This window comes from Marinobacterium rhizophilum DSM 18822 (genome assembly GCF_000378045.1).
Taxonomy (GTDB): Bacteria; Pseudomonadota; Gammaproteobacteria; order Pseudomonadales; family Balneatricaceae; genus Marinobacterium_A; species Marinobacterium_A rhizophilum.
Genome location: NZ_KB899104.1, coordinates 57,672 through 113,608 on the forward strand (window position 1 = coordinate 57,672; position 55,937 = coordinate 113,608).

58 protein-coding genes (2 of these 58 cut by a window edge) are annotated in these 55,937 nt (G+C 59.1%); 23 read left to right on the plus strand and 35 right to left on the minus strand.

The features are described from left to right. From F451_RS0116510 to F451_RS0116520, 3 genes are all read right to left on the minus strand, one after another. Positions 1–1,589 carry the 5' portion of a polysaccharide biosynthesis/export family protein gene (locus tag F451_RS0116510; protein WP_020682500.1) on the minus strand. The gene continues 121 nt to the left of window position 1, outside the view, so only the first 1,589 of its 1,710 coding nucleotides appear in the window; it begins with the start codon at positions 1,587–1,589; its stop codon lies off the left edge, out of view. Positions 1,590–1,638: 49 nt separating this feature from the next. Beyond that, the gene (locus F451_RS26805; protein WP_020682501.1) at positions 1,639–2,034 is read right to left on the minus strand and encodes a DVU3141 family protein; all 396 of its coding nucleotides are present in this window, start codon (positions 2,032–2,034) and stop codon (positions 1,639–1,641) included. Positions 2,035–3,230: 1,196 nt separating this feature from the next. Then, complete coding sequence (locus F451_RS0116520) at positions 3,231–4,193, minus strand: hypothetical protein (protein WP_156826524.1); 963 nt, start codon at positions 4,191–4,193, stop codon at positions 3,231–3,233. A 290-nt stretch (positions 4,194–4,483) separates the two neighbouring features. Between F451_RS0116520 and F451_RS0116525 the strand changes: the two genes are divergently transcribed. From F451_RS0116525 to F451_RS0116555, 7 genes are all read left to right on the plus strand, one after another. Beyond that, the gene (locus F451_RS0116525) at positions 4,484–5,353 is read left to right on the plus strand and encodes a fumarylacetoacetate hydrolase family protein (protein ID WP_020682503.1); all 870 of its coding nucleotides are present in this window, start codon (positions 4,484–4,486) and stop codon (positions 5,351–5,353) included. Positions 5,354–5,402: 49 nt separating this feature from the next. Continuing rightward, the gene (locus F451_RS0116530; RefSeq protein ID WP_020682504.1) at positions 5,403–5,609 is read left to right on the plus strand and encodes a dodecin; all 207 of its coding nucleotides are present in this window, start codon (positions 5,403–5,405) and stop codon (positions 5,607–5,609) included. A gap of 401 nt (positions 5,610–6,010) precedes the next feature. Then, complete coding sequence (locus tag F451_RS27825; RefSeq protein WP_156826525.1) at positions 6,011–6,196, plus strand: hypothetical protein; 186 nt, start codon at positions 6,011–6,013, stop codon at positions 6,194–6,196. A 265-nt stretch (positions 6,197–6,461) separates the two neighbouring features. Further along, complete coding sequence (locus tag F451_RS27305) at positions 6,462–6,731, plus strand: EF-hand domain-containing protein (RefSeq protein WP_083928455.1); 270 nt, start codon at positions 6,462–6,464, stop codon at positions 6,729–6,731. Between the two features lie 192 nt (positions 6,732–6,923). Beyond that, positions 6,924–8,252, plus strand: coding sequence for a sensor histidine kinase (locus F451_RS25795; RefSeq protein WP_205624026.1), 1,329 nt, complete (start codon positions 6,924–6,926; stop codon positions 8,250–8,252). After that, positions 8,242–8,748 (plus strand): hypothetical protein, encoded by a 507-nt coding sequence (locus tag F451_RS0116550; RefSeq protein WP_020682508.1) that lies wholly within the window; start codon positions 8,242–8,244, stop codon positions 8,746–8,748. The genes F451_RS25795 and F451_RS0116550 overlap by 11 nt, the downstream gene beginning before the upstream one ends. Continuing rightward, the gene (locus F451_RS0116555; RefSeq protein WP_020682509.1) at positions 8,745–10,145 is read left to right on the plus strand and encodes a sigma 54-interacting transcriptional regulator; all 1,401 of its coding nucleotides are present in this window, start codon (positions 8,745–8,747) and stop codon (positions 10,143–10,145) included. Before F451_RS0116550 ends, F451_RS0116555 begins: the two co-directional genes overlap by 4 nt. On the opposite strand, the gene ybaK is transcribed toward F451_RS0116555, so the two are convergent. From ybaK to F451_RS0116575, 4 genes are all read right to left on the minus strand, one after another. Then, entirely contained in the window at positions 10,138–10,632 is a 495-nt protein-coding gene (gene ybaK, locus F451_RS0116560) for a Cys-tRNA(Pro) deacylase (protein ID WP_020682510.1), read from the minus strand. The two genes, F451_RS0116555 and ybaK, sit on opposite strands and share 8 nt — an antisense overlap. Before the next feature lie 62 nt (positions 10,633–10,694). After that, on the minus strand, positions 10,695–11,249 hold the full coding sequence (locus F451_RS26810; protein ID WP_020682511.1) for a hypothetical protein: 555 nt from the start codon (positions 11,247–11,249) through the stop codon (positions 10,695–10,697). Next, positions 11,246–11,782, minus strand: a complete 537-nt coding sequence (locus tag F451_RS0116570; RefSeq protein ID WP_020682512.1) for a BPSL1445 family SYLF domain-containing lipoprotein — start codon at positions 11,780–11,782, stop codon at positions 11,246–11,248. The genes F451_RS26810 and F451_RS0116570 overlap by 4 nt, the downstream gene beginning before the upstream one ends. After that, complete coding sequence (locus tag F451_RS0116575) at positions 11,779–12,015, minus strand: DUF3820 family protein (protein ID WP_020682513.1); 237 nt, start codon at positions 12,013–12,015, stop codon at positions 11,779–11,781. Before F451_RS0116575 ends, F451_RS0116570 begins: the two co-directional genes overlap by 4 nt. Before the next feature lie 122 nt (positions 12,016–12,137). Between F451_RS0116575 and F451_RS0116580 the strand changes: the two genes are divergently transcribed. Beyond that, positions 12,138–12,932, plus strand: coding sequence for an MOSC domain-containing protein (locus tag F451_RS0116580; protein WP_020682514.1), 795 nt, complete (start codon positions 12,138–12,140; stop codon positions 12,930–12,932). Between the two features lie 102 nt (positions 12,933–13,034). Here the strand turns inward: F451_RS0116580 and F451_RS0116585 are convergent, their stop codons facing one another. The 5 genes from F451_RS0116585 to smrA all read right to left on the minus strand — a co-directional run bounded on the left by F451_RS0116585 (position 13,035) and on the right by smrA (position 19,730). Beyond that, positions 13,035–13,460, minus strand: a complete 426-nt coding sequence (locus F451_RS0116585) for a YbaN family protein (protein ID WP_020682515.1) — start codon at positions 13,458–13,460, stop codon at positions 13,035–13,037. Between the two features lie 76 nt (positions 13,461–13,536). Next, positions 13,537–15,753: a tRNA(Met) cytidine acetyltransferase TmcA gene (locus F451_RS25805; RefSeq protein WP_020682516.1), complete on the minus strand. Its 2,217-nt coding sequence runs from the start codon at positions 15,751–15,753 to the stop codon at positions 13,537–13,539. 121 nt (positions 15,754–15,874) lie between these two features. After that, positions 15,875–18,145, minus strand: coding sequence for a 5-methyltetrahydropteroyltriglutamate--homocysteine S-methyltransferase (gene metE / locus F451_RS0116595; protein WP_020682517.1), 2,271 nt, complete (start codon positions 18,143–18,145; stop codon positions 15,875–15,877). Between the two features lie 154 nt (positions 18,146–18,299). Then, positions 18,300–18,905: a DUF924 family protein gene (locus F451_RS0116600; RefSeq protein WP_020682518.1), complete on the minus strand. Its 606-nt coding sequence runs from the start codon at positions 18,903–18,905 to the stop codon at positions 18,300–18,302. Positions 18,906–19,151: 246 nt separating this feature from the next. After that, positions 19,152–19,730 carry a DNA endonuclease SmrA gene (gene smrA, locus F451_RS0116605; RefSeq protein ID WP_020682519.1) on the minus strand — a complete coding sequence of 193 codons (579 nt, stop codon included), beginning with the start codon at positions 19,728–19,730 and terminating at the stop codon, positions 19,152–19,154. Between the two features lie 202 nt (positions 19,731–19,932). On the opposite strand from smrA, the gene F451_RS26815 reads away from it, so the two are divergent. After that, positions 19,933–20,736: a hypothetical protein gene (locus F451_RS26815; protein WP_020682520.1), complete on the plus strand. Its 804-nt coding sequence runs from the start codon at positions 19,933–19,935 to the stop codon at positions 20,734–20,736. A 93-nt stretch (positions 20,737–20,829) separates the two neighbouring features. On the opposite strand, the gene mtnK is transcribed toward F451_RS26815, so the two are convergent. Beyond that, positions 20,830–22,026, minus strand: coding sequence for an S-methyl-5-thioribose kinase (gene mtnK / locus F451_RS0116615; RefSeq protein ID WP_020682521.1), 1,197 nt, complete (start codon positions 22,024–22,026; stop codon positions 20,830–20,832). 142 nt (positions 22,027–22,168) lie between these two features. Here mtnK and mtnA point away from each other — a divergent pair, with 142 nt between their 5' ends. Continuing rightward, complete coding sequence (mtnA, locus tag F451_RS0116620; protein WP_020682522.1) at positions 22,169–23,188, plus strand: S-methyl-5-thioribose-1-phosphate isomerase; 1,020 nt, start codon at positions 22,169–22,171, stop codon at positions 23,186–23,188. A gap of 345 nt (positions 23,189–23,533) precedes the next feature. Beyond that, positions 23,534–23,782 carry an EF-hand domain-containing protein gene (locus tag F451_RS25815; RefSeq protein WP_020682523.1) on the plus strand — a complete coding sequence of 83 codons (249 nt, stop codon included), beginning with the start codon at positions 23,534–23,536 and terminating at the stop codon, positions 23,780–23,782. 343 nt (positions 23,783–24,125) lie between these two features. Here F451_RS25815 and F451_RS0116630 read toward each other — a convergent pair whose 3' ends face one another. From F451_RS0116630 to F451_RS26820, 12 genes are all read right to left on the minus strand, one after another. Further along, positions 24,126–24,527: a hypothetical protein gene (locus tag F451_RS0116630; RefSeq protein WP_020682524.1), complete on the minus strand. Its 402-nt coding sequence runs from the start codon at positions 24,525–24,527 to the stop codon at positions 24,126–24,128. 121 nt (positions 24,528–24,648) lie between these two features. Then, positions 24,649–26,415: a gamma-glutamyltransferase gene (gene ggt, locus F451_RS0116635; RefSeq protein ID WP_020682525.1), complete on the minus strand. Its 1,767-nt coding sequence runs from the start codon at positions 26,413–26,415 to the stop codon at positions 24,649–24,651. A 254-nt stretch (positions 26,416–26,669) separates the two neighbouring features. Next, positions 26,670–27,212 (minus strand): 1,2-dihydroxy-3-keto-5-methylthiopentene dioxygenase, encoded by a 543-nt coding sequence (locus F451_RS0116640; RefSeq protein WP_020682526.1) that lies wholly within the window; start codon positions 27,210–27,212, stop codon positions 26,670–26,672. A gap of 20 nt (positions 27,213–27,232) precedes the next feature. Next, positions 27,233–27,910, minus strand: coding sequence for an acireductone synthase (gene mtnC, locus F451_RS0116645; RefSeq protein WP_020682527.1), 678 nt, complete (start codon positions 27,908–27,910; stop codon positions 27,233–27,235). Beyond that, complete coding sequence (locus tag F451_RS0116650; RefSeq protein ID WP_020682528.1) at positions 27,907–28,542, minus strand: methylthioribulose 1-phosphate dehydratase; 636 nt, start codon at positions 28,540–28,542, stop codon at positions 27,907–27,909. The genes mtnC and F451_RS0116650 overlap by 4 nt, the downstream gene beginning before the upstream one ends. Positions 28,543–28,944: 402 nt before the next feature. Next, positions 28,945–29,736 carry an amidohydrolase gene (locus tag F451_RS0116655; RefSeq protein WP_020682529.1) on the minus strand — a complete coding sequence of 264 codons (792 nt, stop codon included), beginning with the start codon at positions 29,734–29,736 and terminating at the stop codon, positions 28,945–28,947. After that, the gene (locus F451_RS0116660; protein WP_020682530.1) at positions 29,733–30,881 is read right to left on the minus strand and encodes a pyridoxal phosphate-dependent aminotransferase; all 1,149 of its coding nucleotides are present in this window, start codon (positions 30,879–30,881) and stop codon (positions 29,733–29,735) included. Before F451_RS0116660 ends, F451_RS0116655 begins: the two co-directional genes overlap by 4 nt. Positions 30,882–30,970: 89 nt before the next feature. Beyond that, complete coding sequence (locus F451_RS0116665; RefSeq protein ID WP_020682531.1) at positions 30,971–31,900, minus strand: nucleoside recognition domain-containing protein; 930 nt, start codon at positions 31,898–31,900, stop codon at positions 30,971–30,973. A 50-nt stretch (positions 31,901–31,950) separates the two neighbouring features. Then, on the minus strand, positions 31,951–32,487 hold the full coding sequence (locus tag F451_RS0116670; protein ID WP_020682532.1) for a DUF3299 domain-containing protein: 537 nt from the start codon (positions 32,485–32,487) through the stop codon (positions 31,951–31,953). 10 nt (positions 32,488–32,497) lie between these two features. Further along, positions 32,498–33,757 (minus strand): ABC transporter permease, encoded by a 1,260-nt coding sequence (locus F451_RS0116675; RefSeq protein ID WP_020682533.1) that lies wholly within the window; start codon positions 33,755–33,757, stop codon positions 32,498–32,500. Then, entirely contained in the window at positions 33,757–34,464 is a 708-nt protein-coding gene (locus tag F451_RS0116680; RefSeq protein ID WP_020682534.1) for an ABC transporter ATP-binding protein, read from the minus strand. Before F451_RS0116680 ends, F451_RS0116675 begins: the two co-directional genes overlap by 1 nt. After that, entirely contained in the window at positions 34,464–35,099 is a 636-nt protein-coding gene (locus F451_RS26820; protein WP_156826527.1) for a DUF2796 domain-containing protein, read from the minus strand. The genes F451_RS0116680 and F451_RS26820 overlap by 1 nt, the downstream gene beginning before the upstream one ends. Before the next feature lie 238 nt (positions 35,100–35,337). On the opposite strand from F451_RS26820, the gene F451_RS0116690 reads away from it, so the two are divergent. Further along, the gene (locus F451_RS0116690; protein WP_020682536.1) at positions 35,338–36,771 is read left to right on the plus strand and encodes a YcjX family protein; all 1,434 of its coding nucleotides are present in this window, start codon (positions 35,338–35,340) and stop codon (positions 36,769–36,771) included. Next, positions 36,768–37,877, plus strand: coding sequence for a YcjF family protein (locus F451_RS26825; protein ID WP_169434525.1), 1,110 nt, complete (start codon positions 36,768–36,770; stop codon positions 37,875–37,877). The genes F451_RS0116690 and F451_RS26825 overlap by 4 nt, the downstream gene beginning before the upstream one ends. 52 nt (positions 37,878–37,929) lie before the next feature. On the opposite strand, the gene F451_RS0116700 is transcribed toward F451_RS26825, so the two are convergent. Further along, positions 37,930–38,187 carry a GIY-YIG nuclease family protein gene (locus tag F451_RS0116700; protein WP_026291833.1) on the minus strand — a complete coding sequence of 86 codons (258 nt, stop codon included), beginning with the start codon at positions 38,185–38,187 and terminating at the stop codon, positions 37,930–37,932. Positions 38,188–38,317: 130 nt separating this feature from the next. On the opposite strand from F451_RS0116700, the gene F451_RS25830 reads away from it, so the two are divergent. Next, positions 38,318–39,067: a tRNA1(Val) (adenine(37)-N6)-methyltransferase gene (locus F451_RS25830; protein ID WP_020682539.1), complete on the plus strand. Its 750-nt coding sequence runs from the start codon at positions 38,318–38,320 to the stop codon at positions 39,065–39,067. A 155-nt stretch (positions 39,068–39,222) separates the two neighbouring features. After that, a complete protein-coding gene (locus F451_RS0116710) occupies positions 39,223–39,711 on the plus strand; it encodes an Lrp/AsnC family transcriptional regulator (RefSeq protein ID WP_040880029.1) in 489 nt (162 codons plus the stop codon). Positions 39,712–39,749: 38 nt separating this feature from the next. Here the strand turns inward: F451_RS0116710 and F451_RS0116715 are convergent, their stop codons facing one another. Then, positions 39,750–40,139 carry a DUF3461 family protein gene (locus F451_RS0116715; RefSeq protein ID WP_020682541.1) on the minus strand — a complete coding sequence of 130 codons (390 nt, stop codon included), beginning with the start codon at positions 40,137–40,139 and terminating at the stop codon, positions 39,750–39,752. Between the two features lie 355 nt (positions 40,140–40,494). On the opposite strand from F451_RS0116715, the gene F451_RS0116720 reads away from it, so the two are divergent. Further along, positions 40,495–40,899 (plus strand): hypothetical protein, encoded by a 405-nt coding sequence (locus F451_RS0116720; protein WP_020682542.1) that lies wholly within the window; start codon positions 40,495–40,497, stop codon positions 40,897–40,899. A gap of 17 nt (positions 40,900–40,916) precedes the next feature. Here the strand turns inward: F451_RS0116720 and F451_RS0116725 are convergent, their stop codons facing one another. Next, positions 40,917–41,477, minus strand: coding sequence for a DUF1285 domain-containing protein (locus F451_RS0116725; protein ID WP_020682543.1), 561 nt, complete (start codon positions 41,475–41,477; stop codon positions 40,917–40,919). Between the two features lie 171 nt (positions 41,478–41,648). Between F451_RS0116725 and F451_RS0116730 the strand changes: the two genes are divergently transcribed. After that, positions 41,649–42,602, plus strand: a complete 954-nt coding sequence (locus tag F451_RS0116730; RefSeq protein ID WP_020682544.1) for a methylenetetrahydrofolate reductase — start codon at positions 41,649–41,651, stop codon at positions 42,600–42,602. Positions 42,603–42,606: 4 nt separating this feature from the next. Here F451_RS0116730 and F451_RS0116735 read toward each other — a convergent pair whose 3' ends face one another. From F451_RS0116735 to F451_RS0116745, 3 genes are all read right to left on the minus strand, one after another. Then, positions 42,607–43,386: a retropepsin-like aspartic protease gene (locus F451_RS0116735; RefSeq protein WP_083928460.1), complete on the minus strand. Its 780-nt coding sequence runs from the start codon at positions 43,384–43,386 to the stop codon at positions 42,607–42,609. Positions 43,387–43,553: 167 nt separating this feature from the next. Beyond that, positions 43,554–43,928, minus strand: a complete 375-nt coding sequence (locus tag F451_RS0116740; protein WP_020682546.1) for a translation initiation factor Sui1 — start codon at positions 43,926–43,928, stop codon at positions 43,554–43,556. A gap of 12 nt (positions 43,929–43,940) precedes the next feature. Then, on the minus strand, positions 43,941–45,263 hold the full coding sequence (locus F451_RS0116745) for a deoxyguanosinetriphosphate triphosphohydrolase (RefSeq protein ID WP_026291835.1): 1,323 nt from the start codon (positions 45,261–45,263) through the stop codon (positions 43,941–43,943). Between the two features lie 433 nt (positions 45,264–45,696). On the opposite strand from F451_RS0116745, the gene bufB reads away from it, so the two are divergent. Both bufB and F451_RS0116755 read left to right on the plus strand, forming a co-directional pair. Continuing rightward, complete coding sequence (gene bufB / locus F451_RS0116750) at positions 45,697–46,545, plus strand: MNIO family bufferin maturase (RefSeq protein ID WP_020682548.1); 849 nt, start codon at positions 45,697–45,699, stop codon at positions 46,543–46,545. Continuing rightward, positions 46,545–47,315: an HvfC/BufC family peptide modification chaperone gene (locus F451_RS0116755; protein WP_020682549.1), complete on the plus strand. Its 771-nt coding sequence runs from the start codon at positions 46,545–46,547 to the stop codon at positions 47,313–47,315. Before bufB ends, F451_RS0116755 begins: the two co-directional genes overlap by 1 nt. A 60-nt stretch (positions 47,316–47,375) precedes the next feature. Here the strand turns inward: F451_RS0116755 and F451_RS0116760 are convergent, their stop codons facing one another. From F451_RS0116760 to F451_RS0116775, 4 genes are read right to left on the minus strand one after another with little or no spacing between them, the layout of a single operon-like run. Further along, positions 47,376–48,770: a cryptochrome/photolyase family protein gene (locus tag F451_RS0116760; RefSeq protein WP_020682550.1), complete on the minus strand. Its 1,395-nt coding sequence runs from the start codon at positions 48,768–48,770 to the stop codon at positions 47,376–47,378. Then, a complete protein-coding gene (locus F451_RS0116765; protein WP_020682551.1) occupies positions 48,767–49,738 on the minus strand; it encodes a YbgA family protein in 972 nt (323 codons plus the stop codon). The genes F451_RS0116760 and F451_RS0116765 overlap by 4 nt, the downstream gene beginning before the upstream one ends. A 28-nt stretch (positions 49,739–49,766) precedes the next feature. Continuing rightward, positions 49,767–50,423 (minus strand): ChrR family anti-sigma-E factor, encoded by a 657-nt coding sequence (locus F451_RS0116770; RefSeq protein WP_020682552.1) that lies wholly within the window; start codon positions 50,421–50,423, stop codon positions 49,767–49,769. After that, the gene (locus tag F451_RS0116775) at positions 50,420–50,959 is read right to left on the minus strand and encodes a sigma-70 family RNA polymerase sigma factor (protein ID WP_020682553.1); all 540 of its coding nucleotides are present in this window, start codon (positions 50,957–50,959) and stop codon (positions 50,420–50,422) included. The genes F451_RS0116770 and F451_RS0116775 overlap by 4 nt, the downstream gene beginning before the upstream one ends. A gap of 195 nt (positions 50,960–51,154) precedes the next feature. Between F451_RS0116775 and F451_RS0116780 the strand changes: the two genes are divergently transcribed. The 4 genes in view from F451_RS0116780 to F451_RS25840 are tightly spaced (at most 13 nt apart) and all read left to right on the plus strand, a layout consistent with a single transcriptional unit that may run on beyond the window. Further along, positions 51,155–52,510 (plus strand): NAD(P)/FAD-dependent oxidoreductase, encoded by a 1,356-nt coding sequence (locus F451_RS0116780; RefSeq protein ID WP_020682554.1) that lies wholly within the window; start codon positions 51,155–51,157, stop codon positions 52,508–52,510. Beyond that, positions 52,507–53,343, plus strand: coding sequence for a DUF1365 domain-containing protein (locus tag F451_RS25835; protein WP_083928462.1), 837 nt, complete (start codon positions 52,507–52,509; stop codon positions 53,341–53,343). Before F451_RS0116780 ends, F451_RS25835 begins: the two co-directional genes overlap by 4 nt. Next, entirely contained in the window at positions 53,330–54,577 is a 1,248-nt protein-coding gene (locus F451_RS0116790; protein WP_020682556.1) for an SAM-dependent methyltransferase, read from the plus strand. The genes F451_RS25835 and F451_RS0116790 overlap by 14 nt, the downstream gene beginning before the upstream one ends. Before the next feature lie 13 nt (positions 54,578–54,590). Then, positions 54,591–55,937: the 5' portion of an MFS transporter gene (locus F451_RS25840; protein ID WP_020682557.1), read on the plus strand. Its footprint extends 42 nt past the window's final position; only the first 1,347 of its 1,389 coding nucleotides appear in the window; the start codon lies at positions 54,591–54,593; its stop codon lies beyond the right edge, outside the window.

Here is a 55,937-nt window from a genome sequence, read left to right on the forward strand (position 1 = left end):
AGATCGACATCGCTGGCATCGCGGACTTCGCCATTCTGGCGCACGACCAGAATACGCTCGTCATCCGCGTGCTGGGTATAGCCGCCAGAGGCCTCGATGTAGTCATTAACCGAGAGACCCTGCGTGAAGACCACCGACTGCGGCACCAGCACCTCGCCGCTGATCAGCAGGGAATCGCTGAATTCGGGCAGGGTTATCACGTCGCCATCCTGCAGGCGGATATCGGTGATGCTGTCATTGTGGGCTACCACCAGCCGACCACTGGGCTCGACCTGTGATGCGCGTGCAACAAACTGGCTGATCAGCTCGGCTTCCTGCACTCGCACCTGCGCTTCCTGCGGCGTCGCAGACGGCGCCCCTAGGTAGGTGGTTTCCAGGCGACGCAGGCTTTCGTGCAGCGCCTGTTTTTGCTGCTCGGCCACACTTAAGCGGCGCATGGATATGCTGTGCACGGCGGTCAGTTCGCGGGGCACGGCAACGCTATCGAGCAATTCGTGCAGGCGGGCATTCTTGGGTAGCGCATAGCGCGAGGGGCCATAGTAGCTGCCTTCCAGCTGCACCACGATGGTTTCGTCACGCCGGTCAGCACTGAACAGCACTTCATCCCCGTCGTTCAGTGTCTGTTGTGGAAACTCTGCCAGTGAGTAGTACAGAGAGATGGGCCCGTCTGTGCGGCCACCGCGCAGCAGCACATGGGAGACATCCGATTTCAGTCGCGCCAGATCCAGCAACGCGGCGCCGTTCATGCTGCTGCTCGCCAGCTCGTAACGATAGCTGCGCTCAACATCACCGGTGACCGTTACCGCCGGCCCCCGTTCGGCCACGACGACGGTATCGCCATCCTGGAACTGTGGGCGCGCCATATCGCCGTTGAGCAGGAAGTCATACAGGTCGGCATGGGCGATAACCTTGTTATCACGCAGTACCGTCACCTGCCGATAGCTGCCCAACTGGTCGTCGATACCGCCAGCCTGGTCGAGGAAGTACAGCAAGGAGTCACTGGGTGTGCCAGCATAACGGCCAGGGTTGGTTACGTAGCCGGTCACGAACACGGCCACCGGCTGCACGCCCTGCAGGTTGGTGTAGACCTGCACATTCTCCGGGTACACGGAACGCACTGCGCCGGTAACACGGCTGTTGAGCTCACTGTTGGTCAGCCCCTGCACTTTCACAGGGCCAATGGCTGGCAGGAAGATATTGCCCTGCGCATCCACCGGCAACACACGTTCAAATTCAATTGCACCCCACACGCGCAAGGTGATTTGATCACCCGGCACCAGCTTATAGGTCGGATTCAGGCCGTCAGAGCGCACACCACGAAAGCCGCCACTGAACAAATGAGCGCCAAAGGGGCGAACCTCAGCGGGGTCGGTCATTTGCGGCGGCAGTGGTGCTGGCGAAGCGTAGGTACCGGAGCGCCAGTTGGTGGTCACCTGATCATCAACCTTTTCCGGTATGACCTGGGCCTGCTGGCTCTCGGGAAGTATTGACGCCTCAAAACCATTGGCGCTGGCCAGCGACGATACCGTACTCAAAAGGGCAGCAAACACGAACGGCGAAATGATTTTAGGATTAACAACAGATTTCATGGCAAGAGTTCCATTCGCTGTACTGAGTGGCTATACGCCTGTTTGCAGATCACTGAGAAGACACAGGGTAACTAAGCGGGCGCACGGCGGCCCATTGGCCGTTTGATGTTTCACAGGCAAGCCAGCGGCCTGACCGGGCACCGGTCGGCGTATTGATTGTCACTTCACGACAATAGCGGCCACTGGCAGCAAAGTAGCGCTCGCTGGCCGTCACATCCACACTCTCGCCCCAGTACGTATTCGAGAAAGCGCGCGTTGAGTACTCGGCGCTTTGCGCCAGAAACGCAGAAACCTCGGCGGACAACGCCTGCCCCTTGGGGGCCTGGGAGACAGCCCCTGCGTAACCGGATCCGTTACCGCCATTAAATGCGCTGCAACCCGCCATCGCGGTTACCGCAACCACCCCGATCGACAGTTTGGCGAAGTTCGCTATATTTCGATACATCTGCTACAGAAACCTCTTTTATATATACCGAATTCGTCGGCGTATTCAGCTTGGCTGACTATCTGTAAAGGTGTAGGTGATAGTGCAGTCCAACAGCCAGGACACTGCCTGGCCCTACAGAACAAGAACAATCGAGTCTTTTACGTATCACACAACACAGGGTGCAATCTCTGCACGGCCACAACGGAACCTAGCAGCCTGTCGGACTTGACCGGTCGTAGCGAGGGAATGGCCGTTTTGAGGCAGTTTTTGGGCTCTTTTGAGGCAAATAGTGGTTCTATTCAACGAAAAAGAGTACATAAAATGACCAAAATCGGCGTTTCCGCAGTAGATCAGTGTTAAGTCCGACAGGCTGCTAGACACGGCTACGGCGCGACGCCAAGGATACTACTATCCCGTAGGGGGCAGCCACAAGGTTGCAGCGTAAAGCGCACCGCGACACAAGAGGCTGATTTGCTGGGTCCAATCGGCGACAGTTGCATGTTGCATGACGACATCCCGCGGCGTCGTTGAACGACCCTAAGCCGTTATGCGCCAGACACGCTACCGCCCAAAGGTTGTATGTCGGGCAATCCTCAACGCCCCCCTCTCTGCTCAATTTGTTGCGCTGGTCATCATGTTCTTCGCCGCGAGTCGCGACTCCTACGGAAGAGCCGCTGGCTATCATGTCCTTCGTCGCGAGACGCGACTCCTACAGATGAACCGCTGACTATCCTGCCCTTCGCCGCGAGGCGCGGCTCCTACAATTGAGCCGCTGGCTATCATGTCCTTCGCCGCGAGTCGCGACTCCTACAGATGAGCCGCTGGCTATCATACCCTTCGCCGCGAGGCGCGACTCCTACGAATGAGCCGCTGGCCAGCATGCCCGCGAGCGGTTAACCCGCGCACAGAGCAGGTGCACAAAAACAGCCGGGCATCATTCCAGACTTTTGGCCGACTGGCTATAAGCATTTGTCGTAAATCAACCTAATCCGTTGATTTCATGCACTAAACGCCGGCCACAACATAACCCACCAACGGCCGAGACCGAATGCCAATTAGAACAGCTGTTTTCAGGAACCACAGCCGCACCAAAATGAAAAGTTAAAGCAAAAACTGCACCAGATCTTACCGACCGCTACAAAGCGCCGAAGCTTCTCCCAGACACTGAACCCCGAAAGCAGAATCCTGCGTCTGTATTATTTCTTTCGCGTATTTTATTCCGGTGACAATCGCAGCCCAGCCATACCGTAATCAACTTCACCACCTTCCAGCACCAGCGTTCCATCGCGATGACGACGGAACAACCGAACCTGTTGCTCGGCCTGACCGTCACGCAGCAGTAAATGCAGCATCAGCTTTCCTGTCGGCAGCAAGCGCCAACTCCCCTGTCGAACAGTAACGCCCCCGCCGTCGTGATGGTTCTCCGTCAACTCAGCCGTACCATCGCGCGACACCCGCAGCGCGATGGTACGCAGCGGGCCCGCCTCACCGACCAACTCACTACGATACACACCTGGCAATGACCGATTGGCCAGGTCGCCGTACCGCGCACAACCTTTGTGGCTGCGCCCGTTTAGATTCATGACGGCTTTGAGGCCATACCAGACACCAACACTATCGATACAACCGACTTCACGCAAACTAAGCTCAACCTTGAACTGCTCACCGGCCGGCGTCTTCAGACTGCCATGCCATTCGCGCCCCCCGCCAGTGCGGACAGGCGATTCCTCGACGCGAAAAATCAGCCGCATGAGCCGACTCTGATCGCGCACTTCCAGTCGGTTACCCGACAAGTCCGCTGCCCAATCAGGATCGGCTCCGGCCGCACGTAACTCAACCCCATTGAGCTCGGCGGCACAGGTTCGACTGCCTCCGCCGGCCACCAGCACCTGACGCACAGCACCGGATTCTGTCGCTTTCAGTTCCATGTATAGGGGCAACCCCGTCAGTACAGCCTGCTCTCCATAACGCAACCTCACCACACCCTCGGGATCTGTCAGAACGCGATGCTGACGTGAATAACAACGCTGCAGACTCCAGCTGTCGCCAACAGGCGACAGCTGGCCGCGATAGAATTGTAAACTTTCTGCAACCTGATTCGACCCAGTGGATACGCAGCCCTGCAGTATCGCCAGCGCGATCAACATGCCCGCTGATCGCAGATTTAACATATCCATAGTGTTTGTTACTGACAGCTCGAACGGATAAAGAAGTGGCCGATAATAGCCCTATTCCGGCCAATGAACATAGCCGGGATCATTCCGACTTGCGCGATAGACCTTCAAAGCCGACCCATTCAGACAAGGCTGCGGCAATCGATAGATACATCTAACGCCACACTGCAGACGCCTAACTTGCAGCGCAATCTGCAGCCATGCAGACTGGGCCGAAGCATACGCGAGAGTTGCGACTTTCGAGTACAGATCACCAAACGTATCAACAACCAACCGGGCATGGACTTAACTTAATGCGCTTGATTACCTTTGAATTCCAGGGCCGGCGATCCGCAGGCGCCCTGATCGACGACCGAATTATTGATGCCGCCGCAGACCCCCAGCTGCCCACCGACATGCTCGCGCTGCTGGCAGCGGGCAAACCCGCACTGGAGCGCCTGCAACGCCTCGCCGCGCGCCCCGAAGCCGCCATCCCCCTGCACCAGGCCACTCTGCTGGCACCGGTGCCCAGGCCCGGCAAGTTTCTTGGCGTCGGACTTAACTACGCCGACCATATTGCCGAGACGGGCCTTGCCACACCGGAATTTCCAACCATTTTCAACAAGCAGACCACCTGCGTTATCGGCCCCGGCGAGGCGATTCATCGGCCACAGGTCTCCGCCAAGCTCGACTACGAGGGTGAACTGGCCATCGTGATCGGCCGGCGCTGCCGCCATGTCCCCCTGGACAAGGCACCGGGCGTGATCGCCGGTTACACCATCGCCAACGATGTCTCTGTGCGTGACTGGCAGGTGAAGTCCCCCACCTGGACGCTCGGCAAATCCTTCGACACCCACGGCCCCATCGGCCCCTGGATCGTCACCGCAGACGAACTTGAAGACCCCCACAACCTGGAACTGCGCACCTGGGTCAACGATGAGCTGCGCCAGCACAGCAATACGCGACACCTGATTTTCGATTGTTATCAGCTGGTCTCAACCCTTTCCACGGTCTGCACGCTTGAGCCTGGCGACATCATCGCCACCGGCACCAGTTCTGGTGTCGGGGTGGCCATGAAGCCCCGCGGATATATGAAACCCGGCGACCGCGTACGGGTGGAAATCGAGGGAATCGGCGAATTATGCAACCCTGTCATCGAAGAACCGGACACCCACTGCTATTAATTAAGGACAGCCGCCCACGGGGGCGGCCTCCACTAGCGAGGGTTTCACCATGTCTGAACATGTCTACAAACTGATAGAAGTCGCGGGCTCATCCACCGCCAGCTATGACGATGCGATCCAGAAGGCGGTCAGCAAGGCCGCCGCATCACTGGAAAATCTCGACTGGTTCGAAGTGAAGGAAATGCGCGGCCACATACAGGACGGCAAGGTTGCGCACTTCCAGGTCGTGATAAAAATAGGCTTCAGACTGGACTGATCCAGCACAGCCCCAGCCGCACTTAGCCACCATGTGCCGGGAACACCCGGCACCCTTGCATTCCCGCCTCCAATCGCGACATTCACGTGGCGCGGCAAAGCAGACCCGCCCTCTTTATAAAAATCCTCTACCCTCCCGTCGCTCACAAGTAACTTATAACACATTGTTTTTGTTGAAATTTTATAACACGACAAAAAACCGTAGCCGAAAGGTGACAGTTTTATATGGAACTAGACTCCCGTTTCCACATAAAGTGCTCAGAACTCAAAAAAATATAATTAAACCATTGATTTTAATAAAAATTAAATAGTTGGCACGTAAATTGATGAGGATGTTTGCTGATAGTAGATATGCAGATGAGGGCGAGACCAGCCCTGCCGTATCTGACAAGGAGTGAAAGCATGAGAAAGTCAGTCCTGCTGCTGTGCGGCATTATCGTTGCCGCAGCAACGCTGGGAGCCGCCAATGAAGCCCTGAAACCAGGTCCTGTTCAACCCGTGGATATTGAATCCAGGATTCCAGCACCCCAACTGCACGATCAACCCAATACCCTTTTTGTAAACCCCGAGCAGACGCCAGAGCAATAAGGTGATTCGTATTTTCAATACGAAGCAAATTGTATCCATAAAGAGACAATATAACTCATTGATATAATTATATATTTTTGACATAAGCCAGCTAAAGTCTGCAAATAGAGACACTGTTAGGGAAATGTTACTCCTATTGTGGCGAAAATCATGGAAACCGCGCCACAAAACGAACTTAATTCATTGTTTTTAAAAAGATTTATTAACATACGGCATGTATATTGTATTACCTTGTAAATTCAATCCACTGACAGGGAGAGCCTGAATGAAAGTCACAACCACCCTCGGCGCTTGCACCCTGACACTGCTGGCTATCTGGCTACCTCTAAACCCAGCCGTAGCCACTGATTCCTTGCCTATGGGGCTACCGCAAATTTCGACACCGGTGTTCCATCAACTCGATGGCAATGCCGACGGTAAACTCAGCTTTCTCGAAGCACGCCAGGACAAAACCCTGGGTCTGGAGTTTTACAACATGGATATTGATAGGGATGGTTATTTGAGTCCGCAGGAACTGGGTACGGTAAGTGCGTAAGCACCATTGTCTATACAGACCGATGCCAAACCGTCTGCCATTAGCGACGTATTCCGATTGGTAGACAATACTAAAGTCACATCCAGTTTTCGGTCCAGTTCCATGACCCCGACACACCGTTGGCGAGCCGGTTCCCTAAGGCAACTGATATTGCTGGCGTTTCTGCTGGTGGTTACGCCCTTGGGGATCCTCTTGATACAAGCCAGTAACGAGCTGGTCGAGCAGGCACGCCAGGCACGGGAGGAAGCACGCCTGTCGCTGGATATCAGCCAGCGTAATCTGCAGCTTGATGTGCTCGCCGAAGATATACTGCGCTCGGCACGTCAGTACGCCATATTGCAGCGCAGCGAAATTCGCGTGCGCCAGCAAGAACAGATAGGCGATTACCGCGACCAGCTGGATATTCAGAGCTTCCTGCTCAACGACAATCCGGTTATACCCAAGCTGCACGACACGCTACGCTTGATTGAAAAGGCTCAGGAGGGTGAGATCGGCCTGCCATTGCTGGAGCAGCTGGTCCTGCTGACAGGCGAGCTGATCGATGAGAGCAATCGCCAGCTTGAACAGCGACTTGCTGACCTGGATAACCAGGCACGCAATACACAACAGGCACTCTGGCTGCTCGCGGCGATTCTGATCGCACTTTCCGCTGTACTGATGCTGTACTTCAGCTTGCACATCAGCCGGCCGGTCAGCCTGCTGATAAGCCGCATTCGCGCCCTTGGCCACGGCCAGCAGCAAGACAACACTCCGCTACGCGGCCCACGCGAACTGGTTGACCTGAATGCTCAGCTCGACTGGCTGGGCGATCACCTCAATGAACTCGAAGAAGAAAAACAGCGCTTTCTGCGTCATATTTCACACGAGCTGAAAACGCCACTGACCACACTGCGTGAAGGATCGGACCTGATGGCCGAAGAGGTCGCAGGCCCTCTCACGGATAACCAGCGCGAAATCATTGAACTGATTCAACGTAACAGCTTCGAATTGCAAACCTTGATTGAACAGTTACTGGATTACAACCGCCTGCAGCAACCGGGGCCGCTGGACATACGCAACGTCAGCCTGGACAGCTGCCTCAACGCAGCGCTGCATCCCCATAAATTGCTGCTTGAACAAAAGCATATTAAGTTGCAACGCCCGACAAAAGACGCCCACTGGCCAACTGACCGGGCCATGTTGCATCGAATTCTCAGCAATCTGATATCAAATGCGATTTACTACGGTGATGAGCAGGGTGAACTAAGTGTCTGCTATCAGATACAGGGTGGCCAAATGCACATTGACATAGGCAACATTGGCCCAACAATTCCACCCGGTGAGATCGAACAGATCTTCAAACCGTTTTTCCAGGGCGAGAACAGGCGCAGAGGGCCGTTAAAAGGCTCCGGCATCGGCCTGAGCGTCGCGCAGGACGCCGCCGTCGCACTGGGTGCCAGTCTAACGCTTGCCCAAAATAGCAATCATAAAGTGGTGTTCAGAATCACGTTACCTCCGGTGAATGATAACCATGCCCCGTAATCTGTTGCTCGTACCCATTGTGTTTAGCCTTCTTGGCTGTCAGGTATCGACCGTGATGCAGTCTGTGCCCAGCGGCTACGGCCCGGCCTGTTATGTCGGTAATGCTGCACTGTCCGATCTGCTGAAACAGCAGCAGCGCTACCTTGGCAGTAGCAGCTCGGCACGCAGTCAGCAACTGGCGCAAGCCGTGAAAAACAATGACAAGGCTCTGGAGGCGTTGCTGCTCACCAGCCCCAAAGCAAGCGCCAAGCAGTTCGCCCAGGGCAGCAAATTGCTCGCCAGCCTGCCGCTGTACCCCGAAGCCGACTGCACGGCAGATCGCTACCTGCGCCTGCATCTGAGCCAACTGGAACTGCGCCAGCAACAAGAGCATCAGATACAGCAACTGGACAATCAGCTGCAGCAGCAACATGCACAAATCGCTGAATTGAAACAAAAGATAGAAGCGCTCACGGATCTGGAACAAGAGATCACGCGACAACGCAAGGATTTATGATCATGAACAGAATGCCACACCTTCTCCTTGTCGACGACGACACTGCACTGCTCAAGCTGCTCAAGATGCGCCTGCAGGCACAGGAATACCGGATCAGCTGCGCAGAAAGCGGCCAGGAGGCCCTGCAAATGCTGTCCGGCGATACCATTGACCTGATCATTACCGATCTGCGCATGGATCACATGGACGGCATGGCTCTGTTTGAACAGGTGCAGCGGCGGCGGCCGGATCTTCCCGTCGTCATCATGACGGCCCATGGGTCAATTCCCGAAGCCGTATCGGCCACCCAACGCGGCGTCTACGCCTTTCTCACCAAGCCAATCGACCGTGACCAGTTGCTGGATACGGTGCGGGCAGCCCTGAAGTCCAGCGCCCGGCGCCAAGATCAGGAATGGCGCGCCGGCATTATCGGTACCAGCCCGGCCATCGAATCCTTGCTACTGCAAGCCCAGCGCGTAGCCGAATCCGACGTCAGCCTGCTGATCACCGGTGCCAGCGGCAGCGGCAAGGAATGCTTTGCCAAGGCAATCCACAAGGCCAGCCGGCGCGCCAACAAGGCCTTCGTCGCCATCAACTGCGGCGCCCTGCCCGAGCAATTGCTGGAATCCGAGTTATTTGGCCACAACAAGGGAGCCTTTACCGGCGCGATTACGCAGCACCGGGGGCTGTTTCAGGCAGCGCACGGCGGCACTCTGTTTCTGGATGAAATCGGCGACATGCCGCTGCCGCTGCAGGTAAAGCTGCTACGCGCGCTGCAAGAACGCACGGTCCGCGCCGTGGGCTCAACCGAAGATGTGCCCATCGATGTACGCATTATTTCGGCAACCCACCGCAACCTGGAACAGGCAATCGAGGCACAGGAGTTCAGGGAAGACCTTTATTATCGCCTCAACGTCGTCAATCTCGATTTGCCTCCCCTGCGCGAACGGCCCGAAGACATACCGTTACTGGCCCGACACTTTCTCAGCAAGGCATCGGATCGGCACAACCCCAAGGTACGGGGCATTTCACCCGGTGCCATTCACCTGCTGGCCCAGGCGGCCTGGCCTGGCAATGTGCGCCAGCTCGAAAACGTGCTCGAGCAGGTCGTCGCCCTGAGCAACAGCCCGATCATATCTGAAGGCCTGGTGTCCCAGGCGCTGGCCAATCAGGAGCGTGTCGTACCGTCGTTCAATGAGGCCCGGGCCGACTTCGAGCGCCGTTACCTCATCAAGGTCCTGCGCATTACCGAGGGCAACGTGACCCATGCGGCACGTATTGCGCAGCGCAACCGCACCGATTTCTACAAGCTGCTGAACCGCCATAGCCTTGAAGCCAGTGACTTCAAGCCCGGCGATAACAGCAAGAAGGCGGACCCAAGAGAGACTCAGCGCCCGGCCACGCGCCGAATCAGCTAGCAGAAACGGGGCATTCCCGACCGATAGATGCCGTGACCGCACCGGTCAGGGCGATCAGGTCGGCAGCTGCCATTTCGATTTCAAGTCCGCGCCGGCCTGCACTCATATAAATGCTGGGAAAAGTTAAAGCACTGCTGTCGAGCACAGTCGGCAGGCGCTTTTTCTGTCCCAGCGGGCTGATCCCTCCCACCAGATACCCTGTCGTGCGTTCCGCATCCGGCGCAGCGGCCATACTGACCTTTTTACTGCCCAGCGCCGTTGCCACCGCCTTCAGATCCAGCTGGCCGGATACCGGTACCATCGCCACCGCCAGCCGGCGGCTATCACCGTTAAGTGCCACCAGCAATGTCTTGAACACCCGCCGTGGCGACTGCTCCAGGGCATCCGCCGCCTCCTGGCCATAGGATGGAGCGACCGGATCATGCACATACTCATGAATCTGAAAACTGATTTTGGCCTTTTTCGCCGCATTGATTGCCGGTGTCATGACGTTTTCCGCCGCTAGCGTCCACTACAAAAAGGAACAGACTGGGACTCGAAAGGCCGCCTTCAGCGAATCAATAAATCCGCGATATCAATCACATCCAGCACAGTGCCCTGCCCCGTGGCAATGCGCACAACCCGATCTTCCAGCAACAGCAATTCGGTGCCGGCACTATAGCCCTGCAAACCAAGGTTTAAATCCGCGGGCAAGCGGTGCGCGCGTCGCATCAGATCGGGCTCCAGCACCTCGCCCCGTGCAACCTTGTCCTGCCATCCAGGCGGCAAGTCACCACCGCGTTCGAGCTTTTTCTGCAGCCCAGGCGGCAGTGACTTAGCGCCGCCATGTGCCGTGTCTGACACCCCGCCACCAGCGCTGCCCAGATAGTGTCGAATGTAGTCACGATCCGTCCCCGCGAGTGGCGCAAGCAACACAGATTCTGCCGTCCTGTTACTGTGAGAGCCAGCCTCATGCTTTTCGTTGAACTGGACTTCCTGTTTGGGTGCCTGCGTGTGCGCGTCCTTTTTATCGTGCTTGTGTTCTGGCTTATCCGCCATCGCAGCCACTGAGAATGCCGTCAGCAGCAGCGCAACCGGTAACGCGTTTCGAGTCATTCGCATCATTTATCCATCCTTGTAAATTTTGAGCCTTCCAGAGTGAGGTTATACATCAACCCCTTGTTGGAAAAGATAAAACCGATAATCGGCGCCTGCAGGGTATTGGAGTCAATGGTGCCGCCAACCCCCATATCGGCGATTGCCACGCTGCCATCGACGCCCGCTTCCCAGCCGTCACTGCGGCGAAAGCGGCTCAGCGCCTCGGGTGTCATGAACAGTATAATCTGGCTTTTGATCTGGGCACCCAGCTGAAAGCCGATCGATGCGGCCGCCGTACTGTAATAATCCACCGTAGTACCGCCGATGCGTAGCGCCCCCTCGCCGTACTCACCACCAATGCCAACACCTGCCTTGTACACTTCCGGGAAAATCAGCACCCCGGCGGCGCGTTGTGCCAGTTCCTTGCCAGCACTGCTGTGCTGATAAAAACGCTGCAGCGCCTCCGTGGCCTTGGCATCGATTTCCTGGCGCGATGCTGCCTCGGCAGGCAGTACCAGCAACGCACAGAGTAGCGCGGTCAACAGGTATTTGAGTTTCATGGTCTTCTCCGTTGGTCTGGCTTTCGCAAGGGCTCGAGTACGTCCTCCAGACCGTTGAGTTTGACTTCATAGAGCACCCGCAGGAGCTTGCCGATCTCCCCCTCGGGAAAGCCTTTTCGGGCAAACCACACCAGATAGGGCTCCGGCAGATCAAGCAGAACCCGATCCTTGTATTTGCCGAACGGCATGCGCAGGTTGGCAATTTTTACCAGCTGTTGCGGGTCAAGATCCATATAGCTCCCGTTGGTCTGTGAATTTGTATGCATTAATTTGTATGCATTATAGTAGCGCCATTGTCTGTCGTGCCCGAGGGTACGCCGCGGCGTTGCCGCCAAAAACCTGCCAAGGAAGTCCCATGCCCATTCTGTCCGACCTGCATATCTATCCCGTCAAGTCCACCGCGGGCCTGCGCCTGGAGCGCGCCTTCGTCGAACAGGCGGGTATCGCCTTTGATCGGCGCTTTGTGGTTGCCGACAGCCAGGGGCACTTTCTCACCGCGCGCAAGTATCCGTCGCTGTTGCGGGTGCAGGCAACCCCTACGAGTGACGGCCTGATCCTCGGCGCTGCCGGCGAAGTGAATATTCAACTGCGGTACAGTGAATTTTCACCGGACTATCGACAGGTCCGCATCTGGGAAGATGAAGTACAGGGGCAGCCCTGCTCCCCGGCGGCGAATCGCTGGCTTAGCGACTACCTGGGAGTAGAGTGCCAGCTACTGTACTTCGGCCCGGCCTCCAGCCGCTTCACGGCCCTGAGCCCCGAAGCCCCCGTGACTTTTGCCGACGGCTACCCGCTGCTGCTGATCAGCCAGGGCTCGCTGGATGATCTGGCCGAAAGGACACCGGCTCCGATCCGCATGAGCCAGTTTCGGCCCAACCTGGTCATCACCGGTTGCGAACCCTATGCCGAAGACGGTTGGAAACGCATTCGTATTGGCAAGCTGGAACTGGCCCTGGTCAAGCCCTGCTCCCGCTGCGTGATGGTCAACCTGGATCCGAATACCGCAGACCGCCATCCGCAGCAGGAGCCCCTGAGAACCCTGGCGACCTATCGCCGGGGTGACAACGGTCAGGTGTATTTCGGCCAGAATCTGGTGCCGCTGAACGACGCGGTGCTGGAGGTGGGCATGCCCGTGGAAGTACTCGCGTAGGCGCAACGCCCCGTTGTAAACCGCCCCGTGCGCCCAAAACATTTGCTGTCCGGCGCCGGGGACACTCGCCCGCGAAGCAGGCTCCCAAAACAGGGTGCCCGTTCAGCCTTCAGGGCGAGGCGCCGGAATGGCAGCGGATTTGCGTGTAACCTGCGCCGGCACTGAGGGGCGACTCCAGATGTAGCACAGCGCGCCCAGCACGCTGACACCGGCCAGTACCTTCAGGCGCCAGTCAAAGTCGCGGAACACAAGCGGGTAACTGATCAGCAACAGCATCATGCTGGTGGACAACAGCTTGATGCGCAGAGAAATCACCCCGTAGGCTTCCCAGTCACGCAACAGTGGCCCGAACAGGCGCTGATTCAGCAGCCACTGGTGCAGCGGCTCCGAACTACGGGAAAAGCAAAAGGCCGCCAGTATGACGAAGGGTGTGGTAGGCAGCAGTGGCAGGACGACACCGATAGCCGCCAGCACCAGCGCCAGCCCCCCCGCAACCATGTACACGGCACGCAACCAGCCCGCTCTCATCAGCAGCCTCCTGACAGGCCGTGAGGGGGCAACTTCCCTAGCTGCTCCATGATCAACATGTGTTCGATAAGCTGCGTCACGGTTGGGCCTCATCCTGACAACGTCCGTCCATGATGCCTATTGAAGACGCCCGGAGCAACTGACCGGCACTGAGCCTGAGGCTGCGCACCAGTGCCCGGCGTCCGCCGTCACTGTGCAGGGCTATATCCTCCCAGCGTCGGCGCTGCAGCAGCTTCCATACCAACAGGCGCTGTGCCGCCGGCGCCAGGCCCGCCTGCTGCCAGCATTCGGGCCCGCCGCTGCACAGTTTCCAGAGTGTCGCTTCGCAGCTTTCAAAAGCCCGGTTATGCCGGGCAAACATCTCCAGCTCCAGCCGCTCGCTGTGTTGCAGTTCAACTGGCGCACTGGGCAGCAGGCCCAGCACCAGATCCGCCTCCAGCTCCGCCAGCTGCGCCGCCAACTGATGCAGCATAATCGTGCGCAGGCGCTGTCGTGCCGCCGCCACCAGCCCGGCGCCTGCCGGGCTCAGCGCACAGGCCAGGATACCGGCAAAGGTTCCCCCCACCGGATCGCGCACCGTGCCCAGGCGCATGGATTCATAACCATTGCGGCGCCAGAACGCCAGCAGATCCGAAGTCATGCCAAAGCAGGTGCCCAGGTAGTCCACCCTCTGCTGCCGGGCCCAGCCAGCCAGTTCCGTCAGCAGGCGGCTGGCAATGCCATGACGCTCCAGCGCCGGGTGGGTGGCAATGCGCATGACTCGCAGGCAACGCAGCCCGGCCGCCTCCAGCAGGCCATCCTGGCCGATCAGCGCCTGGGGAATCAGGTGACCCGGCGGACGGCGGCGACCCTCATATATCGCCTGGGTCAAATCCGCCGGCAGGCCACCCTCCTCCACCACCAGCAGCGCGCCCACCAGCTGTTGCTGCCCGCAGGCGACCCAGACCGACAGGTTCGGGCTGTCCAGCAGTATACGCAGGTCACCGGGAGTGGTGCGGTAATGGGCCAGCACCAGCAATCCGAACAGCTGCTCAAGCAACGTCGGCTGTTGCAGCAACTGCTCGCGATCGAGGCGCTGATAGCTCAGCTGCGGTACCGGGATGCTGCGCACGACGGCCGCGAGGGCCGGCTCGGCATCCAGCAGCAGCAGGCGAAACGACAACTGTTCCAGCGGATCATTGGCACACCAGCGCACCGGCTGCGACATCTCAAAGGAACGCCAGGCCGGTGCACGGCGCTGCAACTCGCGGCGAAAGCGCACGGCAAAGCCTCGCCCCGTGCCTTCGTAGCCGTGCAGAGTCGAGGCGAAAAGAATGCGCGAAAAACGGGCCAGCAGGCGACTCAGTACCGGGGCCGGAATGGCGGCGGCTTCATCCACCAGCAGCAGCTCACCGTCGCCGTCACCGTGCACCAGTCGATCAGGCGTCAGGTAGCGCACGCTGCCACGGGGGTGAGTGAAGATACCGGCACTCAGCTGTCCATCGGGCAGGCTGGCCTGCAGGCGCTCGAACAGGGCATCCAGCGCATCCAGCCCGGGGGCCGTGACCAGCACCTGCCCATCGTGATGCTCGAGCCAGCGCGCGGCCGCCAGCCCCAGGGCCGCGCTCTTGCCGCGCCCGCGGTCCGCCGTCAGCACCAGCGGCGTGGCATCCTCCAGCGCCTGCAGGACAGCGGCAACGGCGCGCTGCTGATCCAGGCTGCGATAGGGCGCCTTCCAGTCTGTAACGGCGGATTCAACCGGCAGCGGCGACCCTCTCTGCGGGGATTGAAAATAAGATTCGAATTGGGATTCGATATGGGCGTCAAATTGAAAAGCAGAACCCGATTGCAGCACCGGAATGACATCGGCATCGGCACTCAGTGTGCGTACCAGATGGCGCACAAAACGGTGACCGACATCGGCGGGCGCATAGGGCAGCACCGCCAGGCGGTGATGTTCGGGGTCGGCATAGCAGCACCAGTCCGCGGCCTTGGGCGTCAGCAGGAACATCAGCCCGCCGCCGCGAATCGTGCCGACACTCTGGCCAAAGGCATTGGGGTTGAAACCGGCGAAGGCATCGAACACCACCGCATCGGTTTCGGACCCCAGCCGCCGCTGCACCTCAGCGGCCTTGACCGGCTCGTAAGGCGACGGTGCCTCGGCCCCGACCCACAGCAGTTGCTGCCAGCCGGTAGCCGCGAGCATTGCCGCCGCCTGCTGCCGGGCCCAGTCGGCATCGCCCTGCAGCCACACCAGCTGGCGCCGGCGGGCCCGAGCGTTGGCGTCAAGCAGGGATGGCAGCATGTCTGGCATAAACGACTCCGGCAAAGACAGAACTGAACAGCCAAGGCCGTTCGCCGGACATTGTACCGCCTTTGTCCCGGCCCGCCATCTCGACCCGGCAAGCACGGGTGAACGCTTTCTTAAAAGGCTGTTAAATCCCGGCGCGCAGGCGCCTGGCGGCGGCCACCATGTTTTCAAGACTCGGCCCGACCTCGTCCCAGCCGCGTGTTTTCAAGCCGCAGTCGGGGTTGACCCACAAACGCTCAGCGGGAAGACGCTCGGCAGCCTTGCGCATCAGGGCTTCCATCTGTGCGACCTGGGGCACGTTGGGGCTGTGGATATCGTAGACACCCGGGCCAATCTCGTTGGGATACTCGAAATCGATAAAGGCATCGAGCAGCGTCATGTTGGATCGGCTGGTTTCAATGGTAATCACATCGGCGTCCATGGCCGCGATGGCCTCGATGATGCCATTGAATTCCGAGTAGCACATGTGGGTGTGAATCTGGGTTTCGGGCGCCACACCGCTGGCCGAAACACGAAAGGCATACACAGCCCAGTCGAGGTAGTGATCCCATTCGCTGCGCTTGAGCGGCAGGCCCTCGCGAATGGCCGGCTCGTCGATCTGAATCGCGGCAATGCCGGCGGACTCCAGCTCGCAGACCTCGTCGCGCAGGGCCAGTGCCACCTGCAGGCAGGTTTGCTGGCGCGGCTGATCATCTCGCACAAAGGCCCATTGCAGCATGGTGACAGGCCCCGTGAGCATGCCTTTCACCGGCTTGGCGGTCAGCGACTGGGCATAGCGGCTCCATTGCACCGTCATGGCCTCATCGCGATAGACATCGCCGTAAATAACCGGGGGTTTGACACAGCGTGAGCCATAGGACTGCACCCAGCCATTGCGACTCACCGCATAGCCCTGCAGCAGCTCCCCGAAGTATTCCACCATGTCGTTGCGCTCGGCTTCGCCGTGCACCAGCATGTCCAGTCCGCAGGCTTCCTGGCGGGCGATGCAGTCAGCAATCTCGCTCTGCATGCGCTCCACATACTGAGGCTCGCTCAGCTCGCCGCGCCGATAGCGCCCACGGGTCTGGCGGATCTCGGGAGTTTGCGGAAAAGAGCCAATGGTGGTGGTGGGAAAGTCGGGGAGCTGCAGGCGGGCCCGCTGCAGTCGCGCCCGCTGCGTGTAAGCCAGGCCCCGCTCACCATCCCTGGGCGACAGCCGCTGGCAGCGCTGCTTGACGCTCTCGCGATGCACCCGATCAGAACTGCGACGCCCCGCCAGTGCCAGCGCATTGTCGGCCAGGGCCGCGGCGACATTGCCGCCGTTCAGCGCATCACCCAGCAGCTGCAGCTCCTGCTGCTTCTGCACCGCGTAGGCCATCCAGCCACGCAGCTGCACATCGAAGGCGGATTCATGCTCCAAATCCACCGGCACATGCTGCAGTGAACAGGAGCTGGCGAGCCAAAGACGATCGCCCAGCAGCTTGGATACGCTCTGCAGCTCGTTCAGCCGTGCCGACAGGTCGGTTTTCCAGATATTGCGGCCATCCACCACACCCAGCGACAGCACTTGGTTGGCTCCCAGTTCCGCCAGCACACGGCGATATTCTTCACCGCCACGCACCGTATCAAGGTGAAAACCATCGACGGGCAGGGACAGCGCCAGGCTCAGATTATCGCCCAGAGTGCCAAAATAGGTGGTCAGCAGCAGCCGCAGGTCAGACCCCGCCAGCGCCTGGTAGGCATCCGCCAGCGCCTGCTGCCAGCAGGGTTCCAGCTCCTGCACCAGGATCGGCTCATCGATCTGCAGCCAGTCCACACCCTGGCGCTGCAGGAGTTGAAACAGCTCGCCATAGGCCTGCAGCAGCGCCGGCAGCAGCTGCAGGCGATCGAACGGCTCGGCGGCGGACTTGGCAAGCCAGAGGTAGGTGACAGGCCCGATCAGCACCGGCTTGACCGCGTGCCCGGCCGCCTGTGCCTCGGCGATTTCAGCCAGCAGCTTGTCCGGCGCCAGGCTAAAGTCCTGCTGCGGGTCCAGTTCCGGTACCAGGTAGTGATAGTTGGTGTCGAACCATTTGGTCATCTCGCAGGCTCGCTGAGGCGTGCCGGACGGTGCCCGGCCGCGGGCCATGCGAAAGCCGGTATCCAGGGCATCGCTGGAACCATCCTGAAAGCGGCGGGGAATAACCCCCAGCAGGCAGGAATGATCCAGCACCTGGTCGTAGAGCGAAAAGTCGTTGACGGACACGCGTGGCTGACCTGAACGCTGCTGCAGCGCCCAGTTGTCCTGGCGGATCTGTGCGGCGACCTGCAGCAGATCCTCGCGACGGCTGTCACCGTTCCAGTAGGCTTCAAGTGCGAATTTCAGCTCCCGCTGCGCACCGATGCGCGGAAAGCCCAATGTATGAGTGGTTGCCATGGTATTCATCCCTTAAATGCAGCCGTTGATGTGGGATGCATTATGATGAATACGAACTATTAGTTAAATTGATGTATTTTCGTTTTATATTGAAATTAATTCATTATTATTTCAACTCCAGTGCCTGCACTACCGTCGTACCCAGGCTAGCAGCCTACTGCCCCCAGCGCCGGTGTGGCTGATTGAGGTAGGCCAGTTCCTGAGCCGTCGAGGCTCGACCCAACGCGTCGTTGCGGTGCGGAAAGCGGCCGAAGCGCATGATTAAATCGCGGTGCTGATGGGCAAAACCCAGTGCATTCTCAACCAGGCCACGCTGCGCACCATTGAGGCCCTGGCGCAAAGACTCAAGCTGAGCGATATGAAGGTTTTGTGCCTCCAGCGACTCGGCGTGTTCCAATGGCATGTAGAAAAACAGTCTTTCGGCGGTTTCCAGCGCCAGGTCATGACCCAGGTCGATTCCCTGGCGGCAGCGCTCCAGCGCCTGCTCGTCGCCGCCAAACGCATCGGCCGTCCCCCGGTAGATACTGCGACTGAACTGATCCAGTAACAGAATCAGCGCCAGTCGCCCCCGCGGGCTGCTGGCCCAGGCTTGCAGCTCGCCACGCACCGCTCGGCGTACCAGGTTGCCGAAAAGTTCATCCAGCTGGCGGTCATCTTCCTCCCGCCCCTCCCACCAGAGCCGCTGTTTCGATTCACAGGCAACGCCGTTGTGCAGCGGACCGAACCAGAACAACAGCACCTCTTCGATTTTCTCTGTCATGACATACTACGCCTGAAAGGCTCCTCCGCAGGACAGTGGTTTGACACAGGACACAGGCATGCCTCCTCACTCAAGACCAATGCGCTAAAGGTCAATGCGAACGCCACAATGGCCGGCATGTCCGCGCACAGTGCCCCGTTTATATGGCGTAACGGACAACAAGGCGAGGACCCGCCGGGTGAATCGCATACCCACTCTGTTCGATTTTCCAGTATAGCGGGACGCTGGCGCCCTGCGAGCCGAGTTTCAGCCCCGCTTCTGATGCCTTTCCCAGTTATCCTGACGCTGGGCTTCGTTCTTGCGCAGCATGATATAGAGCGCGCCCAGACCGCCGTGCTGCGATGGCGCGGAATGAAACGCCAGTACCTCATCGAACAATGGCAGCCACTGATTGAGTGCACTGCGCATCACACTGGCGGCATCATCAGGCCGGCGGCCGCGTCCATGACTGACAACACAGGTACGGATGCCATGCACAAGGCATTCCGGTACAAAACTGCGCAACTCGTCCCGCGCCTGCGCCAGGGACTTTCGCGTCAGGTCCAGCCGCGCATCCGCACGGTACCGGCCCAGACGCAGATTACGGTATACGCCCTCCTGCACGCCATCACGCTTCCAGGCCAGCGGATCATGAGGATCGACGGACTTTATGATTTCCAGCCCCATGCCGTCGGGGTCTCCAAGCGCTGCACGGCGCCTGGCGGTCATGACAGCAGGAGGCAGCGGCGCCCGACCGACGTCGGCCCGCGGATTGCGGCGAATGGGGGCTACACCGTCTCGTTGCATCAACTGGTCGAAGTCGCTGTTCGGGTCTGAACCGGTCATCGTCATTCCTCCACGGTTGCAACAGCCCATGCGGGCCACAGGATATGCCAGTATAACAACGACTGTGCCTGTGATTTCCAGCCCCGCAGCGACTCTTTCACGCCGCGGCAATCTGTTTTACAGTGGTTGCGGTGACCTGCAGGCACAGGGATCAACAGGACAGGGTCGTCATCATCTGCCAGCAAGAAGGGGATTTACACCGATGCAACGACTGCTACTGATCGTGACCGTAGCGCTGGCCATGACCGCAGCCTGGCTGTTCCTCGCTCCACAGGATATCTCCGATGTGACCAAGGCTGTGATTAGCGATCAGGATCGACAGCAGGCCCAGTCCCATATCCAGCAGCTCACGGCCGATGCGGACCAGCCGATTGAGATCGGCCGGGCCAACAATTTTGTCAGTGCCAACCAGTTGCTGTTGCTGCCAGAAGCCCAGGTGTTATCGGAAAACATCCAGCTGGAGATCGCCCACGGCCCCGAACTGATCGATGCCGCCGCCGCCACCGCCTATGCCGTGGATGCTCGCCCGTCCATTACCCGAAACGGCGCCCAAAGCCGGGAGCAGGCCATTTCCAGTGGCACCCTGCCACAGAGTGCAGGACAAATTACGCTGCAGGAGCTGCTCAGCAACCCGGAGCAAGCCAACGGCAAGATTTTTTACATTCATGCGGTCAACGAATTCGACAAGGAGGGACTCTGGGGCATTCTCAACAGCGGCCTGATCAACTCCTTTGCAGAGGGTCTGGACCTGCCCCAGGCGGGCGGTTCTATCCGCGTTGCGATCCCCGAGGATGCCGATGAGCGACTGCTCGATCGCAGCAGCTCCTTCCTCGGCAAGGTGCTGGATGACAAGGTTCGTGAAACCTATATCTACAACTATCAGCAAGGCTTACTGGGGCAGAACCCGGATCTTATCCGCCCAGGGCAGCAACTGGTGGTGGTCACCTTTTCAGAAGAAGAGCTGGTGCAGATCTACCATCACTTTATGTCACAGCGTGACCGCTGAGCTGCGCACCAGGGGTGCAAGCGGCAACCCCCAGGCGTGACGGCAGTGGCCCGGCGAGGCCGCTGCCGTCACAGCGATCGACGCCTTGGCGAATCAGTGTCCCCTAACAAACGCAATAAGCGCGTCGATTGAGCCGATCTCGCCACGCTGCATGATCATTGCACGTCCCAGGCTCAGCACTCGGCTCTCTGCCTGCGCGCGCCGCTGCGGATCTTCAATCGACTCCAGATCAGCGACATGCGCAAGCCCCAGTGTACGGCGAATCATCTCGGTACCCGCATAGCCGATGGTATCGGCCAGTATGTCTGCCAGATAGGCCTCGCGATACAGCGCCAGATTCAACGACGGATCCTGCGTCTTCGCCTCCATCAGCTCGGCGAAGCGCCCGGCAAAGGTATTCCAGAAGCCGGCGACAGTTTCCAGAAGCCAGTCCTGATAAGCACCACGTTCTGCCTCTGTGCCCGGCAACTGCGCCTGCCCGGCGTAGTTCAGCAACAGGTTACCCAGCACGCTGCCAACATCGAAGCCGATAGGGCCAAAGTACGCGAACTCGGGATCGATTACCTTGGTACCTTCTGCACAGGCAAACACGGAGCCCGAGTGAAGATCACCGTGCAGCAGTGCTTCAGCGCAGGTCAGGAAGCGGTATTTGAGACGTGCCACTTCCAGCTTCAGCGGCTCATCCTGCCACAGGGCTTCGGCCTCGTCCCATAGCAACGGGTTGATGTTATTGCGTTCGTGGTCGCAGTAGGGGTCCAGGAAAAACAGGTCTTCGGTAATCTTGCACAGATCAGGATTAATGAAGCGCCCTACCAGTTCCTTTTTGCGATGCGCATCCAGGTAGAGGTCTGATGTATGGAACAGCGTGTCTGCAGCAAAACGCCCCAGATGCTCGGCCAGCAGAGGCAAACGGGCTCTCGCAATCAGCGCATGGCGCAGGTTTTCGTAGGCACCGATATCTTCCATTACGATGGCAGAGCGCGCCGCATCAAAATGATACACGCGGGGTACGAGATCCGGGCAATACGCGGCTTCCTGCTGCAATGCCTCTGCTTCGATGCGGATACGGTCCTGCGACAACGGCCAGCCTTCACCGATGATACGAATATAATGCAGCGCCTGCTTGATAATCACGCTGGTGCCGTCGTCGGAAAACACGCGGTAAACAAAATTGATATTGCCGTCTCCGATCTCTTCGACGCCGAGATGCGCTCCCGCTGGAAAAACTCCGGAATGGTCCCGCGCGAAGGCAATTACCTCGGCGTCATTGGCAAACTTGCAGTCGGTCATGGTTTCTGCCCGTCAAATACGCTGTAAAAGCGCCTATTCTGGCAAAAACGCCGGCGCTTTGCTTATAGCAATTTCATCTATTTTCATCGCAGCCACTTTGCTATCGTATCGCCTTCTTCAACACAGCCAGTTGTGACACGCCATGAAAGACCTTGTCTCCACCAGCCTGAAATACCAGCACGGCCAGCTTCTGGTGCTGGACCAGCACCAGCTGCCCGACCAGGAGTGCTGGCTGGAATGCACGTCAGTCGAAGCCATGGTGGACATGATCCGCAAGTTGCAGATCCGCGGCGCCCCGTTGATCGGCATTGGCGCCAGCCTGCTGCTGGCGCTGCTGGCAGAACAGGGCAGCACGACGGCAGCCCTGGAACAGGCCGCGGCAACACTGCGCGATGCGCGCCCGACGGCGGTGAACCTGATGAACTGCATGGACCGAATGCTTGCCACTTTGCACCAGCAAGGGCCGGCAGGACTCAGCGACTGTGCCGAACGCATCTTCGATGAAGATATCCAACTGTGTCTGAATATGGCACGCAATGGCGCGGCACTGATCGAGCAAGGCGCCCGCATCCTGACCCATTGCAATACGGGCAGCCTGGCCACGGCCGGCGTCGGTACCGCCATCGGCGTGATCGCACAGGCGCACCGCCAAGGCAAGGGCATTCATGTGTACGTGGATGAAACAAGGCCGCTGCTGCAGGGCGGCCGGCTGACCTGCTGGGAAATGCGCCGACTGGAGGTTCCCTACACCCTGATATGCGACAGTATGGCTGCCATGCTCATGGCACAGGGCAAGATCGACTGCATCCTGGTCGGCTCGGACCGTATCGCGGCCAACGGCGACTTCGCCAACAAGGTCGGCACATATTCACTGGCGGTCAATGCCCATTACCACCAGGTTCCGTTCTATGTCGTGGCCCCCTACACCACAGTGGACCCACAATGTCCCGATGGCAGCCGAATACCCATTGAGCAGCGTGCAGCAGCGGAAGTTCAGGGCGTCAGTGGCAGCTTTGGCAATGTGCGCTGGAGCCCAGAGGATGCACCGGTGTACAACCCCGCCTTCGATGTGACGCCGGCCAAGCTTGTGACCGGCTGGATTCTGGATACCGCGGTACTGACACCCGAACAGGTACAGGCCGGAGCCCTCAGCCAACTCTAGGAGGCTGTCGTTTTAATCAGAACCTGGCTCGAGCCGATCGCGAGTCAGGTTCTTGAATGGCGCCTAAATATAAGCGCGTACCGTACCGGTACCCCGGGGCTGTAGCTTTGCGTCGCCGCAAAGATACAGCCTAACCTGTTGAAATAAATAAACATTTAAAAACCAATACAGGGACTGTCAGCAAAAGGAAACAACCCGCACCACCGCGCCCGAGTGAGAAGCCGGAATGTTCCCGCATCCCTGCCACAAATAAAAAATAAGCCACTGTTTTAAAAGGTTTTATCTTTTGTGGCACGCATATCGCTTACATCATGCCGAGACTTGTCAAAAGGAAAGGAGATGTCCATGCGAACCATGACCATGACCCTCGGCGCCGCGCTTATCGCCGTTTCCGCCACGCTGCACGCAGACCCGGTAGCAGACCCGGTAGAGGAACTGTTTAACGAACTGGATGCGGACAACGATGGCAAGCTCAGCTGGCAGGAATCAAGCTCCTATGCGAACCTGAAGAACTATTTCACTTCTCTGGATGCGAATCAGGACGGCTATCTGACACCGTTCGAATTCGGCGTGTCACCGCGGGCACACAGCTAAGCCCGGCAGACTGCTGGTGTACTGTTGCACTCTTGGTGATGCTTTGGAACGCGCTCATTTTTTTGCCAGCCAAGGCGTGAGGCGGAGTCATAGCGGTACTATGGCGACAACGAACAACACTGGATGGCGGAAAAAGGAGCCGTTATAAGCTTCATATAGCGTACAACAGTGCACTAGGAGGCTGTCCGAGAATGCTGGCCGTAGCGAGAGCCGGCTGATTTGAGTTGGTTTTTGCGGTGTTTTAAGGCGAATAGTGGTTCTATTTAACGAAAAACAGCACAAAAAACAGCCAAACTCAGATGGTTCGCAGTAGGTTGCGTGTTCTCGGACAGCCTCCTAGAGCTCAGAAGTCGATGGAATCCACCCAGCGCTGCTCGTCAGGATCCAGGTAGAGCTGCTCGTGCAGTTGCATGGCCCAGTCTTCGCGGCCGATAAACGTATCCAGCATGGCAATGGCCAAAACGCGCGCGGCCGGTATCGGGCTCCACACGGCGGTGGTAAGGCAGCGCCAGTGATGCGGGTCTCGTCTTTTGGGGTGGAGTATCTGACGCTTGCAGCTTTCGCAGATCATGACGCAGTGTTCGAAATCCGCTTCAGCCGCCACGGGGGGGACTTCGAACACATTGAGGCTGCCCCCATGACTGTCACACAGCTCGCAATGGGCACCGCAGCGACGCACCAGATCCTTGCCGAACATCGACAGGCCATGATGTCGTTCGCGATACCGCTCCTGCATGCGGGCCATGACTGCACTACCCTTGCTTGAAATGTCTGCCTCTATCATAGTCCAGCCAGAAACGAGCTGCCTCCCCCGCGACAATAAAACTCCGTCAGACCGGGACCTCGGCAGCCCGTGCTGCTACGCGCTAAAAGCCCTTGGCAGACGAGGTGCTGCGCCTTGGATCGGCACCGCCGTAAAAAGTGCCATCCTCGGCAACCATGATGCTCTGGATGGCGCCCATGGCGGCCTTTTGTGACACTGTATGCCCCATCCCCTCAAGCAACTTGACGGTATCCGGGCTGATGCCTTCCTCCACTCGAATTTCATCGGGCAGCCACTGATGATGAATGCGCGGCGCATTCACGGCTGCCTGAATGTTGAGGTGATGATCAATCACGTTCATCAGTACCTGCAAGGTGGTGGTAATGATGCGTGAACCACCGGGGCTGCCGGTCACCAGGAAGTTCTTGCCATCCTTTTGCACAATGGTGGGTGACATGGAGCTCAGCATGCGCTTGCCGGGTTCAATCTTGTTCGCCTCTCCGCCGATCAGGCCATAGGCGTTGGGCACGCCGGGTTTCGCGCTGAAGTCGTCCATCTCGTTATTGAGCAGAAAACCGGCCCCGTCAACCACGATATGCGAGCCGTAACTGAAGTTGATGGTATAAGTGTTCGACACCGCATTGCCAAACTTGTCGACCACCGAGAAATGTGTGGTCTCGTTACTCTCATAGGGCACCGGGTTGCCAGGCTTGAGGCTGGCACTGACAGTGGCCTTGGCTGGATCAATAGTAGCGCGCAGCTCTGCGGCATATTCCTTGGACGTAAGCCCGGCCACCGGCACCTTGACGAAATCCGTGTCACCCAGATATTCAGAACGGTCTGCATAGGCACGCTTCATGGCTTCAGCCATCAGGTGAATGGTCTGGGCCGAGTTGTGCCCGCTTTCCTCGATGGGATAGCCTTCCAGCATATTCAGAATCTGTACCACATGGGTTCCGCCGGAGCTGGGCGGGCTCATGGAGTAAACGTCATAGCCGCGGTAGTTGCCGTGCACCGGCTTGCGAATGGCCGGGGCGTAGTTTTTCAAGTCCTCGAGACTGATCAGCCCACCGCCGCGCTGCATCTGCGCCACAATCAGGTCCGCGGTTTCGCCCTCATAAAATCCCTTTACGCCCTGCTCCGCGATGCGCTTGAGCGTGGCCGCAAGGTCCTTCTGTACAAACAGTTCACCCGCCTCATAGAAACTGCCATCGGGCTTGAAAAACACCTTGGCGCTGGATTCAAACTGGCCCAGCTTTTCGGCACTTGCCTTTATACCGTCACTGAATCGCGACGGTATAACAAAGCCTTCGTCCGCCAGCCGGATCGCCGGCGCAAGCGCATCCGCCAATGACAGGGTGCCGTATTTTTCCAGCGCCAGCGCAAGGCCCGCCACGGTTCCAGGCACCCCGGCCGCCTTGTGAGAATAGCGGCTGATGTCGCTGTCCACGTTGCCGTCCTTATCCAGGAACATGTCCCGCGTGGCGCCAGCAGGTGCCTTTTCACGGTAATCGATCGCCACCACCTCGTTGGCAGTCTCCGAGGAGACCAGCATAAAGCCACCGCCGCCGATATTGCCCGAGCGCGGCTGCGTGACCGCCAGCGCAAACGCCGCGGTGACTGCGGCATCGATGGCGTTACCACCCTTTTCGAGCACCTTGAGAGCTTCGTCGGTCGCCAGGTAATGGCTTGTCACCACCATGCCGTTGCGGGCATCGACCGGCACACTGCGATCGCCCTCCAGAATAGGCTGGGCCTGAACGCCTGCCAGCGGCGAAAGACATAAGGAAACACCGAGCAGCAACGAAGCGACGCCGGCACGGCTTGAGATAACGGGAAATGACAGTGTTAATCTGAAGGGAAACTGCATCTTCACATCCTTGATTGGCCATTGTTCTATCAGGTCCGCATCCGCGGACAGCTAACAGTGTAGGCACAATCACAGGGAAATGGCCGCAATGGCGACGAGAAAGAACGCGCCAACCAGGATAGGGCACCACTCAGTGCCGGAACCCAGGCAGGTGAAAAGAGCGGACCCGAATGATTCGGGCCGCACCATCGGCAGCGCAATCGAAAGAACTAAAAGTACGGAGGGCCCGGAGTCAGGCCCGTTGCACGCCCGTCTCATTCAAACAGCGGAAATTCCCGGGCAATGGCAGATCCGGTAAAGTTGGCCACCCAGCCGGCCGGGTCGTTGAACAGGCGAATGGCAGAAAAGCGCGGCGCCGGGCCCATATCAAACCAGTGCGTCGTATTCGCGGGCACCGAAATCAGATCATCCTTGCAGCACAATACCTGATACACCTTGCCGCCCACGTGCAGATAAAACATGCCCTCACCGGCCACGAAAAAGCGTACTTCGTCCTCGGAGTGGGTATGCTCGGCGAGAAATTTCTGCCGGAACTCATCCTTTTGCGGGTGATCCGGCGACATGTTGACCACATCCACGGTGACATAACCGCCGCTGCGCTTGAGACGGTCGATGTCCTGCGCATAGGCGGCAATAATCTCGTCACCGCTCATCTGCGCAGTAACCTCGGTTGCCGCCTGCCAGCGCTCAAAATTAACCCCGATGCCGGCCAGCACTTCGGTGATCCGGTCGCCCTCTTCGCTGTGCAGAAGCACCTGCTGCGGGTTGTCGTCTGCATAGACTGTAATGGCACTCATGGTGTTCTCCTTACCGCTGTTTACAGAGAAATGTCATCAAAGCAGGTCACCTGCCTATGCCCAGGCGTCGCCGCCTGCTCGCCACGGGCGACCAGGCAGGTATTGAGGCCGGCCGCACGCGCGGCATCCAGTTCCTGCTCGATATCAGACAGGAACAGCACCTCATCGGCGCTGCAGCCAATGCTTTCGACAATGGCGCTATAGGACCGCGCTTCACGCTTGGGTCCTGTGGTGGTATCGAAATAACCGCTGAACAACGGCCTTAGATCACCGTATTCGCTGTATCCGAAAATCAGCTGCTGGGCCTTGACCGACCCCGATGAGAATACATAGAGCGCAATCCCCTGTTTGTGCCACTGCTGCAACAAACGGTGCGCATCCTCGTACAGATGACCTTTAAAATCGCCCTGCTGATAGCCCTGTACCCAGATCAGCCCCTGCAGCGACTTGAGCGGCGTAATTTTCAGGTCCTGCTCGATCCAGTGACGAAATGCGCCGATCAGGGTTTCGAGGTCCGCATGCGGATCTTTCAGCTCCATGCGCGCCTGCTCCAGAAGGGTCTGCACCGCACTTTCACCGGCATGGGCACGCAGGTAATCGCCCAGGTGATCATAGGCGTAGGGGAACAGCACTCGATGCACGAATTCTATATCCGTGGTGGTACCTTCGATGTCCGTCAGTATCGCCTTGATGGTCATGACCGGGCTCCCTCGACTGCCGGCTTGACGCCCAGGCGCCTGAGCTCCAGCTGACAGGCGAAAAGGAACTCCAGCCCTTCGAGATGGCGCCGGGCTTCCGGCATGTCACGTCCCCAGGCGTAGAGCCCATGGCCGCGTACCAGCAGCCCCCAGGACAGCGCCCCCTGCTGCCAGCGTTGCGCGACGTCCTGAGCCAGCGCCTGCATGTCCTGAGTGTTGTCAAAAATGGCAATGCGAATGGCGGCATCATGGGTCTGGTTGCCACTCAGGGACTTCTGCATTTCAAGCTGCTCAATCTGCAGCCAGTCGCCAGGCGTGGTCAGCGACAGCACGGTGGCGTTCACTGAATGCGTGTGCAACACGGCACCCATCTGGTCATCAAGCTGATATAGCCGGGTATGCAACAGGGTTTCCGCCGAAGGCTTGAGATCAGAATCAAGCACATGCCCCGCCAGGTCGACCTGCAGCAAATCAGTGTCTTGCAGATGCCCCTTATGCCGTCCGGAGGCGGTAATCAGCACTTCCTGCGCACCTGTGCGCCGCGAAAAATTGCCGCCGGTCGCCGGGCACCAGCCCTGTGCGTCGATCCAGCGACCGGCATCAATAATACTCTGAGTGTGGCTCTTGCTCATTGCTGACCCGTTGTTAAAAATTGGACATGGCGAGATAAGGCGCATCTGCGCAAGGCATGCAGCATCCCGCCTGACAGGCCCGCTAGTGTAAGGGATTTGAACGATGGAACGAAGCCTGAATAAAACACCGTGGCGTAACTACCCGAGGCGCCATGGCGTGACCCAATGAGGAAAGGGGCAGCCTCTCGGCATGCCCCTTCGAGCCGGAACAATGCCGGCAAAAGGCCCATAATGGGCAAAGGTATTCGGCTAGACTGGCGCGCCGGAGAACTGGACTGGCAACAATCCGGCCCGCGCAACGGCCATAAACTTGAACTCAGTATAGCGCCACCGGCACAGTTGCTCGTGAAACCTTTTCAAGCAGCTGTTTAAATGACCTAACCCACCTCAGCCCAAGGCCGCCTACAGACCGGTAAGCTCAAACGCGTCGGCATCCTGCCAGGCCGGAAAGGCCTCACGAAAGTGCTGCAGCGCAGACGCGCTCAGTGTCGATGTTTGTACAAAGGGCACACCGGCGGGCTGATCCAGCATCGCCTGCCCCTTGAAATCCACCAGCATCGAATCACCACTGTAATCAAATCCTTTGCCGTCCTGGCCAACCCGGTTAACACCGGCCACATAGCAGAGGTTTTCAATGGCGCGGGCCTGCAGCAAGACCCGCCAGGGGTGCCGCCGCGTCGCCGGCCAGTTGGCCACACAAATCAGCAGGTCATAGTCACTGCGATTGCGCAGAAACACCGGAAAGCGCAAGTCGTAACAGACGGTGGGCAGAATCCGCCAGCCACGGTAGTCGAACACCGCCCTGCAGCTACCGGCTTCATAGTGCTGGTGCTCATTGGCCATGCGGAACAGGTGCCGCTTGTCGTAATGCTGCACGGTGCTGTCCGGTGTCACAAACAACAGTCGATTCACAAAACCATGGGGCGCTTTCGTCACCAGGCTTGCGCACAGCGCCGCCCCCAGCAGCGCAGCCTGTTGGCGCATCCAGTCCAGTGTCGGCCCCTGCTCGGGCTCCGCCAGTCCTTCCGGCGCCATGGTAAAGCCGGTGGTAAACATCTCCGGCAGCACCACCAGGTCGGTTGTGCCGGCCAAAGGCGCCAGCAACCGCTCAAACATTTGCCGGTTGGCTGCCGGATCCTGCCAGTGCAGTTCAGTTTGAACCAGGCTGATACGCAGGTCCTGTACGGTGTTCATATTTTGCATAGCCGCGCCGCCGCCTCCCGCAGAGTTTCTTCACCCTTGGCGAAACAGAACCGCACCAGCTTGCGCTGCAGCGGCTGCTGACAGAATACCGATACCGGTATCGTCGCCACGCCCGCTTCACGGGTCAGCCATTTGGCAAATTCGGTATCGCGCAGATCGCTGATCGCACTGTAGTCGGCCAGCTGAAAGTAGGTGCCCGGAGCCGCCGTCAACGCGAACCGGCTTGGCACCATCAGATCGCGGAACAGATCGCGCTTGGCCTGATAGAACGCCGGCAGCTCCAGATAGTGCTCTGGCGCGGCGTTGATAAAATCCGCCAGGCCGAGCTGTGCCGGCGTCATCGTGCTGAATGTGAGGTATTGGTGCACCTTGCGAAACTCGGCACTGAGGGGCGCGGGCGCGATGCAGTACCCGATCTTCCAGCCGGTGGCATGGTAGGTTTTGCCGAATGACGACACCACGAAACTGCGCCGCGCCAGCTCCGCGTGACACAACAGGCTCTGGTGCGCGCCCCCATCGAATACGATGTGTTCATACACTTCGTCGCCAATCAGCAGGATATCGGTATCACGCACCAGCGCAGCGAGGCGCTGCAGGTCGTCCGCGCTCAGCACGCTGCCGGTGGGGTTGTGCGGCGTGTTGATCACAATCATGCGGGTGCGCGGACTGATCGCATCCGCCAGGCGGTTCCAGTCAATGCTGAAATCCTGCTCATCAAGCGCCAGGTGCACAGCCCTGCCGCCATTGAGTTCAATGGCCGGCTCATAGCTGTCGTAGCAGGGATCAAACAGGATGACTTCATCATCGCGCCGCACCACCGCGCTGATGGCGGCAAACAGGGCTTCGGTGGCACCGGAGGTCACCGTCACCTCGGTATCCATGCAGGGCTTGTGACCATACAGCCGCTCACACTTCAGTGCGATAGCCTCGCGCAATGCCGGCACGCCGGTCATGGGTGCATACTGGTTGGCGCCACTGTTTATATAGTGCGCCACCCGCTCGCGCAGCCCGGCAGGCGCATCAAAATCGGGAAAGCCCTGGGACAGGTTGATGGCCCCTGTGGCATTCGCCAGCTGGGACATTTCGGTAAAGATGGTGGTTCCGACCTTGGGCAGCTTGGTCTCGGGATACCGCATGGTTCAGGCTCTTGTGACAATGGAAATTGCAGCAAAGTGTACCCCAGCCGTCCCAACAGCGACCAGCTCAGCACACGAGACACCCAACATCAGAATATCAGCAGGTGCAAAATGCCCCGCAGGAACATTCCAGCCAGCGCACCCCAAACGGCCGCCCGCGCTACGCGCCCGACACGCTTGCCCGCCGCCGCCATGATTGCCACACCGGCCAGGTCCAGCGGATTGGTGACAAACCCCGCCATACGGTTTAGATCGGCGGAGCTGATCAGCCCCTGATTCATCAGGTCCAGCACCACCCCCATAAAGGCCGTGCCGCCGGCAATGAACTTCGTCACGATGGGCAGGACTGCCGCTTCCGGCAACCCCAGCAACGTCAGCAACGGCGCCAGCGCCGCACTGATCAGCGTAATGGCACCACTGGCCTCCAGCGTATTTACAAAGCACAGCGCCAGAATCAGGATGGGCAAAGAGGCCAGGGCTATTTTCATGCCCTCCTGCCCACCTTCTGACAGAATTTCCATGGTGCCACGCCGCTCGCCCGGCACAGTCACCGGCACTTCCACCGCAGCCCCGGTTTCCGAGCCCCGCGCCAGCACATAGTAGGTAATACTGGCTGCAAACAGACCGCCAACGACCGAGGTCGCCATGATCACCGGCAGATTCAACCCGACCGCCAGCATGGGAAACACCACATTGGCCTGGGACATGGTCAGCACCATGGCCAGGGTCGCGGCGATATGACGCGCCGATGTACCGTTTCGGTCCATCAGCGCCAGGGTCGCAACGGGTGCTGAAAAACTCACCAGCAGCAGCTTTACCATGGCAAAGATCCCCAGCCCCGGCAGGCCGAAGATGCGCAGCACCGGCGCCAGCGCATTGGCGACCCAGGCCAGCACGCCGCGGGCTTCGAGCAGCTTCATCAGCGCCAGCATCACCACCATAATGGGCAGCAGAACATAAAGCGCAAGCTCGATGCCGGTGCGGCCGGCTTGCAGAATCACGCTGATAATGGATTCCATCGTTCGTCCCTGATCAATAGCGATGACAATTCTTTACACGGTACAGGGGGCTATTCGGTATAGGGCTCTATGCGGTAGGCCTCTATGCTGTAACCGGAGGCTGCCACTTCATGACTGAAGCTTTCAACCTTCAAGGTGCCGGTAATCCAGACCGCATCAAACAGGCCTTCCAGTTTGGTCCCGGGCTCGAAGCGCGTCAGGATGATCTGGTTGGAGGGCGGTGGCGGCGTATGAATACAGGCACCGAAGTAAGGCACCAGAAAAAACTCGGTAACCTTCTGCCCCTCCCCATCCAGCGGAACCACAAAGCCTGGAATACGCACCATCTTGCCGTCCAGTTCAGGCACCACGGGTGCCGACTGCAGTGCCTGCATCATCTCATCGAGCTTCTGCTGCGCCCGCGGATCGAAATCTTCCAGGTCGCCGAAATCCTGATTACCGTACACCTGCTCAAAGCTGAAATCGGGCGGCATCAACGCATCCCACTCCAGCGCCTCGACTGTCTGGCCATTAACGGAATCCAGCGCCCAAAGCGACGGACTCAGGCTCAGCAGCAACGCCAACAGAACCGAAACAAAACTTTTCATAGCGAGCCTTTCAGATGCGAATACAGATACCATCGGCAAGCGAATAACGATATGCACGCCAGCCCGGAATAAGGCCTGTGAGTATACCGGCTCCCTGTACCAGCGCGAGAAAAATCCATTGCCGCGTGCTCGGCAACGCCACTTCAAGCCCGAGCCCCACCCACTGCTCAAACAGCGGCTGACCAAGCACAATAGCGATATACAGCAACGCCATACCCAGCGCGGAACCCAGCAAGGTCAGCAGAGCGGCTTCAAAAGTCAGCAGCGCCAGTAGCTGCCAGGGACGCGCGCCCAGGGAGCGCAGAATCGCGATCTCGCGCCTGCGCGCATTCAGACCACTGAGCAATACGGTCAGCAGACCGGCCAGCCCACTGAACACAACCGCCGCGGACACCACCAGCAGCGCCTGTTCGGCCACCCTCATCAGGCTCCAGAGTTCGGCCAGCGCCACCCCTGGCAAGATCGCCTGCAGTGGCTCCTTGCGGTAGTTGTTGATCGCCCGCTGCAGCGCAAAAGTCGACCGTCTGGACTTCAGACCCACCATAAAGGCCGTCAGCTGAGTCGGCGTCAGGTCCTGCTGGCGGGCATCCTCGGCGGACACCACCTGCCCCGGCAGCTGCACGCCGGCCTGGAAGTCCAGGTGAATGGCCTGTATTGCCTCGGGACTGACCATCAGCGTGCGGTCTACCGGTGTACCGGTGGGCGCCAGAATGCCGACAATGCGAAACGGCTTGTCATCATGACGTGAAAAACTGGTGCTGCCCATGCCATGGGCCACCACAACCTGCTGACCGATCTGATAGTTGAGCTCCCGCGCCACCTGAGCCCCGATTACCACGTCGAACAGGTCGTCAAACGGCTGGCCGGCACTGAAGGCGAGCGCGCGTGCACGGGCGTAGCGGTAGTGACGGAAGAAATCAGCACTGGTGCCAAGCACACGAAAACCGCGGTGCGAATCACCCAGCAGCAGCGGTATGGTCCACTCGACCTGCGGATGCGCGGCAATCGCGCGGTAGCTGTCCCAGCCGACATTGTTGCTGGCATGGCCAATGTGAAACACCGAATACAGCAGCAACTGCGTCTGTCCGGTACGCGCCCCCACGATCAGGTCGGTACCGGACACTGTATTGGCAAAGCTGGTACGGGCCTCGGTACGCACCTGCTCAACGCCGAGCAGCAGCATGACGCTGATAGCGATGGTCAGTACGGTCAGGGTTGCGCTGCCGGCGCGATTCTTAAGGCTTTTAACCGCCAGGGACCACATCGCCATCAGAGCACCTCCAGCACCAGCGTGCGATCAAAGTGTGACGCCAGGGCCGCATCATGGCTAACAAACAGCAGCGTCGTACCCTGCAAGGCACACTCCTGCAACAGCAGTTCGATGAACGCATCACGGCTCTGGGCATCCAGCGCCGATGTCGGCTCGTCGGCGATAATGATTTCCGGCCCGCCCATCAGGGCCCGCGCCGCCGCCACACGCTGCTGCTGCCCAACCGACAGCTGCGATACGCTGCGCCGCCACAGCTCGGGGTCTGGCAGTTCAAGGCGCTCCAGCAGGCGTATCGCTTCGGCATCGAGCGACGGGGCCCGCGCCAGCACACGCTGCCTGCGCTGCGCTGAAAAATGGCACGGCAACAGCACGTTTTCCAGCACCGACAGATAAGGCAACAAGTTGAACAACTGGAAAATAACCCCCAGATGGTCGGCGCGAAACCGGTCGCGGGCCGCACCGCCAAGCGCCTGCAGGGGCGTACCGAGCAGCCGGACCTGCCCGCGGGTCGGCAGCACTATGCCACCGATCAGGTTCAGCAGCGTACTCTTGCCACTGCCCGAGCGCCCCTGTACGAACAGCCTTTCGCCACGGGCCACCACTAACTCGGCTATATCGAGTACATCCTCGCCCGGGCGCCAGGCAAAGCCAAGGCCGTCTATTTCTATTGCAGGCTCAATCGCAGGTTGAATCTTGGATGATGACACTAGCGCAGTCCGATCTCGGTATGGTGGGAATCCAGTGTCAGCGCCCGCTGAACGTGCGGCGTGATCAGACGTACATCGAGGGTTTCAAAGCCGGGAAAGTGGGTAAAAAGTGTCACGCTGATGCTGTCCAGCTTTTCCGCCGCCGTGCAGTAATACTCGTAGCTGACGTCAACATCGGCATGGGACCTGACAGCCTCTGCGTCAGGCCTGTGATTTGTCTGCGCCTCATGCTCATGCTCGTGCTCGTGCTCGTGCTCGTGCTCGTGCTCGTGCTCGTGCTCAGCCACGATAGCCGGCCCCGCCACAGGCGCCAGCAGCGCCTGCTCCACCTCAACCGATTGCAGCGTACAACCGGCAACAGCGGCAATATCAATTATCTTATCGGGCTGCTGCAGCAGCCTGACCATCGCTTTAACCGCGCTCAGCTCAGCCTCGCTTCGCGCCCGATGTTCGAAGCCCAGCAGGTTGATGGCCGGCGAGCGCAGCTGCAATAGCAGCGAAGACCGATCCAGCACCAGGTCCAGCTGCGCCACCCCATGGGCATGACTGCCATACTGCTGCTCAAAACCCTGCGCACCCTGTGCAACGCTCGCCATTGTCGCCAGCCACACCGCCATCAGCGTCCATTTTTTCATGCCCAGTCCCAATTCTGCCACTGCCCATTTCTGCAACTGGGCGGCCTGCGCGGCCACCCGCCAATTACAAGTCCGATACTAAAAATGTCACCAAGAACGATATGTTACGATATAACAAAACGACATGCCATCCGTAGCGCACCGTTACCCCACTGCTGTACCAATAGCGCCCCCGGTGGCAGTATTAGGTTCCAGCGACACAGACCCCGTCCACACAGCCCAGGAAACCGCTATCACCATGCCCAATGCCTTTATTCGCCGCACACGCATGCAGGGCGATCAGCTGACCCGCAACGCCGGCATTCAGCTGGACCGGCTGCGTGACCGGCGCCTGTGCATTGGAATTACCGGCCTTAGCCGCAGCGGCAAGTCCACTTTTATCACCAGCCTGATCAACCAGCTGCTGCAACACAAAAAGGCCAGCCTGCCAGGATTTTCGCCGGTTCTGAGTGGCCAGCTGATCGATGTACGCCTGCACCCGCTGGAAACGCCCGGCCTCGCAACCTTTGCGTACCAGCAGGCCTGGGACCGGCTCTGCAGCCAACCACCGGCCTGGCCAGAACCGACCCGCGATATCAGCGGCTGCCTGCTGGAGCTGCGCCTGAAACGCAAGCCCGGGCGCCTGAACCCCTTCGCCCGGGATCATTTTTCCCTGTGGCTCGAAATACGCGACTATCCCGGTGAATGGCTGCTGGATCTGCCATTGCGCGAACTGAGCTTTCGCGAATGGAGTCTGGAATGCGCGCACCTCTATGCACAAGCCCCCCGCGCCGAACTGGCACCGGACTTTCTCGCCCAGCTGTCGCAACTGAACCCACTGTCCGAGGCGAACCCCGCACAACTTGAACAGCTGCAGGCGGACTTTTGCGCCTTTCTGACCCGTTGCAAGGATCAGGGACTGAGCCAGCTCCAGCCGGGGCGTTTTCTGCTGCCTGGGCGCAACGACGACCCCGCGCTTCTGGCATTCGTGCCACTGCCAAACCTGGCAGGCATTACGGAGGAGCAACTGCACAGTGCCAGCGAAAACAGCTGGTATTGCGTTCTGCAAACATGCTACCTGCGCTATATCAAAGAACTGGTGGAACCCTTTTTTAGGAATTTTTTCAGCCGTATCGACCGCCAGGTGGTGCTCGTCGACGTGGTGCAGGCGCTCAACGGCGGGCCCGCGCATATCGACGATATGCGCGCCGCCCTGACCCGTATCACCGACAGTTTTCATTACGGCCACCAAAGCCGTCTGCTGCAGCTGTTTCGCCCCCGCATCGACCGAGTGCTGTACGCTGCAACCAAGATCGACCAGGTCATTTCCGATGATCACGAAGCGGTACGCAGCTTTCTTGCAAGCCTGGTCAGCGATGCTTATCGCCACGCCGAATATGAGGGCATCGCCCCGGCCTGCGAGGCGACATCAGCGGTCCGCTGCTCGCGTGAAGTCGACGCCGATGGCGATCGCGCCATTTCCGGCCTGGATGCCCAAGGTCAGCCCATTGGCTATGTTCACCCCCGCTTTCCAGCCCGCCTGCCAGAGCCTGATCACTGGCAACAGCTGATGGACTGGAAAATTCCCGCGCTGCAGCCACCCACCGGCTTGTCAGCGCGTAACGGCGACGCCATTCCCCATATCCGTCTCGATACGGTGCTTAACCTGTTATTGGGAGACAAATGCCTGTGAGCCAGAATCCGGACAACACTGAAGAACGCTCTGCCCGGGTGTTTGAACCCGAGCCAGCACCCGAGGCGCCCGAGGCGCCGCCCAGACGCGCCCGGCAGTTTATACCCGATGCCGAGGCTCAGCTGAACGCTGTCCCCCCCCCCATCACCGCGACCGAGCCGCGTGACGGCGCGCCTGATTTTTCACAACTGAAACTTGAACGTATTCCGGTACGCGGCTTGCGTGCCCTGGGACTTGGCCTGCTGGCGCTGGTACTGGTGATTGCCGGTGCCGAGCTGGTACAGCTCTTCAGTGCCGCCCGCGAGACACACTGGCTTGTCGCTGCGGCCCTGGGCACCCTGATAGGTGGCGTAGGACTGCTCGCGGTGCGCTCTCTGGCTTCGTTTCTGGGGGCGCGCAAGAGCCTGGATCAACTCATTGGTCTGCGTCATCTGGCCGATCGAATGTCGGGACGCCGCACGACTGCGCGGCGCAAAACACTCCTGCAGACCATACAGAAATTCTACAGAGCCAAACCGCAGGCTGCCGTGCTGGACAAGGCGCTGGAAACACTGCCTGACTACAGCGATGACGCGGAAACGCTGCAACACCTCGACCAGCACTTTGTCATGCAACTCGACCGGACGGCCATGCAGATTGTCTCCCGCTATAGCGCCCAAACCGGCGCCGCGGTCGCAATCAGCCCCTGGGCCGCGATGGACATGCTGCTGGCGCTGTGGCGCAGCATCAGCATGATCGACGCCATTGCCCAGGTCTATGGCGTGGCGCCCTCCTACCCGACCCGGCTCAAACTGCTGCGCCAGGTACTGCAACAGCTGACCTTTGTCGGCGCAAGCGAAGTAACCATCGATCAATTGTCCGAAGATCTGGGTGGCGCCGCCCTGGCCGGTGTGGTCAGTGCGCGGGCGGGTCAGGGACTCGGCGCGGGGATACTGTCCGCCCGGCTGGGCCTGGCCGCCATGCGGGCACTGCGGCCACTGCCGTTCGGCGAAGGCCGGCAGCCCGGCATCCGCGCCCTGCTGCGCCCGCTGATCGACAGACTCAAGCAGCGTTTTTCCGGCACGACCCGCGCTCCAAAGACGCGACAGAACGACGAACCGGCGTGATCCAGCCAGGCTGCACACCTGCGCTGGAGACGTGCGTGGATCGCCAGGTTGTTCAACCGGCGATCAGTGCAAGCTTGCGTTTGCGCGGCATGCGCTTGATCTGCCACTCACGTCGCTGCGCCTCGGCGCGCCCGTCAAGCTGCTCGTGCCAGAGCAGCGACACCGGGCGACGTGCGCGGGTATAGCGCGCGCCAAGGCGGTTGTCACTGTTGTGCTCCTGCAGGCGCCGTTGCGGATCGGTGGTCACACCGGTGTATAGGCTGCCATCGGCACAGGCCAGGATGTAAACAAACCAGCGCGACTCGCTCAAGACGCTATCCCCTTGATTGGTAACGGCCATTGTTGTCAAATCGGCGGCAGTATTCAAGCACGGCGCCTGCCCAGGCGGGCACGAATACATTATGATGCACGCTATCCAACGAAACCCGTACAGGACACCCATGGCCCGCCGTCGCAATAGCTATTTCCAGTGCCGCGAGTTTCGTATCGAGCAGGCCCATTGTGCGATGAAAGTGACCACCGATGCCAGCCTGCTGGGCGCCTGGGCACCGGTGGAGCAGGCACGCCGAGTGCTGGATATCGGCACCGGCACGGGACTGCTGGCCCTGTTCGCGGCGCAGCGCTGCCAGGCGCAGATCGATGCAGTAGAGCTGGATCCTGCTGCTGCAGCAGAGGCACGGGGCAACTTCGATGCCTCGCCCTGGGCTGAGCGCTTCACGCTGATAGAAGGCGATATCCGTAGCTTGCCCACAACCAGGAACTACGATGCCATCCTGTGCAACCCTCCGTTTTTCAGCGACTCAACCCCCAGCCGCTGCGAGCGTCTGGCCCAGGCACGGCACAATGATGCCCTGCCCCTGAATCACCTGGTGCAGGCGATCGAAGGGCTGCTCAGCGCCGACGGCCGCGCCTGGCTGTTGCTGCCGCTGCCGGAGTGCGAGCAAATGATCCAGGCATTGCCCGCCACCCTGCACGCACGGCACAAGCTGTGGGTCAGTTCCTGCCGCGGGGATAGTGCACACCGCATCATACTGCAGCTCGAAAAGCAGCCCGGCCCCTGTAGCGACGCATATCTGACCCTCTATACAGAGCACCCGCTGCACAGCCCCGAGGCGGCCCGACTTTTCGAGCCCTATTACACCCACCTTCGGCGTGCAGACGCAGTCCCCGAGAGTTACAGAAAAGACTAACAAAAGACTAACTTTTATTTAATTCGTGCATTAAATTGAAGAAGCCTGCACAATTTCACCGCAGCTGCGACTAAACACCGAGGCTCAGTCACTGTCGCCGAGCATCCGCCCGGGCCCTCATAAACGCGCTGGCAGCACAGAGTTGTGGAGACCCCATGTCATTGCACAGGCTTGATCGCACAGACCGAAGAATTCTGGAATTGCTGCAGCAGGACGCGCGACTTTCGGTGGCTGACATCGCAGAGCGGGTCGGCCTGTCGGCAACCCCCTGCAGCCGGCGTATAAAACGCCTTGAAGACAGCGGTTACGTTGCACGCCAGGTCGTTATCCTGGATCCGGCCAAAATTGGCCTGCCCATGACCGTACTGGTGCACATATCACTGGAAGCCCAGACGCAGGAGAAGCTGAGAAACTTTGAAGCCACCATCAGCGAATTGCCCGAAGTCATGGAGTGCTACCTGATTACCGGCAGCACTGCAGACTATGTCCTCAAGGTGGTGGTCCCCGACCTGGACCACTATCAGCAGTTATTGTTGAACCAGCTCACAGCCATTGCGGGTGTAAGATCGATCATTTCAAACTTCGTGCTACGCCAGCCGGTTGACCGCACGGCCTATTCGCTCGACCATCTTGCCCACCCCTGAAGTCGCAACCTCTGCTCCATCATGTGCCGGGCGCTGTATCAGAGCTCGTCGATTTGACGCTTCAGGTCCTCGATCTTGCGCGACACAACCTTTTCCAGGTGATCCAGCTCTTCGAGCAGCAGTTCCTTGCGATTCAGCGTCGATTTTTCCTGGGCAACCAGTTGATCCAGCTCGGCAACAGCGCGCAAAAAATAGGGCGAAGATTCGGTTATAGCGCGGTACGGTACTCGACCTGCGTCGACCTTTACATTCTTGTGCAGACGCTGAATCTTGAATTTTTTGCTCTTGGCAAACCATTCGCCGTGATGACGGCGAAAGTAGATTTTCAGGATGTCCACGTCGCCTTCAATGCGGGTGCTGTATTGCTCTATATCATGAACGTTTTCAATACCCATGGCTGTCAGCGTATCAAAATTATTCTCGCTCATACCGTCTGTGGCCCCTTCCCGAGTCGCTTAAAAAGTGACTTCAGTATAACGCCTTTAATGCGCGTGATCCGCGTGCGCGCAGCGTTTTAGCCACCGCTTTTCACTTCAGGCAGCAGTGCCGATATCGACTATACTTTGCTCAGCCACGCGGGGATATTTCATTTCATTGCGCAACAGAATATTCAGTCCATTTTCCCGCTTGCTCTGAGCCCCTCACCCCGGGCACCGACTGACTTTTCCAGCTGCTATCTCTTGCACAGGATACCGATACAAAACACGACCGGGGCCGTGCGCGGTCCCCACATCACATCGCCGGGCAATCCCGGCTTACACAATTCGTTCACAGGGCCTCGTCATGGACTGCAAAATTTCCGGACTTACCGCCGCAACCATTCTGCGTACACTGGATTCATATCCGGGCGCTGAATGGGTGACAATTCCCTACCACTCTCCCTTTGAGGGCGCAACAACCGGCCTTCCCCTGATTTCCGATCGCATGGCCGAACGTATTCGCTTTGACCTGCCTTTTGCCGCCAGCACACTCGAGATACGCGTTCTGGCGGCTCTGTGCGGTGGCAAGCTGTTTCATGACGACCTGGTCATGCTGCTCGGGGGAGACGAGGAAGACACCGAAGAAGCCATTGAATCGCTGCATCAGCGCGGCCTCATTGCACGGTGCGAAATCCACCATGTTTGCCACTGGTTACTGACCATGCCTGAATTCAGGCAGCAGCTGCAGCAGCTGCTGGATCGAGCTTGATGCAAAGACTCAATACCTCACAGCCTGCCAAGGGAAAAACGCTCACCACGACTGTAGACTACGAGTTCTTCGCCCCCGTCGGCGGCGGGTTCTGGCACCGCTATATCGACCAACTGATAAAAAAGGGTGCGCCCGATGCGTCCCCACATTCCAAAGCGAACCTCAAGCTGCGGCGCAGGTTCTTCGCTGCCCGCGCCCTGAAGCACACGCAACGGGTGGTCGGGACCGGCCACGACATGATCGCCGGTTTTGCTGGTGAAGTGCAGCTCCGGCCCGGCATCCGTCTGGACCTGTTCGAGATTCACAAGCTGAAACGGCAAGTCATCCACCTGAATACCCACCTTTTCGACCGGCGTTTTCAGGTAATAGCGGCCGTCCTCTAACCAGAGTACGCGGGAAAACAGCCGCACCATGGGTGCCCGGCCAATCGGTGTGCCCATGTAATACCAGGTGCCGTCACGCCCAATACGCATGTCGATATCGCCACAGAACGCGGGATTCCACTGTTCCAGCGGCCCAATACCCTCTCCATGCTGCTGCAGCGATCGATGGGCTTCGTTAAGATCAAATCCAGTCATAGTCGGGGGTCTCCGCGGTTTTTAGGAGCTAAAAACAAGCCAGATGGAGCTGCGGATTAAAATCCTTCAACTTCAGTGTAAAACATTTCACCTTATAACCTAATTACATGAAATTCACTCACTGTTAGACTTGTCCGCACTTAACTGACAGAACATACGGCCCAACGCGCTATGAGCATATCGTTACAACAGAAATTCTCCGATCCCAGCCGAGGCGTCTATTTCGTCGGCACCACGCCACCAAGAGACAACACGGAGCCTGAGAAAGTAATCGATATCGCCGACAAGCTGCTGGCCCGTCTGCGCCAGATCGATTATGACGGCCTGATCATTTACGACATTCAAGATGAAAGCAGCCGCATTAGCAAACCGCGCCCGTTTCCCTACATGCGGACACTGGATCCGCGCGAATATTCACAACTGCTGCGCAAACATTCCAGCCACGCTGTGATTACCTACAAGAGTGTCGCTCAGCGCGATCGTGCCGACTTCGAACACTGGCTGGAAGAGTCCCGCACAAGGTACGACGTGCAGAACCTGGTGCTGGTCGGCAGCCCCTCGTCCGACGGCGATATCCAGCTGACTCTGCCCAACGCCTATAAGGCGCTACAAGAACACCCACTGGACTTTCACCTGGGCGGCGTCACTATCGCTGAACGCCACGCCAGCAAGGGCAATGAACACCTGCGCCTGCTGACCAAGACTGAACAGGGTTGCCAGTTTTTCATTACCCAGGCCGTTTACAATGCCCAGGCCACCATCGACCTGCTCAGCAGTTATGCGCGCGAATGCCACAACCGTGGTGTGGCCCCGCAGCGCATTATCCTGACATTTACACCCTGTGGCAGTGCCAAGACGCTTGAATTCATGGAATGGCTGGGCATTTCGGTGCCCGATGCGACCCGTTGGCGTATTCTGGATTCCGCCCACCCGCTGGCTGAGTCGATTCGAGTATGTCGCAGTAACCTGGACCTGATCCTGGATTCGGTGGCCAACCTGGGTATTCCGCTGGGGTTGAACATCGAAAGCCTGACCAATCGCAAGGACGAGATTGACGCTTCGATCCGTTTGTTCAAGTTGCTTAAGGCTACGCTGGATCTGAAACTGGCCGAACAGCAGCTCTGAGTGATTACTTCTCCGACGCTGGCGCCGCCGAATTGCCGGCGGTTTCAGCGTCGAGACTGAGCAGCAGCGTCTGCAGCTCCTCATAACGGTCAGGCTCCCACAGGATCAGCTGGCGCTTGTAATCGATGCGATAACGCACGTTCATCAGGAAATCCATGCCCAGCAGACCATCCGCGCCCACGGCAGGGCCCTGATGTTCAATCACCATGGCTCGCACATTGGTGGGTCGATAAGGCCCGATTTCAATGCGGTCAAAGCTCACCAGTTCGGTATTTATGCTGCCTCCACCGGCCACCCGTGCCCGACCACCGGGTTGCGCGGCATAGTTCAACGCCGCCAGCGCATCCTTGTGGAACACCGTATTGGTTGCGCCCGTATCCAGCACCATCTCGGTTTTGGCCTTGCGCCCGCCATAGACCACCGTCACCGGCACGAGCACCCGGTTCCTGCCCACCTTGACCGGCGTTTCACTCTCACGCAGCAGCTTTTCAAGCTTTCTGCGCTGGCTGGCAAGGTCCGCCGCTCGTTCGCGTTCGACCCGTGCAGCGGCCTGCTCTGCTGCATCCAACGGATCCGGTAATAGCGTCTCCTGACGTTTTTCCAACTGATCAGCAAACTGTGGCGGAACCTTGGCGAGGCTATCAACGAAGACCTGGCGCCCACGCTCGTCCACATATTTGAAGATTTCAGCCCGCACCGGCATCGACGGTAGTACCGTCAGCAGCAGAACAACGCTCAATAGCTGGCGTTGGCAGGCCCAATACCCCAGTCTGGGAACGCACATGCTACAGCCCTCCAGCCCCGGTTTCCGGGTGTTTAGCAAGCCGCTAAAACGACCTGCGTTGCTATCGCGGCGTTAAAAAATCGGCTCACAGGCCTTGGGGAACTTATGAATTAGTCCCAATGGGTCTCAGGACCTGCTGAGAACTGCGGGACTTGCTTACAGGTTGCTTAACCACCCGCCAGCTTGACCCGAAAGCCATCCTGCTCCAGCGCCAGCTTGAGGCGTTCGCGATGATCGCCCTGAATTTCGATGACGCCATCCTTGCAGGCACCGCCCGTACCACAGAGTTTTTTCAGCTTCTTGCCCAACTGTTTGAGTTCAGCTTCCGGCAGCGGTACGCCGGTCACCGTGGTAACCCCCTTGCCCTTGCGTCCCGACGTTTCCCGACGAATACGCACGATGCCATCCAGTGCCGCCAGCCTGTCTGCATCTTCCAGCTGGGCGCAAATACAGTCAGCGACCGGTTGGCGACAGCCCGGACAGCTGTCGCCATGTTCGGTTGAATACACCAGTCCGCTAAGCTGGTCGCGCAGTGAAGCCATGAACAGATCCTCTTATGGATTCAGACCGCCCACCTGACGGGCGAGATAAGTAGCATAATTGTCGGTCATACCGCCGATGAAATCGAGCGCTCGGCGATACGCCTCATAAAGTGGCAATTGGGGCGACGGAGCATGGATACCCATCAGGCTGATGATTTTCTCACTGCGATAGCCAAGCCCGCCTGGCCCCTTGAGATGCTGATCATGCACCGCACGGCAGAAAGCCTCGAGCAAAATGCCCAAACTGCTATAAGCCCCCACTTCCAGTTCAGTCTTGCGCGTGTCGGGGAAGACCCGTGATTTCGCCAGCTGTTTGGCCCGTGCCAGCCCCTCGCGCACACCGGCGTCACCGTCGGCCAGCAACTCGCCACGGTAGTCACCGGTCATAATCGCGGCATAATGACTCCTGAACGCCGACAGCGCCGATTCGATCATGTTTTCCATGGCCGTACCGCGCAGCGCGGATATCTTGCGTCGTGCCGAAGCCTGGGTCGCAAACAGCGTATCGTCGTAGTCCAGATCACCGCACAGCTGCAGCAGGATCGGCTTGACGTCATCAAAGCTGAGGATATTCAGCTCAATCGCATCCTCCAGATCAAGAATGGCATAGCAGATGTCGTCCGCCGCCTCCATAAGCCAGGTTAGCGGATGGCGACTCCACCAGTGATCCCCCAGGGGCGTCAGTCCCAGCGTCTGGCCCAGTTTGTCGAGGATATCGCGCTCGCTCTGAAAGCTGCCGAACTTGCCCTTTTCGCTGGCACGCTCCACGGTCCAGGGATACTTGAGCAGCGTTCCAAGCGTGGGGTAGGTCAACCGCAAGCCGCCGTCGAGCAGGTGATTCTCAATTCGGGTCACGACCCGAAAACCTTGCGCATTGCCCTCGAAGGTTTCCAGGTCGGCCCGCTCGCGGGTTGAAAGTGACTGGGTAAGCTCACGGCTGGCATGGCTTCTAAACCAGTCCCGAATGGCATATTCACCGGCATGGCCAAACGGCGGATTACCGATATCATGAGCCAGGCAAGCCGACTGCACGATGGTACCCAGGTCATGGGGACTGACCCAGGGGGGTAACTGATCGGCGATCAGCTCACCGACGCGAATGCCTAAGGTTCGGCCCAGACTGCCGACCTCAATGGAATGTGTCAGGCGGGTATGTATATGGTCGTTCAGCGCCAGTGGATGCACCTGTGTTTTACGACCCAGGCGACGAAAGGCACTGCAAAAGACAATACGGTCATTGTCCTTGTGAAAGTGACTGCGACCGATTTCCCGCGGGCTAACCTGTTCATGGCCATAACGCTGTGCCGTCAAAAGCCTTTCCCATTGCATTGTCATTCACACGGCTCCCGCTGCTCTATACTGAAAAGCTACATGATAAAAAGCCATGGTTAAAAGCGTCATGACAGAATCATCCTTGGTTCTAGTGTACTGCTTCGCCCTGACAGGTACTTAGAGCACCCTGTCGAACTGTCCTGGCCCGGCTTGGGCTAGCCAGGCCCCAAGCAGGCCGACATAACAGGGAGTATACAGCGATACCTTTTGCGTCGCCCGGATTGGCCATCTGCAGTGTTACACGGAACTTATTTCAAACGGGAGTTTCAAAAAGCTGAACCTGAGATAAACGCAAGCTGACCGAAAAGCCTGGCCACTATCGACCGGGTTTTAGTCGTACGCCCAAATTCGGCATTTGCAAGGAGGCATGGAGAAACCCGTATTTAGAGCCGCAGCTTCCCGATGGACGGCCCCACAGCGCAGGGACAACACTATTATGTGTGAGAAGATCCACTGGAGTCTTGCCGGCACTGGAGTAGGCCTTAAAAGTTGCCACGTTGATGACATCATCAACGCCGGCGACGGAATTCGCTGGGTCGAAATCCTGCTTGAGCAGCATTTATTTAATGGTGGTGCGGCACTCCACGACCTCGAACGCCTGCGTTGCAACTACCCTGTAACGCTGCACGGCACCGGCCTCGCTCTGGGCTCTTTCGCGCCACTGGACATGGACTACCTCGCCCGCTTGAAACAAATGGCCAACAACCTGGAAGTCAGCTGGCTGTCCGACCATGTCAGCTTCGGTTCGCTGGGCCAATTTTTCAGCCATGAGCTGCTGCCCCTGCCCTACACAGAGGAAGCGCTGGACCACATCACGGCGCGCATTAGTCAAGTACAGGATTATCTCGGCCGGCGCATTCTGCTTGAAAACCCGGCCTGTTACCTTGGCTTTAACCACTCAACGATCAGTGAAGGCGAGTTTCTTGCCGAAATGGCACAGCGAGCCGACTGCTACCTGCTGCTGGACCTGAACAACTGCTATGTCACCCAGTACAACCTGGGAATTGATGCACAGCACACCCTCGCGCAGCTGCCCGCCAGACGGGTGCGCGAGATTCACCTGGCAGGATTCGATGACCACGACACCTATCTGCTGGATGGCCACAACACCCCGGTTCACGAGCCCGTCTGGACCCTGTATGAACAGGCGCAACAACAGTTTACAGCGACACCAACACTGATCGAATGGGAACATGACATTCCGCCACTGTCCGTTATTCTGGGCGAAGTCAGCCGCGCCCAGCACATAATGCAGCAAGCCATAAAAACCCGAAGGCCCTACTAATGCACCTTGCTGACTTGCAGACAGCACTGAGGGCTGAATTGGATGGCCACCCCAATGCCGAATTGCGCCAGCTCATCACCAGCGCAAGCCTCGCACCAGAGCAATGCCTGCAGCTGTACCGGGATTTGCTGGCAAAGACCAGGACGCGCGCGCTGGCCCAGCTTTATCCTGTCACCGCGCAACTGCTTGGCCCCCAGCTGTTTCATGCCCTGAGTCAGCAGTATGGTCACCATCTTGTGGATACGGGTACCGTCGAGCCTTTCGGTACTGGCCTTGCATCGTTGCTGAAGCACTGCACAGACTCGCAAAGCACGCTGCAAAACCTGCAATTTTTGCCGGAACTCGCATCACTGGAATGGGCTCGGAACCTGGCGTGGACCGCCGAGGAGGATCCGCCGCAGGATTTCGACTCACTGATCTACGTACCTGAATCCGAACAGTACCGGTTACGACTGGTAGCCAGCCAGGCGCTACAACTGTTGCGCTGTCACTGGCCGGTGCTGGATATATGGAACAACTATCAGCACGACCACCCAGGCAAACTGCATCTACGATATCGGGCACACTGGCTATGCGTGTACCGTCACCTGGACAGCCCCCGGGCCGAGACGCTGAGCGACTCCCTGGGCCGCCTACTGAAGGGGATTCTGCAGGGGCATACGCTGTACCAGCTCAGCCGGGAAGTACCGGACCTGAACCAGCACCTCACCCTACTGATATCCCGTCGCTGGATCACCCACGTTGAACTGCCACCGGATTCATCCAGCTGAGTGCAAACACAACGCCCAGCGCAGGCATTCAAGACAGGCAATGAAGCCACTGCCGCTAATTTACCCTGCGTCCTTGTAACCTGTCAGTGCCGCTTCCCGCGCAGCGCGATAGTCAATGACCGGTTGTATTCCGCGCACCGCACTGCTGGCCTGCGGGTCCTGCCGCTGCCGCGCAGGCATCGGTGACAGTTCCGGTAGCCAGTGGCAGACAAACTCATCCTGGGGGTCGAATCGCTCGGCCTGACGCTGCGGACTGAAAATACGAAAGTACGGTGCCGCATCCGCCCCCACCGAGGCACTCCACTGCCAGCCGCCGAGATTAGAGGCGAAATCGCCATCGATCAGCTGCTGCATGAAAAACGCAGCCCCCAGACGCCAGTCCACGCCCAGCAACTTGGTCAGAAAAGATGCCACCACCATGCGCAGGCGGTTATGCATCCAGCCAGTGGCGAGTAACTGTCGCATGGCGGCATCCACAATCGGAAAACCGGTCTCGCCCCGGCACCAGGCCTCAAAATACTCGGGCCGGTCGTGCCACTGAATGCGCGCCTCGACCTCGGGCCTGAACGGCGCTTCGCGATTAAGGTCGGTAAAGGCCACCAGCAGGTGACGATAAAACTCGCGCCATATCAGTTCTGTCACCCACTGGCTTTCCAGCCAGTGCTCGCCAAGGCTGTGCCGGGCCACATTCAGACACTGGCGCACCGACACCTGGCCGGTATTCAGATAAGCCGACAGCGACGAGGTCGCCTGCAACGCCGGAAAATCCCGCCGCTCTGCGTAACGGGCCAGGTCCTTCGCAGCGAAATCATAAAGGCGCTGCGCGGCAACCTGCTCTCCCACCGGCCAGAGTTGCCGGTCATAGGGCTCGCCCAGCGGCGGTACCCGATCAGACTCCATCGGTTCCCCCGAATGATCCGCCAACGCCGCCTGACGCTCAGGAGCCGGCAGACCATCAAGACTGCGCATCAGCATTTGCCGGCGCCACACTCGGCTGAAGGGCGTAAACACGCGAAAAGGTTCGCCCTTGGCACTTTGCACAGTCCCGGGTTCAAGCAGCAGATCTGCATGACAGCCCTCACAACGCAGGCCCGCACCACGCAACACGCGCTTTACCTGAACATCGCGCCGGCGCTCATTAAGCGGATACTCGTAATTGAAATAAAGCCCCTGCGCCTTTAACGTCTGGCACAGCTCCAGCAGGGCCGCAGCACAGCCGTCATAGTCTGACGTATGCAGTACGCGCAGTGGAATATTGAGCCGGGCGAGATCGCCTTGAAGGCATTGCAGCGCATCACGCCAGAATGCGAGTTTTCGTGGTGCGTCCCCGTGCCGTTGCCATTGCAAGGGGGTCAGCACGACCACCGCAACCAGGGGCTGGCCCAGGGCCGCGGCAGCATGCAGCGCCGGGTTGTCCGTCAGGCGCAGATCATTGCGGAACCAGATCAGATTCATATGTAGTTCCGCAGACCCAGTTTGTACGGATGTGGATCCAGGTAGGACTGCTGCTTGATATAGTCTGAGCCGTGGCGCTTGAGGTAGTGGCGCAACAGCGTCAGCGGCACCACCAGATGGACCTCGCCCCGGTGGTACTCGGCCACACTGTCCAGAATTTCCTGCTTGCACTGGCTGTCGATCGCCTTTTTCAGGTAACCGAACACATGCATCAGCACATTCACGTGGCTGTTGCGTGTGGCGCAGTGACTCATGTGCTCCATGAAACCCCTGATATAGGTCTGCATCGCGACCTCAATTGGCTCACTGTGGGCTTCGGCCAGGTAACGCCCCAGTGTGCGGTAGCCTTCGTAGCTGTGCGCCATCAGCAGGTACTTGCTCTGGCTGTGGAACTGGAGCAACGCATGGTAACTCGGCTCAGCCTCCACCTGCTGTTTCCAGCGATGCAACGCAAACACCCGGGCGATGAAGTTTTCCCTGAGCACCGGGTCATTCAGGCGGCCCTCCTCCTCTACCGGCAGCAACGGATTGGCGTGCATCAGCGCATTGATGAAGAGCCCGCGCCCGGCACCGTTGGGCATGCCATTGGGGTGGTATACCTTGACCCGTTCCATGCCACAGCTGGGTGAACCCTTTATCACAATATAACCACACAAATCAGGCAGGGCAGCAGCCACGGCCCGACCCTGCGCGGCCAACGGCTCGGTAACATCAATCGACGGATCCCTGGTACCAAGCGCCCTGGGGCTTGCGGCGTCGCCCACCAGGCGAATGGGCTCGCGCGGTACACCCAGACCGACAGCAAGCTCGGGGCAAAACGGCTTGAAATTGAAGCATTCAGACAGCACGTCCAGGCAATATGACGACCGCTTGTGACCACCGTTGTAACGCACCTTTTCACCCATCAGGCAGGCGCTTATACCGACCGGAATGGGCTGAGCCGGCGTTTCCACTGCAAGTTCACTCATATATCACCCCCCTCTCCCTTCACCCATTTCAAAGGCCAATAAACGGCTGAACCAGACGACCCATCAAGCCGCTGAACCGCAGTGGCGCATCCGTCGCAATCAGGCAAATGCAATCCTCGCCACTGTCACTTATCGGCTGATGAGAAATCTGCTCATCCAGGTCCGCGACATCCCCGGCCTGAAAGCGGCCCAGCTCGTCGCTGTAAGACCCGCGCAGAATCAGCGTCATCTCGTTTCCCCGATGACCATGATGGGGAACGGACAGGCCGGGGGCTATGCGCAGCAGGCGCGTGGCTCCGGGGCCGCCGAGGCGCAGGTCAAACTGCCGCACACCCGGTACCAGCGTGCGCCAGTCCAGCTCATCGAGCGACTTTTTCAGGTAGGGGGCCAGCGGCGCCGGTATATCGGCATACTGCACGGGTGCCGGTGCGGCGGGCCTCGCTTCGGGCTTTCCTGCATCCGTATCCAGCAGCGCCAGTACCTGCTCCAGAGCCCCTGGCGCCAGCGCCACTGGCGCCAGCTCCTCAAGCAATGCACCGCCTACGGCTTCGGCCTGCTGCAACCGCGTCTGGCAGTCAGTGCAACGGTCTATATGACTGGCAACCAGCAGCGACATGCCTTCGGACAGCGAGCCCGCCGCAAACGCCAGCAGGGTTGCATCATCAAGATGGTGACGTATGTTCACGATGACTCTCCCCATAGCTGTTTAAGTTTGTCGAACCCGAGGCGCAGCCGGCTCTTGACACTGCCCAGCGGAATCCCGATCGCCTGCGCAATTTCCGAGTGACTGCGCCCCTCGTAATAGGACAGATAAAGTACCTGAGCCTGCGCCTCCGGAAGGGCCCGAATGGACTCGGCCATGCGCGTTGCAAGAATGGCCTGCTCGCCGCCATGACGCTCATCCGGATCAGGCGCGTCGTAATCGATGTCGATGTCATAGAACTGAAGTTTCTCGCGCCGCATGCGGTCGATGCACAGGTTGCGTGCCAGCCGGAAGATCCAGGTACTGGCATTGGCCTTGGCCGGATCAAACATGTGCGCCTTGCGCCACACCGAGAGCAATGCTTCCTGCGCCAGTTCATCGGCATTAGCAGGCGTCATCCCAAGGCGAACAAGGTAAGCTTTAACCCGCGGCGCGAAGTGCTCGAAGAGCCGGGCATAGTCGGCCCGATCCCGGGTCTGGCCCAGTGCAGCAAGACAGGCACTCCACTCCTCTTTCACAGGGGGGGCCTTGCGGAATAAAGGAATGACTGTTGCCACATCGCCTCCGGACAGTTTTGTTTTTTCATTACTCTGCTCTACGTAAGTGCGGCGTGGATGGATCAGTGCGAAAAAATCACTTATCAGCCGACGGACGCTGATCTGATTACAGGGCCATCTTCGTACAGGGATCTCAAAGATGCAAAGGAAGCCGCCATGAACATTCAGGCAATACGTCCGCTTAAAATTGCAGTCATCGGCTCGGGCATTTCAGGCCTGTCGAGTGCCTGGTTACTGAGCCAGCAACACCAGGTCACGCTGTTCGAAAAGGACGACCGACTCGGCGGGCACTCCAATACCGTTGATGTATGCCATGGCGCCGGCAATTTAGCCGTCGACACGGGCTTTATCGTTTACAACCCGGTTAACTACCCCAACCTGGTGAATTTTTTCGCCACGCTAGGGGTACAGAGCCGCGAAACCGACATGTCCTTCGGTGTGTCACTGGACCAGGGGCGGCTGGAATACAGCGGCACCAGCCTGCAAGGACTGCTGGCGCAAAAACGCAACCTGGCGCGGCCACGCTTCTGGTCCATGCTGCTGGACCTGTCTCGCTTTTACCGCGAAGCACCGCGCTACTGCCTGGATGCTGCCACCGCCACGCTGACACTGGGTGAATTGCTGCAGCGCGAGCGCTATGGCGATGCCTTCATACAGGATCACTTGCTGCCCATGGGCGCAGCGATCTGGTCGACGCCGGTGGACCTGATGCTGGAATACCCGGCACTGGCCTTCCTGCGGTTTTGCCAGAACCATGGCCTGGTTCAGCTGAACAACCGTCCTCAGTGGCGCACCGTCACCGGCGGCAGTCGCAGCTATGTTGAAAAAGTCGAGGCCTGCCTGCGTCAGCGCGGTGAGGTGCGGCTCAACAGCCGTATCCACCGCATTGTGCGCACTTCAGGCGGTATTGAACTTGAGTTTCTGCACGGCGGACGTGAGTCCTTTGATCATGTCGTTCTGGCCTGTCATGCCAATCAGGCACTGCAGCTGCTACAGGCCCCCAGCGTGACAGAACAAAAACTGCTCGGCGCGTTCAGCTATCAGCGCAACCGGGCCGTATTGCATTCGGATTCCAGCCTCATGCCCCGCAACAAGGCCGCATGGGCCAGCTGGAATTACCTGGCAGCACAGCGGCAAAGCGGTCAGCGGGAAGTCTCAGTCAGCTATTGGATGAACCGGCTACAGCACCTGCCCAACGCATTGCCGCTTTTCGTGACACTCAATCCACTGCGCGAGCCTGCACCTGACACCGTACATCGGAGTTTTCTGTACGACCACCCTACCTTTTCCCTGGCGGCGCTGGCAGCGCAGCATCAGCTGTGGGACCTGCAGGGCCGGCACAATACCTGGTACTGCGGTGCCTACTTTGGTTATGGCTTCCATGAAGACGGGCTGCAATCTGGCCTTGCGGTAGCGGAAGAGCTGGGCGGGTTCAAGCGCCCCTGGGCGCTGGACACGCCCAATAGCCGTATCCACGTAAGCCACAAGCACAGACTCGAGGTGCCGGCATGAACCGGTCAGCAGTCTATTTTGGGCACGTATTCCACCACCGGTTGCGTCCTCGCGTGCACCGTTTCCGCTACCGGGTTATGTCGTTACTGCTGGATTTGGATGATCTTGGCGAACTGAACCAGCGGCTGCATTTTTTCTCACACAACCGTTTTAACCTGTACGCATTCTACGAACGCGATCATGGCACCGGTGCGCCTTCGGGCCTTAAGCAGGACATACAGCGACAACTCGAGCAGCATGGCATCAACCTCGACGCAGGAAAAATACTGCTGCTGTGCTATCCACGCATACTGGGTTTCGTTTTCAACCCCCTCAGTGTCTATTACTGCTACGCCAGCGATGCAACACTCAAAGCCATTTTGTACGAGGTCAGCAACACCTTTGGCGAACGGCACAGTTACCTGTTGCCGGTGAGCAACGACACACCGATACGCCAAGCCGTCGACAAGTGTTTTTATGTGTCGCCCTTCATGCCGCAGGATTGCCGCTACCACTTCAGGATGCAGCCGCCGGAGCGGCGCATCGGCGTGCATATCGAGCAAAGTCACGCCAACGAACCCATGTTTCGTGCCAGCTTTACTGGAGTGCGCCGCCCCCTGACTGACCGCATCCTGCTACAGGCCTGCCTGCGCTATCCGCTGATGACACTGAAAGTGTTCGCAGGCATTCACTGGGAGGCGTTGCGCCTGTGGTTCAAAGGCATGCGCATTCAGCCCAAACCTGCGCCGCCCGCCCTGACAGTGACCTGCACCCCCACTCCCGATTCGACCGTAACGGACACCGACCCTACGCGCACGCATTCATACGGAGAGCATACCTATGAAACCCACTGAATATCTTCCGGCATCAGAATTGCCGGATCTGGCCGACTCCCTTCGTCGCGGCTGGTTCAACCGGTTTTGTGTGCACGCCCTGGCGCGCTGGCTTAAACGCATGGAATACGGCCACCTTGAGCTGATTCTGCCCGATGGCCAGCGCCTGCAGGCGGGCAGCGCAGAGCACTCGGACGTGCGCGCCCAGGTGCAATTGCACAGCCTGCGGCCGTTTCGTCGACTGCTTCGGTCCGGTCTGCTGGGCTGGGCTGAAGGCTACATGGCCAACGAGTGGCACAGCCCGGACATCAGCGCCCTGGTGCGCTGGGCGCTGGGTAACGAGCATGCTTTCGGACGGCTGGCCCAAGGCGGCAAGCTGAACACGACACTGCACCGGTTGTTCCACCGTTCACGCCGCAACAGCCGACGCGGCAGCCGACGCAACATTGCCTTTCACTATGACCTGGGCAACGACTTTTACCGCCACTGGCTCGACCCCAGCATGACCTATTCCAGCGCCCTGTTCGAACACCCCGGACAAAGCCTGGAACTTGCGCAGCAAGCCAAGTACCACCGTATCTGCGAACTGTTGCAGCTGAAAGCGGGTCAACAGGTACTGGAAATCGGCTGCGGCTGGGGCGGCTTCGCCGAGACCGCCGCGCAGAAGTATGGCGCCCAGGTCACTGGCATCACCCTGTCGCGGGAACAGCTGGCCTGGTCCCGGGCCCGCGCCGCCGCGCGTGGCCTCGAAGCGCAGTGTTCCTTCTCCCTGACCGACTATCGGGATCTCGATACGCCGGTCGATCGGATTGCCTCCATAGAGATGTTCGAGGCGGTGGGCGAAGAAAACTGGCCGCTCTATTTCAAGCAGCTGCGCCGCTGCCTCAAGCCCGGTGGAATCGCCGTGTTACAGGTCATCAGCATCGCCGACGAACGCTTCGAGGAATACCGCCGCAGCACTGACTTTATCCAGCGCTATATATTCCCCGGCGGCATGCTGCCAAGCCCTGGCCGGCTGACCGCCGAGATCGAGCACGCCGGTTTGCAACTGACCCACAGCGAGACGTTTGGCGCCGACTATGCCCGTACCCTGCAGCACTGGCGCCAGGCCTTCCTGGAGCATTGGCCGCAGATCGAAGCCCAGGGGTTTGACGCCCGTTTCCGCCGCCTGTGGCTCTATTACCTGGGCTACTGCGAAGGCGGCTTTCGCTACGGCGCCATCGATGTCGGGCTCTATGTTGTGCAAGCCCCCTGAGCGGATGAGCGCAATGCCCCCGGCCCCGCCACTCGATACGGGCAACCTCTGGCGCTATGCCGCCCTGGGGTTGCCCCTGGCGCTACCCACGGTTGCGGTCTACGTGCTGCTTCCAACCTGGTACTTCGAGACATTCGGGCTGCCGCTGACGCTGATCGGGGCGATACTGCTGTTAACACGGCTACTTGATGTCCTGACCGATCCACTGATCGGAATATTCATAGACCGCTTTCCCGGCATCAAACCGGCCCGCTTGATATTCGGTGCAGGCCTGATTTGCGCGCCATCGCTGCTGCTGCTGGTTAATCCCTGGCAGCAAAACGCCAGCCTCTCGCTCCTTCTGGGGCTGCTGTTTTTATACCTTGGCTGGACCCTGATCCAGATTCCCTATTTAGCCTGGCTGCCACGGCTGCATGGCGACAGCCACCAGCGCAACCGGGCCGCCAGCGCCCGCGAGACGATGACGATTGCAGGTCTGGTCATATCGGCCGCACTTCCCCTCGGGGCAACCCTGGCAGGGCTGAACCTGCAGCAAGGCCTCAACCTGCTGGTTGGCATTACGGTGCTGGCGGGGCTCGTCGCGATTCGGGCACTCTGGGGACTGCCCTATGCCGCGGCGACCGGGCAAAAGGCAACACCGTACGCCTCCAGCTGGCGCCTGTTCCAGCACAACCGACTGGCCCTGAGGCTATTGAGCGCCTGGTTCCTCAACGGCCTGGCAAATGGTTTTCCAGCGGTTCTGTTCCCGTTATTCGTGTCGGCCTGGCTGGGTGGCTCCGAACAGACGCGCGCACTCTATATTCTGCTCTACTTCGGCGCCGCAATCCTGTCGTTGCCGCTTTGGCTGTTTATGTCGCGATACATCACCAGGGCGCGTCTCTGGTGCCTGGCGATGATCGCCGCCATCAGCGCCTTTGCCCTGGCGCCGTTACTGTCGCCCGCCACGGCCCTGGGCTTTGTGCCCATCTGCCTGGTCACAGGCGCCGCACTGGGCGCCGACCTGACGCTGCCCCACGTGCTGCAAGCTGAAGTATCGGACTGGGATCGTTACCGTTTCGGGCAGGAGCGCAACGGTATTCTTTTTGCCTGCTGGAACATGGCCACAAAACTGGCGCTGGCCCTGTCTGCGGGTTTTGCCTTCGTCCTGCTCGGGGCCAGCGGCTTTGAAAGCGACAACGCCGAACCGCTTTGGCTGCTTGGACTGATCTATGCCGGGCTGCCTTGCGTATTCAAGGGCGTGGCGGTCTTGCTGCTGTGGAACTTCCCGCTGCAGTCAGGACACCACCGGGCCATTCGTCACCGCCTGGCCCGCCGCCTCAGGAGTTTACATGCCCATGAACCGGATTCTGCCGTTACTGCT

Bases quoted from the DNA above. Each gene is read 5' to 3' on its own strand.
- F451_RS26805 (WP_020682501.1), bottom strand. From the start codon at position 2,034: ATGTATCGAAATATAGCGAACTTCGCCAAACTGTCGATCGGGGTGGTT.
- F451_RS0116520 (WP_156826524.1), bottom strand. From the start codon at position 4,193: ATGGATATGTTAAATCTGCGATCAGCGGGCATGTTGATCGCGCTGGCG.
- F451_RS0116525 (WP_020682503.1), top strand. From the start codon at position 4,484: ATGCGCTTGATTACCTTTGAATTCCAGGGCCGGCGATCCGCAGGCGCC.
- F451_RS0116530 (WP_020682504.1), top strand. From the start codon at position 5,403: ATGTCTGAACATGTCTACAAACTGATAGAAGTCGCGGGCTCATCCACC.
- F451_RS27825 (WP_156826525.1), top strand. From the start codon at position 6,011: ATGAGAAAGTCAGTCCTGCTGCTGTGCGGCATTATCGTTGCCGCAGCA.
- F451_RS27305 (WP_083928455.1), top strand. From the start codon at position 6,462: ATGAAAGTCACAACCACCCTCGGCGCTTGCACCCTGACACTGCTGGCT.
- F451_RS0116550 (WP_020682508.1), top strand. From the start codon at position 8,242: ATGCCCCGTAATCTGTTGCTCGTACCCATTGTGTTTAGCCTTCTTGGC.
- F451_RS0116555 (WP_020682509.1), top strand. From the start codon at position 8,745: ATGATCATGAACAGAATGCCACACCTTCTCCTTGTCGACGACGACACT.
- ybaK (WP_020682510.1), bottom strand. From the start codon at position 10,632: ATGACACCGGCAATCAATGCGGCGAAAAAGGCCAAAATCAGTTTTCAG.
- F451_RS26810 (WP_020682511.1), bottom strand. From the start codon at position 11,249: ATGATGCGAATGACTCGAAACGCGTTACCGGTTGCGCTGCTGCTGACG.
- F451_RS0116570 (WP_020682512.1), bottom strand. From the start codon at position 11,782: ATGAAACTCAAATACCTGTTGACCGCGCTACTCTGTGCGTTGCTGGTA.
- F451_RS0116575 (WP_020682513.1), bottom strand. From the start codon at position 12,015: ATGGATCTTGACCCGCAACAGCTGGTAAAAATTGCCAACCTGCGCATG.
- F451_RS0116580 (WP_020682514.1), top strand. From the start codon at position 12,138: ATGCCCATTCTGTCCGACCTGCATATCTATCCCGTCAAGTCCACCGCG.
- F451_RS0116585 (WP_020682515.1), bottom strand. From the start codon at position 13,460: ATGAGAGCGGGCTGGTTGCGTGCCGTGTACATGGTTGCGGGGGGGCTG.
- F451_RS25805 (WP_020682516.1), bottom strand. From the start codon at position 15,753: ATGCCAGACATGCTGCCATCCCTGCTTGACGCCAACGCTCGGGCCCGC.
- metE (WP_020682517.1), bottom strand. From the start codon at position 18,145: ATGGCAACCACTCATACATTGGGCTTTCCGCGCATCGGTGCGCAGCGG.
- F451_RS0116600 (WP_020682518.1), bottom strand. From the start codon at position 18,905: ATGACAGAGAAAATCGAAGAGGTGCTGTTGTTCTGGTTCGGTCCGCTG.
- smrA (WP_020682519.1), bottom strand. From the start codon at position 19,730: ATGACCGGTTCAGACCCGAACAGCGACTTCGACCAGTTGATGCAACGA.
- F451_RS26815 (WP_020682520.1), top strand. From the start codon at position 19,933: ATGCAACGACTGCTACTGATCGTGACCGTAGCGCTGGCCATGACCGCA.
- mtnK (WP_020682521.1), bottom strand. From the start codon at position 22,026: ATGACCGACTGCAAGTTTGCCAATGACGCCGAGGTAATTGCCTTCGCG.
- mtnA (WP_020682522.1), top strand. From the start codon at position 22,169: ATGAAAGACCTTGTCTCCACCAGCCTGAAATACCAGCACGGCCAGCTT.
- F451_RS25815 (WP_020682523.1), top strand. From the start codon at position 23,534: ATGCGAACCATGACCATGACCCTCGGCGCCGCGCTTATCGCCGTTTCC.
- F451_RS0116630 (WP_020682524.1), bottom strand. From the start codon at position 24,527: ATGGCCCGCATGCAGGAGCGGTATCGCGAACGACATCATGGCCTGTCG.
- ggt (WP_020682525.1), bottom strand. From the start codon at position 26,415: ATGCAGTTTCCCTTCAGATTAACACTGTCATTTCCCGTTATCTCAAGC.
- F451_RS0116640 (WP_020682526.1), bottom strand. From the start codon at position 27,212: ATGAGTGCCATTACAGTCTATGCAGACGACAACCCGCAGCAGGTGCTT.
- mtnC (WP_020682527.1), bottom strand. From the start codon at position 27,910: ATGACCATCAAGGCGATACTGACGGACATCGAAGGTACCACCACGGAT.
- F451_RS0116650 (WP_020682528.1), bottom strand. From the start codon at position 28,542: ATGAGCAAGAGCCACACTCAGAGTATTATTGATGCCGGTCGCTGGATC.
- F451_RS0116655 (WP_020682529.1), bottom strand. From the start codon at position 29,736: ATGAACACCGTACAGGACCTGCGTATCAGCCTGGTTCAAACTGAACTG.
- F451_RS0116660 (WP_020682530.1), bottom strand. From the start codon at position 30,881: ATGCGGTATCCCGAGACCAAGCTGCCCAAGGTCGGAACCACCATCTTT.
- F451_RS0116665 (WP_020682531.1), bottom strand. From the start codon at position 31,900: ATGGAATCCATTATCAGCGTGATTCTGCAAGCCGGCCGCACCGGCATC.
- F451_RS0116670 (WP_020682532.1), bottom strand. From the start codon at position 32,487: ATGAAAAGTTTTGTTTCGGTTCTGTTGGCGTTGCTGCTGAGCCTGAGT.
- F451_RS0116675 (WP_020682533.1), bottom strand. From the start codon at position 33,757: ATGGCGATGTGGTCCCTGGCGGTTAAAAGCCTTAAGAATCGCGCCGGC.
- F451_RS26820 (WP_156826527.1), bottom strand. From the start codon at position 35,099: ATGAAAAAATGGACGCTGATGGCGGTGTGGCTGGCGACAATGGCGAGC.
- F451_RS0116690 (WP_020682536.1), top strand. From the start codon at position 35,338: ATGCCCAATGCCTTTATTCGCCGCACACGCATGCAGGGCGATCAGCTG.
- F451_RS25830 (WP_020682539.1), top strand. From the start codon at position 38,318: ATGGCCCGCCGTCGCAATAGCTATTTCCAGTGCCGCGAGTTTCGTATC.
- F451_RS0116710 (WP_040880029.1), top strand. From the start codon at position 39,223: ATGTCATTGCACAGGCTTGATCGCACAGACCGAAGAATTCTGGAATTG.
- F451_RS0116715 (WP_020682541.1), bottom strand. From the start codon at position 40,139: ATGAGCGAGAATAATTTTGATACGCTGACAGCCATGGGTATTGAAAAC.
- F451_RS0116720 (WP_020682542.1), top strand. From the start codon at position 40,495: ATGGACTGCAAAATTTCCGGACTTACCGCCGCAACCATTCTGCGTACA.
- F451_RS0116725 (WP_020682543.1), bottom strand. From the start codon at position 41,477: ATGACTGGATTTGATCTTAACGAAGCCCATCGATCGCTGCAGCAGCAT.
- F451_RS0116730 (WP_020682544.1), top strand. From the start codon at position 41,649: ATGAGCATATCGTTACAACAGAAATTCTCCGATCCCAGCCGAGGCGTC.
- F451_RS0116735 (WP_083928460.1), bottom strand. From the start codon at position 43,386: ATGTGCGTTCCCAGACTGGGGTATTGGGCCTGCCAACGCCAGCTATTG.
- F451_RS0116740 (WP_020682546.1), bottom strand. From the start codon at position 43,928: ATGGCTTCACTGCGCGACCAGCTTAGCGGACTGGTGTATTCAACCGAA.
- F451_RS0116745 (WP_026291835.1), bottom strand. From the start codon at position 45,263: ATGACAATGCAATGGGAAAGGCTTTTGACGGCACAGCGTTATGGCCAT.
- bufB (WP_020682548.1), top strand. From the start codon at position 45,697: ATGTGTGAGAAGATCCACTGGAGTCTTGCCGGCACTGGAGTAGGCCTT.
- F451_RS0116755 (WP_020682549.1), top strand. From the start codon at position 46,545: ATGCACCTTGCTGACTTGCAGACAGCACTGAGGGCTGAATTGGATGGC.
- F451_RS0116760 (WP_020682550.1), bottom strand. From the start codon at position 48,770: ATGAATCTGATCTGGTTCCGCAATGATCTGCGCCTGACGGACAACCCG.
- F451_RS0116765 (WP_020682551.1), bottom strand. From the start codon at position 49,738: ATGAGTGAACTTGCAGTGGAAACGCCGGCTCAGCCCATTCCGGTCGGT.
- F451_RS0116780 (WP_020682554.1), top strand. From the start codon at position 51,155: ATGAACATTCAGGCAATACGTCCGCTTAAAATTGCAGTCATCGGCTCG.
- F451_RS25835 (WP_083928462.1), top strand. From the start codon at position 52,507: ATGAACCGGTCAGCAGTCTATTTTGGGCACGTATTCCACCACCGGTTG.
- F451_RS0116790 (WP_020682556.1), top strand. From the start codon at position 53,330: ATGAAACCCACTGAATATCTTCCGGCATCAGAATTGCCGGATCTGGCC.